The sequence below is a fragment of the Erysipelothrix sp. strain 2 (EsS2-6-Brazil) genome, assembly GCF_016617625.1.
Taxonomy (GTDB): Bacteria; Bacillota_I; Bacilli_A; order Erysipelotrichales; family Erysipelotrichaceae; genus Erysipelothrix; species Erysipelothrix piscisicarius.
The window spans coordinates 130,479-188,149 of sequence record NZ_SBAR01000002.1 but is presented as its reverse complement, the minus strand read 5'-3'; the positions used below and the strand labels follow the sequence as shown (position 1 = coordinate 188,149).

52 protein-coding genes, 11 tRNA genes, 1 pseudogene and 1 other annotated feature (1 of these 65 only partly in view) are annotated in these 57,671 nt (G+C 36.4%); of the genes and pseudogenes, 53 read left to right on the top strand and 11 right to left on the bottom strand.

Features of this window, described 5'->3' with window-relative positions; translation table 11 throughout:
- The 6 genes in view from EPJ89_RS02535 to EPJ89_RS02510 are tightly spaced (at most 48 nt apart) and all read left to right on the top strand, a layout consistent with a single transcriptional unit that may run on beyond the window.
- A protein-coding gene (locus EPJ89_RS02535; protein ID WP_161636770.1) for a phosphomevalonate kinase crosses the window boundary here: on the top strand, window positions 1–400 show its end. The gene continues 635 nt to the left of window position 1, outside the view; only the last 400 of its 1,035 coding nucleotides appear in the window; its start codon lies beyond the left edge, outside the window; it ends in the stop codon at window positions 398–400.
- The gene (gene fni, locus EPJ89_RS02530) at window positions 401–1,393 is read left to right on the top strand and encodes a type 2 isopentenyl-diphosphate Delta-isomerase (RefSeq protein WP_125164032.1); all 993 of its coding nucleotides are present in this window, start codon (window positions 401–403) and stop codon (window positions 1,391–1,393) included.
- 4 nt (window positions 1,394–1,397) lie between these two features.
- Window positions 1,398–2,960 (top strand): ABC transporter substrate-binding protein, encoded by a 1,563-nt coding sequence (locus EPJ89_RS02525; protein ID WP_200542557.1) that lies wholly within the window; start codon window positions 1,398–1,400, stop codon window positions 2,958–2,960.
- A gap of 32 nt (window positions 2,961–2,992) precedes the next feature.
- Entirely contained in the window at window positions 2,993–4,453 is a 1,461-nt protein-coding gene (locus tag EPJ89_RS02520; RefSeq protein WP_200548924.1) for an LCP family protein, read from the top strand.
- A gap of 48 nt (window positions 4,454–4,501) precedes the next feature.
- Entirely contained in the window at window positions 4,502–5,161 is a 660-nt protein-coding gene (locus EPJ89_RS02515) for a uracil-DNA glycosylase (RefSeq protein ID WP_161636766.1), read from the top strand.
- Complete coding sequence (locus tag EPJ89_RS02510; RefSeq protein WP_200548922.1) at window positions 5,146–6,372, top strand: bifunctional folylpolyglutamate synthase/dihydrofolate synthase; 1,227 nt, start codon at window positions 5,146–5,148, stop codon at window positions 6,370–6,372. The genes EPJ89_RS02515 and EPJ89_RS02510 overlap by 16 nt, the downstream gene beginning before the upstream one ends.
- A gap of 295 nt (window positions 6,373–6,667) precedes the next feature.
- Here EPJ89_RS02510 and EPJ89_RS02505 read toward each other — a convergent pair whose 3' ends face one another.
- From EPJ89_RS02505 to EPJ89_RS02490, 4 genes are all read right to left on the bottom strand, one after another.
- Complete coding sequence (locus EPJ89_RS02505; RefSeq protein WP_161636764.1) at window positions 6,668–7,402, bottom strand: amino acid ABC transporter ATP-binding protein; 735 nt, start codon at window positions 7,400–7,402, stop codon at window positions 6,668–6,670.
- On the bottom strand, window positions 7,395–8,057 hold the full coding sequence (locus tag EPJ89_RS02500) for an amino acid ABC transporter permease (RefSeq protein ID WP_161636763.1): 663 nt from the start codon (window positions 8,055–8,057) through the stop codon (window positions 7,395–7,397). Before EPJ89_RS02500 ends, EPJ89_RS02505 begins: the two co-directional genes overlap by 8 nt.
- 1 nt (window position 8,058) lies before the next feature.
- Window positions 8,059–8,880 carry a transporter substrate-binding domain-containing protein gene (locus tag EPJ89_RS02495; RefSeq protein WP_161636762.1) on the bottom strand — a complete coding sequence of 274 codons (822 nt, stop codon included), beginning with the start codon at window positions 8,878–8,880 and terminating at the stop codon, window positions 8,059–8,061.
- 138 nt (window positions 8,881–9,018) lie between these two features.
- Window positions 9,019–9,229: a binding site (T-box leader), on the bottom strand.
- Between the two features lie 38 nt (window positions 9,230–9,267).
- Window positions 9,268–9,849 carry an NADPH-dependent FMN reductase gene (locus tag EPJ89_RS02490; RefSeq protein ID WP_200548920.1) on the bottom strand — a complete coding sequence of 194 codons (582 nt, stop codon included), beginning with the start codon at window positions 9,847–9,849 and terminating at the stop codon, window positions 9,268–9,270.
- Between the two features lie 164 nt (window positions 9,850–10,013).
- Between EPJ89_RS02490 and EPJ89_RS02485 the strand changes: the two genes are divergently transcribed.
- On the top strand, window positions 10,014–10,706 hold the full coding sequence (locus EPJ89_RS02485; RefSeq protein ID WP_161636760.1) for a hypothetical protein: 693 nt from the start codon (window positions 10,014–10,016) through the stop codon (window positions 10,704–10,706).
- Window positions 10,707–10,733: 27 nt separating this feature from the next.
- Here EPJ89_RS02485 and EPJ89_RS02480 read toward each other — a convergent pair whose 3' ends face one another.
- Both EPJ89_RS02480 and EPJ89_RS02475 read right to left on the bottom strand, forming a co-directional pair.
- Window positions 10,734–11,636 (bottom strand): hypothetical protein, encoded by a 903-nt coding sequence (locus EPJ89_RS02480; RefSeq protein ID WP_200548918.1) that lies wholly within the window; start codon window positions 11,634–11,636, stop codon window positions 10,734–10,736.
- Between the two features lie 85 nt (window positions 11,637–11,721).
- Complete coding sequence (locus tag EPJ89_RS02475; protein WP_161636758.1) at window positions 11,722–13,146, bottom strand: pyridoxal phosphate-dependent decarboxylase family protein; 1,425 nt, start codon at window positions 13,144–13,146, stop codon at window positions 11,722–11,724.
- 113 nt (window positions 13,147–13,259) lie between these two features.
- Between EPJ89_RS02475 and EPJ89_RS02470 the strand changes: the two genes are divergently transcribed.
- On the top strand, window positions 13,260–14,150 hold the full coding sequence (locus EPJ89_RS02470) for a LysR family transcriptional regulator (RefSeq protein WP_161636757.1): 891 nt from the start codon (window positions 13,260–13,262) through the stop codon (window positions 14,148–14,150).
- 36 nt (window positions 14,151–14,186) lie between these two features.
- On the opposite strand, the gene EPJ89_RS02465 is transcribed toward EPJ89_RS02470, so the two are convergent.
- Both EPJ89_RS02465 and EPJ89_RS02460 read right to left on the bottom strand, forming a co-directional pair.
- Window positions 14,187–14,263: transfer RNA gene (locus EPJ89_RS02465), tRNA-His, on the bottom strand.
- A 392-nt stretch (window positions 14,264–14,655) separates the two neighbouring features.
- Window positions 14,656–14,732 (bottom strand) — tRNA-His (locus EPJ89_RS02460).
- A gap of 110 nt (window positions 14,733–14,842) precedes the next feature.
- Here EPJ89_RS02460 and EPJ89_RS02455 point away from each other — a divergent pair.
- The 7 genes from EPJ89_RS02455 (at window position 14,843) to EPJ89_RS02425 (ending at window position 21,839) form a co-directional block, all read left to right on the top strand.
- Window positions 14,843–15,694, top strand: coding sequence for a DegV family protein (locus EPJ89_RS02455; RefSeq protein WP_200548916.1), 852 nt, complete (start codon window positions 14,843–14,845; stop codon window positions 15,692–15,694).
- A 15-nt stretch (window positions 15,695–15,709) separates the two neighbouring features.
- Entirely contained in the window at window positions 15,710–17,350 is a 1,641-nt protein-coding gene (argS, locus tag EPJ89_RS02450) for an arginine--tRNA ligase (protein ID WP_200548914.1), read from the top strand.
- A gap of 56 nt (window positions 17,351–17,406) precedes the next feature.
- Window positions 17,407–17,778 (top strand): GntR family transcriptional regulator, encoded by a 372-nt coding sequence (locus tag EPJ89_RS02445; protein ID WP_161636755.1) that lies wholly within the window; start codon window positions 17,407–17,409, stop codon window positions 17,776–17,778.
- Window positions 17,771–18,475, top strand: coding sequence for an ABC transporter ATP-binding protein (locus EPJ89_RS02440; RefSeq protein WP_200548913.1), 705 nt, complete (start codon window positions 17,771–17,773; stop codon window positions 18,473–18,475). Before EPJ89_RS02445 ends, EPJ89_RS02440 begins: the two co-directional genes overlap by 8 nt.
- Window positions 18,469–19,263 (top strand): hypothetical protein, encoded by a 795-nt coding sequence (locus EPJ89_RS02435; RefSeq protein WP_161636754.1) that lies wholly within the window; start codon window positions 18,469–18,471, stop codon window positions 19,261–19,263. Before EPJ89_RS02440 ends, EPJ89_RS02435 begins: the two co-directional genes overlap by 7 nt.
- Before the next feature lie 130 nt (window positions 19,264–19,393).
- Window positions 19,394–20,044, top strand: coding sequence for a hypothetical protein (locus tag EPJ89_RS02430; protein ID WP_200548912.1), 651 nt, complete (start codon window positions 19,394–19,396; stop codon window positions 20,042–20,044).
- Complete coding sequence (locus tag EPJ89_RS02425; RefSeq protein WP_200548911.1) at window positions 20,007–21,839, top strand: LCP family protein; 1,833 nt, start codon at window positions 20,007–20,009, stop codon at window positions 21,837–21,839. Before EPJ89_RS02430 ends, EPJ89_RS02425 begins: the two co-directional genes overlap by 38 nt.
- 57 nt (window positions 21,840–21,896) lie before the next feature.
- Here the strand turns inward: EPJ89_RS02425 and yfcE are convergent, their stop codons facing one another.
- Entirely contained in the window at window positions 21,897–22,436 is a 540-nt protein-coding gene (gene yfcE / locus EPJ89_RS02420; protein ID WP_161636751.1) for a phosphodiesterase, read from the bottom strand.
- A gap of 125 nt (window positions 22,437–22,561) precedes the next feature.
- On the opposite strand from yfcE, the gene EPJ89_RS02415 reads away from it, so the two are divergent.
- The 34 genes from EPJ89_RS02415 (at window position 22,562) to EPJ89_RS02250 (ending at window position 50,449) form a co-directional block, all read left to right on the top strand.
- Entirely contained in the window at window positions 22,562–23,272 is a 711-nt protein-coding gene (locus EPJ89_RS02415; RefSeq protein WP_200542548.1) for a hypothetical protein, read from the top strand.
- Complete coding sequence (locus EPJ89_RS02410) at window positions 23,244–25,358, top strand: LCP family protein (protein WP_161636749.1); 2,115 nt, start codon at window positions 23,244–23,246, stop codon at window positions 25,356–25,358. The genes EPJ89_RS02415 and EPJ89_RS02410 overlap by 29 nt, the downstream gene beginning before the upstream one ends.
- A 146-nt stretch (window positions 25,359–25,504) precedes the next feature.
- The gene (locus tag EPJ89_RS02405; protein ID WP_161636748.1) at window positions 25,505–26,383 is read left to right on the top strand and encodes a diacylglycerol/lipid kinase family protein; all 879 of its coding nucleotides are present in this window, start codon (window positions 25,505–25,507) and stop codon (window positions 26,381–26,383) included.
- A 65-nt stretch (window positions 26,384–26,448) separates the two neighbouring features.
- On the top strand, window positions 26,449–26,757 hold the full coding sequence (trxA, locus tag EPJ89_RS02400; RefSeq protein ID WP_125163760.1) for a thioredoxin: 309 nt from the start codon (window positions 26,449–26,451) through the stop codon (window positions 26,755–26,757).
- A gap of 160 nt (window positions 26,758–26,917) precedes the next feature.
- A complete protein-coding gene (locus EPJ89_RS02395) occupies window positions 26,918–27,451 on the top strand; it encodes a helix-turn-helix domain-containing protein (RefSeq protein ID WP_200548910.1) in 534 nt (177 codons plus the stop codon).
- Window positions 27,452–27,463: 12 nt separating this feature from the next.
- Window positions 27,464–28,507, top strand: a complete 1,044-nt coding sequence (gene potA, locus EPJ89_RS02390; RefSeq protein WP_200548909.1) for a spermidine/putrescine ABC transporter ATP-binding protein — start codon at window positions 27,464–27,466, stop codon at window positions 28,505–28,507.
- Window positions 28,507–29,352, top strand: coding sequence for an ABC transporter permease (locus EPJ89_RS02385; RefSeq protein WP_161636746.1), 846 nt, complete (start codon window positions 28,507–28,509; stop codon window positions 29,350–29,352). The genes potA and EPJ89_RS02385 overlap by 1 nt, the downstream gene beginning before the upstream one ends.
- Window positions 29,352–30,152: an ABC transporter permease gene (locus tag EPJ89_RS02380; protein ID WP_123171011.1), complete on the top strand. Its 801-nt coding sequence runs from the start codon at window positions 29,352–29,354 to the stop codon at window positions 30,150–30,152. The genes EPJ89_RS02385 and EPJ89_RS02380 overlap by 1 nt, the downstream gene beginning before the upstream one ends.
- Window positions 30,149–31,198: an ABC transporter substrate-binding protein gene (locus tag EPJ89_RS02375; protein ID WP_161636745.1), complete on the top strand. Its 1,050-nt coding sequence runs from the start codon at window positions 30,149–30,151 to the stop codon at window positions 31,196–31,198. The genes EPJ89_RS02380 and EPJ89_RS02375 overlap by 4 nt, the downstream gene beginning before the upstream one ends.
- A 198-nt stretch (window positions 31,199–31,396) precedes the next feature.
- Window positions 31,397–31,470: transfer RNA gene (locus EPJ89_RS02370), tRNA-Cys, on the top strand.
- Window positions 31,471–31,475: 5 nt separating this feature from the next.
- Window positions 31,476–31,562, top strand: a tRNA-Leu gene (locus EPJ89_RS02365).
- Window positions 31,563–31,602: 40 nt separating this feature from the next.
- A tRNA-Arg gene (locus EPJ89_RS02360) sits at window positions 31,603–31,679 on the top strand.
- Between the two features lie 5 nt (window positions 31,680–31,684).
- Window positions 31,685–31,761: transfer RNA gene (locus EPJ89_RS02355), tRNA-Pro, on the top strand.
- 29 nt (window positions 31,762–31,790) lie between these two features.
- Window positions 31,791–31,867: transfer RNA gene (locus EPJ89_RS02350), tRNA-Met, on the top strand.
- A 33-nt stretch (window positions 31,868–31,900) separates the two neighbouring features.
- Window positions 31,901–31,977: transfer RNA gene (locus tag EPJ89_RS02345), tRNA-Ile, on the top strand.
- 55 nt (window positions 31,978–32,032) lie between these two features.
- Window positions 32,033–32,121, top strand: a tRNA-Ser gene (locus tag EPJ89_RS02340).
- Window positions 32,122–32,191: 70 nt separating this feature from the next.
- Window positions 32,192–32,268, top strand: a tRNA-Met gene (locus tag EPJ89_RS02335).
- 2 nt (window positions 32,269–32,270) lie between these two features.
- A tRNA-Phe gene (locus tag EPJ89_RS02330) sits at window positions 32,271–32,346 on the top strand.
- 214 nt (window positions 32,347–32,560) lie between these two features.
- The gene (locus EPJ89_RS02325) at window positions 32,561–33,223 is read left to right on the top strand and encodes a response regulator transcription factor (protein ID WP_161636744.1); all 663 of its coding nucleotides are present in this window, start codon (window positions 32,561–32,563) and stop codon (window positions 33,221–33,223) included.
- Window positions 33,204–34,163: a sensor histidine kinase gene (locus EPJ89_RS02320; RefSeq protein ID WP_200548908.1), complete on the top strand. Its 960-nt coding sequence runs from the start codon at window positions 33,204–33,206 to the stop codon at window positions 34,161–34,163. The genes EPJ89_RS02325 and EPJ89_RS02320 overlap by 20 nt, the downstream gene beginning before the upstream one ends.
- 56 nt (window positions 34,164–34,219) lie before the next feature.
- Window positions 34,220–34,900: an ABC transporter ATP-binding protein gene (locus EPJ89_RS02315; protein WP_161636742.1), complete on the top strand. Its 681-nt coding sequence runs from the start codon at window positions 34,220–34,222 to the stop codon at window positions 34,898–34,900.
- The gene (locus EPJ89_RS02310; protein ID WP_200548907.1) at window positions 34,897–37,383 is read left to right on the top strand and encodes an ABC transporter permease; all 2,487 of its coding nucleotides are present in this window, start codon (window positions 34,897–34,899) and stop codon (window positions 37,381–37,383) included. The genes EPJ89_RS02315 and EPJ89_RS02310 overlap by 4 nt, the downstream gene beginning before the upstream one ends.
- Before the next feature lie 320 nt (window positions 37,384–37,703).
- Entirely contained in the window at window positions 37,704–38,834 is a 1,131-nt protein-coding gene (locus EPJ89_RS02305) for a hypothetical protein (protein ID WP_200548906.1), read from the top strand.
- Window positions 38,835–38,942: 108 nt separating this feature from the next.
- Window positions 38,943–39,830 (top strand): choline kinase family protein, encoded by an 888-nt coding sequence (locus tag EPJ89_RS02300; RefSeq protein WP_161636739.1) that lies wholly within the window; start codon window positions 38,943–38,945, stop codon window positions 39,828–39,830.
- Window positions 39,831–40,201: 371 nt separating this feature from the next.
- Window positions 40,202–40,780, top strand: a complete 579-nt coding sequence (locus EPJ89_RS02295) for a plasmid pRiA4b ORF-3 family protein (RefSeq protein WP_161636738.1) — start codon at window positions 40,202–40,204, stop codon at window positions 40,778–40,780.
- Window positions 40,781–41,034: 254 nt separating this feature from the next.
- Window positions 41,035–42,087: a LacI family DNA-binding transcriptional regulator gene (locus EPJ89_RS02290; protein ID WP_161636737.1), complete on the top strand. Its 1,053-nt coding sequence runs from the start codon at window positions 41,035–41,037 to the stop codon at window positions 42,085–42,087.
- A gap of 167 nt (window positions 42,088–42,254) precedes the next feature.
- Entirely contained in the window at window positions 42,255–43,157 is a 903-nt protein-coding gene (locus EPJ89_RS02285; RefSeq protein ID WP_161636736.1) for a ribokinase, read from the top strand.
- On the top strand, window positions 43,154–44,245 hold the full coding sequence (locus tag EPJ89_RS02280) for a BMP family lipoprotein (protein WP_123171023.1): 1,092 nt from the start codon (window positions 43,154–43,156) through the stop codon (window positions 44,243–44,245). Before EPJ89_RS02285 ends, EPJ89_RS02280 begins: the two co-directional genes overlap by 4 nt.
- A 38-nt stretch (window positions 44,246–44,283) precedes the next feature.
- The gene (locus EPJ89_RS02275; RefSeq protein WP_200548905.1) at window positions 44,284–45,837 is read left to right on the top strand and encodes an ABC transporter ATP-binding protein; all 1,554 of its coding nucleotides are present in this window, start codon (window positions 44,284–44,286) and stop codon (window positions 45,835–45,837) included.
- Complete coding sequence (locus tag EPJ89_RS02270; RefSeq protein WP_161636733.1) at window positions 45,824–46,921, top strand: ABC transporter permease; 1,098 nt, start codon at window positions 45,824–45,826, stop codon at window positions 46,919–46,921. The genes EPJ89_RS02275 and EPJ89_RS02270 overlap by 14 nt, the downstream gene beginning before the upstream one ends.
- Window positions 46,921–47,889: an ABC transporter permease gene (locus EPJ89_RS02265; protein WP_161636732.1), complete on the top strand. Its 969-nt coding sequence runs from the start codon at window positions 46,921–46,923 to the stop codon at window positions 47,887–47,889. The genes EPJ89_RS02270 and EPJ89_RS02265 overlap by 1 nt, the downstream gene beginning before the upstream one ends.
- Window positions 47,867–48,814, top strand: coding sequence for a nucleoside hydrolase (locus EPJ89_RS02260; protein ID WP_161636731.1), 948 nt, complete (start codon window positions 47,867–47,869; stop codon window positions 48,812–48,814). Before EPJ89_RS02265 ends, EPJ89_RS02260 begins: the two co-directional genes overlap by 23 nt.
- On the top strand, window positions 48,811–49,443 hold the full coding sequence (locus EPJ89_RS02255; protein ID WP_200548904.1) for a YczE/YyaS/YitT family protein: 633 nt from the start codon (window positions 48,811–48,813) through the stop codon (window positions 49,441–49,443). Before EPJ89_RS02260 ends, EPJ89_RS02255 begins: the two co-directional genes overlap by 4 nt.
- Window positions 49,436–50,449 (top strand): nucleoside hydrolase, encoded by a 1,014-nt coding sequence (locus EPJ89_RS02250; RefSeq protein WP_244660792.1) that lies wholly within the window; start codon window positions 49,436–49,438, stop codon window positions 50,447–50,449. Before EPJ89_RS02255 ends, EPJ89_RS02250 begins: the two co-directional genes overlap by 8 nt.
- Window positions 50,450–50,532: 83 nt before the next feature.
- Here EPJ89_RS02250 and EPJ89_RS02245 read toward each other — a convergent pair whose 3' ends face one another.
- Window positions 50,533–51,018, bottom strand: coding sequence for an IS3 family transposase (locus tag EPJ89_RS02245; protein ID WP_200548941.1), 486 nt, complete (start codon window positions 51,016–51,018; stop codon window positions 50,533–50,535).
- Window positions 51,019–51,842: 824 nt separating this feature from the next.
- Here EPJ89_RS02245 and EPJ89_RS02235 point away from each other — a divergent pair.
- The 3 genes from EPJ89_RS02235 (at window position 51,843) to EPJ89_RS02225 (ending at window position 54,771) form a co-directional block, all read left to right on the top strand.
- Window positions 51,843–53,711, top strand: coding sequence for a protein phosphatase 1 regulatory subunit 42 (locus EPJ89_RS02235; RefSeq protein ID WP_244660791.1), 1,869 nt, complete (start codon window positions 51,843–51,845; stop codon window positions 53,709–53,711).
- Between the two features lie 171 nt (window positions 53,712–53,882).
- On the top strand, window positions 53,883–54,143 hold the full coding sequence (locus tag EPJ89_RS02230) for a histidine kinase (RefSeq protein ID WP_200548902.1): 261 nt from the start codon (window positions 53,883–53,885) through the stop codon (window positions 54,141–54,143).
- A gap of 10 nt (window positions 54,144–54,153) precedes the next feature.
- On the top strand, window positions 54,154–54,771 hold the full coding sequence (locus tag EPJ89_RS02225; protein WP_003774597.1) for a DUF421 domain-containing protein: 618 nt from the start codon (window positions 54,154–54,156) through the stop codon (window positions 54,769–54,771).
- Window positions 54,772–55,018: 247 nt separating this feature from the next.
- Here EPJ89_RS02225 and EPJ89_RS08755 read toward each other — a convergent pair.
- A pseudogene (locus EPJ89_RS08755) lies at window positions 55,019–55,829 on the bottom strand (IS3 family transposase); the annotation flags it as partial.
- 452 nt (window positions 55,830–56,281) lie between these two features.
- Here EPJ89_RS08755 and EPJ89_RS02215 point away from each other — a divergent pair.
- Window positions 56,282–57,671, top strand: a 1,390-nt coding sequence (locus tag EPJ89_RS02215; RefSeq protein ID WP_200548901.1) for an Ig-like domain-containing protein, incomplete at its 3' end; no start/stop codon positions are given.

Sequence of the window (57,671 nt, the reverse complement as noted above, 5' to 3'; positions counted from 1 at the left end):
TCAAACCTCGCCTTTTGTCGACGCAGTACGAGAATTAAAAAGTAGTAATCCAGCCTATTATGCATCCTTTCTCGAGGAAGCTAATCTTCGAGTCAATCAGTTTATTGATGCTTGGAAAGACCATGATTTTATATTGGTTTCTCAAGCCATTGATCACTATAGAATGTTGATGGCCGAATTAGGGAATCGTGCATCGATCAATATTGAGACAAATGTCTTAACGAAGCTGATTGAATCCGCGCACAATATCGGTTTACCTGCCAAGATATCCGGTTCTGGTGGTGGTGATTGTGGATTCGCATTAATATCTGAAAACTTTAATGAAAAAGCGAACACTTTAGTACATGAATGGGAAAAACATGGTATTCTATATCTAGATGTAGGAGTGTATAAAACGTAAATGAGATCAAAAAGAAAAGACGAACATGTAGCACTTGCGTTAAAGCAAAATGTGTATCAATCTGATTTTGATACCGTACGGATTGTTCACCAAAGTTTACCAAATATCAATTTGAGTGAAGTAGATCCTTCCATTCAATTTTTAGGTCAGACGATGAAGTATCCAATTTATATTAATGCAATGACAGGTGGTAGTGAAAAAACTGAAATGTTGAATCGAAACCTAGCGAGAATTGCTCGTGTTTTTGGTTTGCCGATGGCAGTTGGTTCACAACATGCTGCGCTTGATGATAAGACCCTTGAATCATCGTATCGAGTTGTACGTGATGAAAATCCTACAGGATTTATTATTGGGAATGTAGGGGCGAATGCAACTGTGGATGAGGCGAAGCGCGCAATCGCGATGATTGATGCGAATGCACTAGGTATCCACATCAATGTTGCGCAAGAAATTGCGATGGACGAAGGTGATCGCGACTTTGCTCACTGGCTTGAAAATATAACCCAAATTGTTGCTTCGGTGGATGTTCCAGTTATTGTTAAAGAAGTGGGATTTGGTATGAGTGCAAAGACCGTTGCTCAGCTCTATGATTGTGGTGTGCGTCATGTAGATTTAAGTGGTCGTGGGGGTACGAACTTCGTTTGGATTGAAAATGAACGCTCACAAGGCAAACGTTATAACTATCTATCAGATTGGGGTATTACGACCGTCGAGTCACTTATGATGACTAAATCATATCAAGAAAAATGCGATATATTCGCATCAGGTGGGGTGCAAAATCCACTTGATGCCCTGAAGTGTTTAATACTCGGTGCAAAAGCAGTTGGGATTTCAGGGTATTTCCTCAAGGTAGCACATTTAGAGTCAGAAGCGATGCTGAATGAAGTTTCCATGTTTTTGGAAGACTTTAAAAAGCTAATGGTTTTAGTTGGGGCTAAAACGATTGAATCGTTAAAGAATGTTGATTATACAGTCCATGGGAAGGAGGTGTAGTAGGATGAGCGAAGAACATCAAGCAATACATGTTGAGGAAAATGCAAACGACAAGAAAGAAAAACAGCGTTTAGTTAAAAATCCAAAAGAAAATAAGAGTGTTATCATTGGTGTTATTGCAGTCTTGTTACTTGCAGTTTTTTCAACCTCATTCTTCTTCTTAAACAGTCGTTGTACGGTAGATGGAAAGAGTGTTTGTTACGATAAAGATAATGAATATTTTAGTATTGAAGAAAATGCCTCGCTTACTGTACAAGTAGAAAATAAAGAACTTGGAGATTATCTCGTGTCCACATGGAATGAGATTCATCCGCAACATAAAGATGCAATTTCATATGTTGTACAGGAACCTTTAAGTATTGATCAAATGGCAAAAGGACTTCCTTATGATGTTATGGTGACGTCTCAAAAAAATGCTGTTTATTTTCTAGATCAGTTGGTCAATCTGGGGAATTCACTTGATACAGTAGTTGGGAGTCGTATTCCGGTCCAACTGCAAGATTCCATTAATCTTAAAGGATACTATTTCGTTCAAAACAGTATTGAAGGTGGCCTTTTTGTCTATAATAAAACCCTTCTAGAGGAAGCAGGTTTTGATTTAAAAGATTCGGATGAATCTGGTTTACCTGATGTTTTTGAGACCTGGGATCAAATCTATAAAGCTTCAGATAAAATACTGAAAAAGACCGATATGGTTTTCCCATTATCCTTTAAAGATCAAGAATCCTTTTATCCTTTCTTAACCAGCGGACGCTGGACGTTGAATTTTACAAAAAAAGGATCTGATCCTGGCTTTGAAACTCAAGAATTTAGAGATGGTCTTGTATTTATTGAAGCAATGAGCACACATAAAATGGATAAGACTCTCTCTAAAGATATGAAGGCAGAAGATCTTCCATGGCAATTGGATGCTGCATTTTATGAACGACGATCGGCCTTTAGTTTTATTACCGATTTTGAGATGGCCGATAAATACGAAGTAAGCAGTAACGATGAATATGTATATGCTCCATTCCCAGAATATATGAAGCATCGCATGTCGCCTATGGGTGAAGTCGATGGTTACATCGCACGAAAAGAGACAAAGTATCCTTCAGCAGCAGCCGAAGTAATCCGAATCTTACGCAGTGGTGAAGGGGTATCAACATATCAAAGTTCGGTAGGTAAAACGCCGATCTATCATCGCATACACCTTGATGAACTTACGATTACCGATAAACGTGTGATTGAAAAGATGAGAGCCTATAATTTCCATGACACACCACCCGTTATGGCATTGGATAATAATCCAACGAAGTTAGCACGAAGTCTTTATAAAGAAGTTGATTTTATGCCAATCTTACGAGATTTATACGATCATAAAATTACAGTTGATGAAGCGCAGATAAAAATTGTGGAATTAGCAAACAAGTGGATTGAAGAAAATGATTTGACGGAAGATGAGAAAAAAGCATTGGAAGCCAAAAAGGCTGAAGATGAAAAAAAAGAGCTTGAAGCTAAGAAAGAAAAAGAATCAAAAGAGTCAGATGATGAAGCATCTTCTGATGATGAAGCGAAAAATAATTAATTGATAATCACAGTTTTGTGATGGAGGTTAGCATGGCTAAAAACAATCGAAAAGAATTTATTTTATTCCGAGACAAAGTAATCGTACTGATATTTTTACTTTGTTCAGTCGTTACTTTGTATGCAATTTATAAGTTTAATGCAATTCCGACAAAGTATCTCATGATTATTGTAGGGATTATCCTACTTTTATTCCTTATTGGAGCGTTAATAACCATGCTCACCAAACCCGGTAAGTTGAAAAATTTTGGTAAAGTATACAGTTTAATTTTAAGTTTACTCTTGTTACTGGGAACACGTTATTTAGTTACAGGAAATAGTTTCCTTGGCAAATTAACCGGGGCAAATAAAGACACACATGTTATTTCTGTTGTGGTCATGAAAGATTCAGAATATAAAAGCATTGATGATGTTAAATCGTTATCTTTTGGTGCAAATACACGATTGGACTCGAAAAACATCGCTAAAGGTAAGAAATTAATTGATGAAAAATATAAATCAGATATTAATATCGTGGACTATGAAGATTATACGGAACTCGCAAATGATTTGTATGATGGTACACAAGAAGTCATCTTATTGAGTGAAGCACACCGTGGTTTTATTCAAGATGAGGTAAAAGATTTTGATGAAAAGACTCGTATTATAGGTACCGTAGCGTATGAAGAAGAAGTCGATTTTAAAAATAAAAATACAGACGTAATGCAAGATACATTTAGTATGTTTGTAACCGGGATTGACACCTATGGACCTGTTTCATCCGTTTCACGCTCAGATGTGAATATGATTATGACCATTGATCCTAAGAATAAGAAAATCTTATTAACAAGTATTCCTCGTGATTATCATGTTGAACTTGCATCCTTTGGAGCTTATGATAAGCTAACACATGCGGGAATTTATGGTGTCGGAGAATCAATGGCAACACTGGAAAATCTTTTCGATATCGATATTGATTACTTCGTAAAAGTAAACTTCAGTTCAGTTGAAACCATTATTGATGCATTGGGTGGCGTAGATGTTTATTCCCGATATGCATTCCAATCTTATGCAGGTGTGTATTTTGATGAAGGAATTAACCACGTAGATGGACGAAATGGTCTTATCTTTGCACGTGAACGTTATAATCTACCAAATGGTGATAATGACCGTGTTCGAAACCAACAAGCTCTCATTACAGGAATCCTTAAAAAGGCAATGTCACCCGCAATTATTACAAACTATACATCAATTCTAAACTCAGTTTCGGACTCATTCCAAATGAGTATGGAAGAAAGTGATTTTAAAAAACTCATAAAACAACAAATTAACGACATGTCTGATTGGGATATTCAATCCTATGCAGTAACTGGAACGGGAAGCTCAAGTACAACGACTTATTCAATGCCGGGACCAGCACTCTATGTGATGGAACCAAACTATGAAACAGTACGTCAAGCGCATGACTATATTGAAGCAATGGAGCGTCATGAAATTATTTCAGTCAATGAATAAAAGCCAGATATCTGGCTTTTATTTTTAAAAATCATGCAGGAGGTCTTTATGAACTGGCAACAATTATTTAATGAAGAAAAGCAAAAAGACTATTTTCGTTTACTTGAAAATAAAATCAAAGAAGAACGAAATGAGTTTACAATCTATCCACCTGAGGAGGCGGTTTTCACGGCATTTGAAAATACTAAATTTGAAGATGTAAAGGTAGTGATTTTAGGACAGGATCCTTATCATCAACCCGGTCAGGCGATGGGAATGAGTTTTTCTGTTTATAAAGATCAAAAATTACCTAAAAGTTTGATAAATATTTATAAAGAGTTGGAAGCTGATCTCGGAGTAAAAAATGAACATGGTGACTTATCATCGTGGGCGAAGCAAGGTGTTTTGCTTCTTAATACGTTGCTGACGGTAAGAGAAAGTGAGCCAATGTCTCATGCTCATATTGGATGGGAACAGTTTACGGATCGGGTAATTTCGGAATTGGGACGCCGCGAAGAACCAATCATTTTTGTGTTATGGGGGAAAAAGGCTCAAGCTAAAAAAACGCTCATCCAAGATCACCATCAATTTATTGAATCCAGTCACCCATCCCCACTTGGTGCGTATCGAGGATTTATAGGGTCGCGTCCATTTTCAAAAATCAATGCGTTGCTTAGAGAACGTCATCAAGAAGAAATTAATTGGAGTGTTACATGTTTAGACAAATAGAACCTGCGCTTGAAGCGCTTATGAAACGTAAAAATCAGACGTACGGCATTGACTTGTTTCGTCAATGTTTAGAAGATATGGGCAATCCTCAAGATTCCCTCTCTTGCATTCATATTGGTGGTACCAATGGTAAGGGGTCGACAACCAATTATACCCGTGCAATTTTACAGGAAGCCGGTTATACTGTTGGGACATTCACATCACCTCACCTTACGGTACATAACGATCGTATTCGGATAAATAATCAGAATATCACGGACTCGGATTTACTAATGTATATTAATGTAACCGAACCTTTTTGGGATCGATATCAATTAAGCATGTTTGAAATTGATGTTCTCATCTCATTTTTATACTTTCTTGATCAAGATGTAGACTATGCGATTTATGAAGTGGGTCTTGGAGGTCGACTGGATGCAACCAATGTTATCCATCCACTAATTTCTGGAATTACAAACATTGGTCTTGATCATATGAATATTCTTGGGGATACCATTGAGAAAATTGCTGCCGAAAAAGCGGGTATTATCAAGCCGAATACACCTCTTTTCACAACAGAAAGCAAAAGTTCATGTTTAGAAGTATTCCACCAACACGCACATTGTATGCAAACCGAAGTACACCCGATCCAAACACCGGTTCCTCATCGTAGTGGAATGGCCTATCACTTTGAGGTTTTGGGTGACAGCTATAGCATTGAAAATCAAGGTATTTATCAAGTTGCGAATGCAAGTCTCGCCATTAATCTCGTAAAGGCCTTGCCTCAACTTGCGATTTCAACCCAAACCATTCAGAATGCAATTTTGAATGCAACCTGGGCAGGCCGTTTTGAGCGTGTCAGCGATGGTGTTTATGTAGATGGCGCTCATAATGAGATGGGGATAGAAATGCTTGTGAGAAGCATGGAAATGCTTCCTCGACCATGGATTGCGGTATTCACAGCTCTTAAAGATAAAGACTATACGCTTATGATAAATAAATTGGAATCTGTATTTGATGAAGTTATTATCACCCAGTTTGATTTTTATCGTTCCGAAAGTGCAGAAAACTTAGCGTTTGGACATCATGTCACCATCATCAAAAATCAATATGATGCAATTGATGCAGGTATCAAACATCGAAATCATGGGACATGTGTCGTTACGGGCTCACTCTATTTTATTTCTGAGGCGCGTGATTATCTCAAAAAAAAAGCAAGACAATTGATGTGAACCCCTAAATCCAAACATGGACAGGGGTTTTTTCATGTTAACATGTAGTGCGAAATTCAAATTAATCGCAATCGAGCATGCAACGATAAACCTAATAAAGTATGGGAACCGATTTCAAATCAAGAAATATGATATCATAATATATTTAGAAAAATGATCAAGTAGATTCATCCGCACAGCCGTGACAAAATAAAAAGGACGCTCTTCTGTTTAATACAGAGAAGAATCCTTTGGTACTATTCATTAAATATAAAGCTCTTGGTTATGGGTCCACATCCATTTAAGACATGTTTTTTTATAAAACTTTACTTAAAAACTCAATGGTACGTGGATGAGATGGGTGATCAAAGATTGCTTCAGGATTACCTTGTTCACAAATAACGCCCCCATCCATAAATAATACTCGATCACTAATTTCTTTTGCGAAATTCATTTCGTGGGTAACGATGACGATGGTCATGCCACTTACCGCAAGATCTTTAATGACTTCAAGAACATCCTTAACCATTTCGGGATCTAAAGCAGAAGTTGGTTCATCAAACAGCATAACTTGAGGTTGCATAGCAAGTGCCCGAACGATTGCAAGACGCTGTTTTTGACCACCGGATAATTTACGTGGAAATTCATGAGCTTTTTCTTTTAATCCAACTTTATCAAGTAAAGATAGCCCTAAAGCATTAGCCTCATCAAGAGACATTCCCTTCTCTAAAGTTGGTGCGAGGGTGATATTTTCCAAAACCGTTAAATTTGGGAAAACATTAAAGTGTTGGAACACCATCCCAATTTCTTGACGAAGCTTATCTAAATTTTTATGATCGGGTTGTAATTCAACACCGTCAAAGATTATACTTCCAGAACATGGTGTTTCAAGTAAGTTCAAACAGCGTAACAGTGTCGATTTTCCAGACCCTGAAGGGCCAATAATTGAAACAACTTCACCTTGGGTGATGGTCTCATTAATTCCTTGAAGAACCGATAAATCGCCATATGCCTTATGTAAGTTTTTGATTTCAAGTAGCGGTTTAGTCATTGAGAGCCACCTTTCTTTCAAATGCGGAAATAAGTTTTGATGTTGAGAATGTCATCATAAAGTAAATAACACCAACAATCATTAAAGAAGGAAGTTTTAAGTGCGTTGCACTTGAAACGATCGACTCCGAAGTCATCAGGTTATTAACAAAAAATACCGATGCAAGAGATGTTTCTTTAATCATTGTAATAAATTCATTCCCTAAAGCAGGTAAGATGTTCTTAATCGCTTGGGGGAAAATAATTTTCTTCATCATATTGGTGTTTGAGATACCAAGACTTTTCGCAGCCTCAAATTGTCCTTTATCAACAGCTTGAATTCCTGCACGGAATATTTCCGCAACATAGGCGCTTGAATTAATTATGAGGGCAACCATAATCCATCCCACATCGGGTACTGAGGATGAAATGTACTCAGATCCTAAAAAATAAAATAAACTCAGTTGAAGTAAAAGGGGCGTTCCACGAATGACTTCAATATAAACATTAATAATTGCTTTTAAGGGTTTAAATTTTGACATTTTCCCCATGGCAAGAAATGCACCAAGTAGAGTGCTGATGAGAACAACTACAACAGAAATGGTTAATGTACCCCAAGCTCCCTTGAGGTACACATGTCCATAGCGATTAATGAGCTTTAATATATCCTGAAACATTTTAGTCTATCGCTCCTAATTGTTCTGCAATGCTTGTAGCGTCATCAAGCCATTGTTTATATAAATCAAGTTCTACGGCTTTCGCAATGGCTTTATTCACTTCATTCATAAGGTCTTCTTGACCTTTTTCTAAAATTACTTTTGTACCATTGTCATCGATTGTTGCGAATTTAACTTTACTTACAACGAGATTTTTATTATTGAGGGTAAAACCTTCGCCTGATGCACATGATGCGGCAATGGCATCAACTTTCCCAACATTTAATTGAAGAACGGCATCATCTAAAGTATTCACAAGCTGCATTGTTGCTTCAGGAAGCTCCGTTTCGACATATGTTTGAGGTAATGATCCGTTTTGAACGGCTACCTTTGCTGTTTTAAGATCATCGATTGTATTTAGGGTTGCTTCTTTTTCTTTGGTAACAAGGAACCCTTGGCATGTGGACTCTGTTGTATCATATGTTTCACTGAAATCAACTTGTTCGGCACGTTCGTCATTGTAAGTGAATCCTGCAATACCCATATCAAATTTTCCAAGCGATACGGCGGAGGCAATATCGCCAAAACTCATCGCTTTAATAACTAGATCAACACCAATTTCATTGGCAATAAATTTTGCGAGTTCAATATCTGCTCCAACATATTGATCTTGACCAGATTTTGTTGCATCGATGAACTCATACGGTGCGTAGTCAGGTGATGTTACTAAAACAATCTCACCTTTTGCCTTGATGGCTTCGAGTTTACTTACGGTTGAATCCTTTTTACCACAACCGGTTAATACTAATAATGTAATACTTGCTACGATAAATAATTTTTTCATTTTGTTTCTCTCCTTGTGATGTTCGCTTTAAGTTTGGTTTGTGCGCTTTGCGAAGTCACGTCGTCGTTTGATTCCCATAAAAATTCTCCTCACTCTTATTTGAATCTAGGAACAAAAAAACGTCCCTAGATAGTTATATCTAGAGACGTGTTAAACGCGGTACCACTCTAATTGCCATATGTTTTTCATATGACCTCTCTCCTGTAACGCTAGGTTTGCGGTTTATCCTACTCTTTGTTCAGATAAACATCTCCCAAGTGCGGTTCAACATAATTCATCCATTAGGCTTCCACCATCCCTAATTCGCTATCGACATCCGAATGTCTACTCTCTTGTTCTGCGATTTAAGTGAAATAATATCGTACAATCAAATCTTTGTCAATACTTTTATTTATCGTTGTAAGGGAATTGATCTTTCTTAATTGGATGGTTTTTTGCCCAAGTCCTATGTTCTACTGAATAAATAACATCATCACCTAATGTGCGTAAGCGGTCTAATATTTTTTCGTTTTTGATTTGAAGGCCATCAAAATCACAATCTTCAATAAAGACATACTTCTGAACAATCCGTGCACCCATGTAAGATAAAATCGGCTTGAGCTGTTGTTCAGCCATTAAAAAATACTTTGGTGATCCTGCAGTTACAACAATACCTGCACTTTTATCAACCAACGCATGCATTGGTAGTAAATCAAAAATATTTTTAAGGGCTCCAGGAATAGAGGTTTGATACGTTGGCGTTCCAACAATGAGTGCATCGGCCTCCAAAATTGCATTAATAACATATTGGGTATCGGAATTATATTGATTAACGGGGCGTCCATCACTAAATTGGAGATCATAATCTCCGATATTAATAATCTCCGTGTCAATAGTATGATTGTGTTTGGTTATCTCTTGGATAACATAGTCCAAAGCGACACGTGTCTTGCGGCCTGCTACTGAACCTGTGATTGCGATTATTTTCATGATGACACTCCATTTCTAAAAATTGTATCGCTTTCATTATAGAGTTACATGCTGCAAAATGAAAGGAATTCGCATGACTTTATGACAATAACATAAGTTTCGATTACAATTCAATTTCATTATAATAAGAATGTGTTAAAATTTTGATGATAAGGAGGTAGCATATGAAAAAACTCATCGTTCCAGCAATTCTTGCTGCGGCAGGCTATGGTCTGTATAAATATATAAATGAACCGACAACGAGAAATCGATTTCTAAAACCCGTTATGGTACCGACTCTTGGGCGTGATAAAGATATTTTCGTAGGGGAGAAACACTTATATTCGTTTTATATTAGTGAAGGTGATTTTACCCGTATTCTTAAAGAACACATTCGAATTAAACAAGCAGGTTTTGATTTAAATATCAATGAATCTTATACAAATATGCGTTTTGAGGAAATGATTTTACCTCGAATGGATACAAACAGTAATGATACGATTCAAGCAGATATTATTGCAAATTACAGAGAAAATGGCAGTTTAAAAGTAGGGGTAATTAAAGAGATAAATATTGGTCCGGATACGGATGTAAGAGAACGAAGAATTACGCGTAAAGACTTAGAAATGTTTGCGGATCGTTATCAACAACAAGATATTCCTGGCGTGATTACAGTTCGCTTCCATCTAAAAGAGGCCGATGCGTTTAAGGAGTCCCTAGATGTTGTCATTCTAAAAGATCGTACATTATTTATTTTTGAACCGGGTAAAGAACATGAAGACAGTGGTCAAATTGGGATTCATACATGGTTTGGATCTCGAGATCATGAAGCAACGTATACCTATGAAATGGCCTATCATTTTGGTGATTTCAAATAAAAGTCCACGCGATGTGGACTTTTTTCTTTATGGCTTTCGAATCAATTCTTTTTGAGGAACTGTATTTTCGGTTGCGAATATAAGATTGTAAGGTGTATCTTGATTTACGTTAAAAATTAGAGTTGCTTGGTTGTTTCGTGCATTGAGGTCCATTCGTTCGTGATTGTTATTTAAAACAAGACGGGGTGGAAGGTAGGTCGTTGCATCTTCAGAGACAAGTGTAAAGGCATTTCTGAAATCAATAATTGGGTCGTCACTTTGTAAATCAAGTGTTACGGAGATGATCGCAAACTCTTGGTTTTTTTCAGTTCGTTCAATATCGCCATCCGGTTTTTTATAGTTCTCACTGAATTCAATGGAATCGACATTAAACGGAATCAAGCGTAATGTTTTGCCCTGTGTATTTGGATAAATACTTTGATTAAAAATCTTAAAAAATTGTGCATAAGGTGCTTCAAGCTCGTTATTGATATCGAATCGTGCATAATTCCGATAGGTTATTCGGTTAATCGGTGTAAAGCGTTTAAACTTAAGGTGAATCTTATAGAGATCAAAACGATGGTCTTCAATGAATGAATCAAATGCTTGGTTTGGATCTTCAAAAATTAATTCAGAATGTTCATCAAAGCACAATGCATATTCAGGCTTTGCATCTAAGAACCCACCGGGATCGGTAAATGTTAAAGATGGCTGTTGACACTGCGTTTTCGGTTCAATTGAACGAGGCCAATTTTCTAAATAAAAGGTTATGACGATGCATAGACACGCGATCAAGACGTATCCTCCCATGATTGTTAGGTTAAACCGGTGTGGACGTGTTGCATAGTTGGGTTGATTAAAGCGAATTCGTTTTGATAGGAAATAAACTGGAAAGCCCAAGATTGTTAGGAGTACAAAAAGCGGTAATGTATAGTTAAAAAAGAATTTCATATGTGTTCCCCCTTATATTCTTATTATAGTTGGATTGTTCTTAGAATGTGTGTGAGTGTGGTAAAAAAGCAAAAAAACACAAATCTTAAAGATTTGTGTTGAGATAATGGGTTGCGAGTGTTTCAAGGTGGTCGAGTGTTTCATCGAGGTCATCAAAGGTGGTGATCGGATTAATTGTACACATTCTTAATACGGTGTGTCCTTTGAGTTCGGTTGTAAAGATACCTGCAAATTCATCGGCAACAATTTGCTTTGCGAGATAGGTATTGAGTGAATCCAACGCTTCGTCCGTTAAATCAGGATGGATGTAACGAAAATTAATAATCGAAAACTGAGCAGGTGAGATCATTTCCCAATGACTGTATTTTAGAATTCGTTCTTGAACGTAATTCGCAAGTTCTTGGCCATGATCAATGCGACGAGAATATTCTTCAATTCCAATAGTTTGCAGTGAAAGCCATAATTTTAGTGCGCGAGTCGGTCGTGTAAGCTCAATTCCCATCGAGCCAAAATTTGTTACACGGTCACCATCAATATCTTTTAAATATTCAGGGCTGGCATCGAAACTGTTGAGAAGATCTTGCTTATCTTTCACAAGAATCATGGCGCAACTATAAGTTTGATAGAGTAATTTATGGGCATCCCAGCTAACACTATCTGCTTTATGAATTCCCTTAAGGCGGTGTACTTGACTGGTTGAAAGAAGGAAAGACGCTCCATACGCGCCATCAACATGCATCCAAAGAGAATACTTCTTACATAAATCACCGATATCATTTAAGGGATCTACGGTTCCAGTATTGGTCGTTCCTGCAGTTGCAACTACGCAACAAGGAACCAATCCTTGGTTTAAGTCCTCTAAAATTGTTCGTTCAAGAATGTCCGTTTTAATTTGAAAGGCTTCATCGGTATCAATAAAACGGAATTGACGGCTCGTAAATCCAATAATTTTTAAGCCCTTTTCCACAGAGTGGTGTGTTTGATCAGAAAGATAAATGACCCCCAAGTGTCGGTTATCTTCATTCAATACTTTATCCCTTGCTGCAATAAGTCCCGTTAGGTTTGCCATAGAACCACCTGAAACAAACAACCCGCCAGCATGTTCATCATAGCCGATTTGTTTGGTGAGCCAACAAATGGTGTTTTCTTCGATCGTACTTGCGGCAGAACTATTAACCCAATTACTTGCATGCACATTATAAGCGCTCGACATTAAATCACCCAAAACAGAAACCTTTGTAGCCGGTCCGGGGATAAATCCAAAATGACGTGGGTGAGCACTGCGTAAACTATAGGGATAAATATCCGTCATCAATTGAGATACAACGGAATTGAGGTCGCGTCCTTGTTGCGGCATATCTTGATTTTTAAGACGATCTAAAACGTCTTCCGGTGCGATTGTACAGACAGGTCCGGTACCTGGATTTGTTTCACCTTGATAAAAAGTTTTAATAAATTCAATCATCATAGCTTCAATTGAAGCATCTTCATCGAGTTCATATCGTTTCATTTACATACCTCCATTAACTTGACTTCGTGTTAATGAAAATATACCATAACTTATAGAATAAGATAATTTAATAGATTTTATAAAACGGATAAAAAAAATTAATGGGAGAGCGTATGAATCTGAGACATTTTCAAACATTTGTGAAGGTTGTGGAGAAAGAAAGTTTTAGTAAGGCAGCGGATGCCTTAGGTTATACTCAAGCGGCCGTGACCGTTCAAATCCAACAACTTGAAGAAGAACTTCAAACAAAACTCTTTGACCGCATGAATCGTAAAATTCACCTCACGGAAGAAGGCGAGGCATTTATATTTTATGCGAACGAAGTTTTAAGAACCGTTGAGGAAGCGCGTATCTTTAATCAATCGACCAAAAAAGAACACGGTACCATTCGCGTCGGAACGGTCGGATCGTTGGGGTCGAGCATTTTTCCAGACCTTATCTATAATTTTCACAAGGAACATCCCAACGTGGAAATTAAAGTGATCATCGGAAAAACAGAAGAACTGCTGGGTATGGTACGGCGAAACGAAATCGACATCCTTTTCACACTCGATTATCAACTTTATGGTGCAGATATGGTAAAAGTATTTGAAAAGGAAGAAACCATTCTGTTTGTAAGTGCGGATGAGACGGTAAGCAGTACAAAAATCTATAACCTTGAAGAATTTTCGGATGCACCATTTTTACTGACCGAACAAGGTGAGGCGTATCGCTATGAACTTGAGCGCAATCTTGCGAAGCGACGCGTGAACTTAAATGCGATTTTAGAGGTTGGAGATACAGAAATTATCATCGCTGTCTTGAAAAAAGGACTTGGGTTATCGTTTCTTCCTGAATTTTCAGTAAAAGAAGAACTCGAACAACGCGTATTAAAAACGGTGAATGTTGATATTCCTACGGTTTCGATGTACGCTCAAGTCCTTTATCACGAAAAAAAATTCCTGACGACCCACATGAAGTCATTTATCCAGGAAATTGAACAAACCTATATTCGTCGAAAATAAAAAAACCCACTCTAAAGAGTGGGTGTAATTTCAATATGGGGCGACCGACGGGACTCGAACCCGCGCATGCCGGAACCACAATCCGGTGTGTTAACCGACTTCACCACGATCGCCATATCCTCGTCAATTATAACCATAAAAATTAATCTTGTAAAGAGTAGAAAGACCTAAAAATTAAGAATTCAAAGGGGATGAACAAAACGTGATTGTTGGTCATCATATTTTAAGGTTTCTTGAATTCAAATCACCAAAATGATACTATTTTAAAACGAAATTTCGAATTCTAGATGAAAATTCATCAAATTAACAAACTATCTTGCTATTTTCATTAAATGAAAATGACTTTGGAGAACTATCCTTATAGAATGTATGTGTACGTGCTAAAGAGCATAAAGGAGTACGTTCATATCGAGGAGTTTGTACAATTCACGGTTGATATAATTGAGTGTTTTAACAAGACGAAAGAACAAATAAAAACCCACTTAAAGTGGGTGTTATTTCAATATGGGGCGACCGACGGGACTCGAACCCGCGCATGCCGGAACCACAATCCGGTGTGTTAACCGACTTCACCACGATCGCCATTGCTAGACCATTATAGCGTTTAAAAAAACGTTTGTAAAGGCGCTCACCAAAAAATAGTGAATTATATAAGAAATATGATATAGTAATCATACTAATGGAGGACATTTATGATGAAAATTGCTGTTATCACAGACTCATCGGCAGGTGTTTCAAAGCAAGAAGCAATTGATCATGAGATTATCGTAGCACGTATGCCTTTAACAATCGATGGAAAAGCATATATGGAAGAAGAAGGGATCTCTCGTGAACAATTGATTCAAGCCATGAAAAACGGATCATCTGTTTCAACATCACAACCACCTTTAGGTAGGTTGATTGAATTGTTTGATGACGTTTTAAAAACATATGACCATATAATCTTTTTACCGATTTCAAGTAAACTTAGCGGGACGTATCAAACGGCATGCGGACTGACTCAAGATTATGATGGACGCGTAACGGTTATTGATTCAAAATTTGTCAGTTGCCCATTGTTTTTATTAAGTCTTGAAGTTAAGGAAATGATAAGGCGGGGTATGGAACCGGATGCTATAAGGACGCTCATCGAAGATGAAGCGGATATGTATGCATCACTCATACCTGAGAATATTATCTACCTTAAGCGTGGAGGTCGTATTACGCCAGCAGCTGCAGCCATTGCGAATTTACTCAAAATCGTACCTGTATTAAAGGTTTCAAATGGTGAAATTGATTTGGCTGAAAAAGTAAGGACCTACAAAAAAGCAGTCCGCGTTGGTTTTGATCACACTGTGGTAGATCGGAATAAAGATGATTATGAATGGATTGTTTTAGACGGCGGTTGTGAAGAAAAAATCTACAATGCTGTTGTGAAAGATTTAGAAAAACATTTTGGGATTGAGGTCATAAAACGTCCTTTATATCCTATTGTACTTGCTCATACTGGACCTGGCAGCATTGCGATTGCTTGGCGAAAAAAACTTATTAAAGATAAAATATAGAGAAGGAGCTTTAATATGAATAAAATTGAAACAAAACTTGTTGGACACATCGAAGATATTATTCTTGATGCGTTTGGTATTGAAAAAGAAGATGGACTTGTAATGTTAGAAATCCCTAATAATCCAGAAATGGGAGATTACTCAACAAACATCGCAATGCGTCTTACAAAACGTGTTGGTAAAAATCCACGTGAAATTGCTAGCGTTATTGTGGAGAAATTAGAAAATAATGAGATGGTTGACTCCATTAGTGTTGCGGGACCTGGATTTATTAACTTTGTTATGAAACCAGCAGTTTTAGGTAGCGTTATTAATGATGTTATTGAGGCTGGTAAAGATTATGGTCGTTCCAATGCAGGGGAAGGAATCCGTTTACTCAATGAATATGTATCGGCGAACCCTACTGGACAACTTCATGTTGGTCACGCACGTGGAGCCGCATGGGGTGATTCACTTTCACGTATTATGTCCTTTGCAGGATATGACGTACTTCGTGAGTATTATATTAATGACCTTGGTAATCAAATTTTGATGTTAAGTCATTCACTTTATGCACGTTATAAACAAGCATTTGGTATCGAAGCATCATTGCCTGAAGATGGATATCATGGACCCGATATTGTGGAAATCGCAAATGATGTGAAAGATGCTGAAGGTGACAAATGGTTAGATGCACCGGAAGAAGAATGGGTACCTTATTTTAAAGAACTTGGAATTAAATTAGAATTAGAGCGCATTAAAGAAGATTTAAATACTTTTGGAGTTGAAATGGATTCATGGGTTAGTGAAAAATGGCTCTATGATGATGGACGTGTAGAGGAATCCTTAGAAGCACTTAAAGCAAAAGGTGTAACGTTTGAAGAAGATGGCGCACTATGGCTTCGTTCAACAGATTTTGGGGATGATAAAGACCGTGTCCTTATTAAGAGTGATGGATCTTATACCTATCTCGTACCTGATATCGCAAACCACATTTATAAACTCGAACGTGGTTATACACATTTACTAAACCTATGGGGTGGCGATCACCATGGTTATATTGTACGTATGCAAGCTGCACTTGAAGCGCTCGGCCATCCAAATGTTCTGGATGTTGATATTATTCAAATGGTTCGTCTTGTGGACGAAGGTGTTGAAGTTAAAATGTCAAAACGTACAGGGAATGCACTGGGTCTTGTTGAACTGGTTGATGATATTGGTGTTGATGCAACACGTTACTTCTTTGTAAGCCGTGCTTTAGCAACGCCACTTGATTTTGACCTTGGTCTAGCACGTAAAAAATCAAACGATAACCCAGTATTCTATGTTCAATATGCACATGCTCGTATTTGTTCAATTTTACGTCAAGCAGGAGAAGTTCCTCATGTTGATGTCATTGATCAACTTACAAATCCTAAAGAAATTGCCTTATTAAAAGAAATTAATGAGTTTAGTTCTGTTGTTGCAGATGCTGCGAAAAGACGTGAAGTTCATAAGATTGCAAATTATGTTCAAGATCTTGCATCATCCTTCCATAGTTTCTATGGTGAAGTAAAAGTTATGGATCCAAGTAACCCGGAACTACAAGCACAACGTCTAAATTTACTTGTAGCGGTAAAAATTACCCTAAGTAATGCCTTGAACTTAATCGGTGTTAATGCACCAGAACAAATGTAATTCTTGTACATTTTGTTGTTCTATTGTATTATTTAAGTGTTACAGGGGGTGATGGTATGTCACTAAAAAATAGTTCCGTAGCCATTTACCGACAAATCATTGAGTATCTTGAATTAGAAATTGCCTCGGGTCGACTTAATGCAGGGGATCGCATTGAGTCAATCCGGGCACTTGCTTTATTCTTTAAAGTAAATCCGAATACAGTTCAAAAAGCACTCAATGAGCTCGAGCGTGATGGTTTGATTGAAACAGATCGCACAAATGGTAAATTTGTTACAGATAAACAAGAAATAATTAAGAAGTTAAGAAGTGAATTGGGACGTCGTTACAGTGTTGTATTTGTTGAGAAAACGAAAACACTTGGTCTTGACCTTGAAGAAACAATAAGCCTTCTTAAAAATGAATGGGAGGTTGGGAAACATGAATAACGAAAATGGTTTGGTCATTTCACATTTAAATAAGCATTATGGAAAAAATCAAGTGCTTAAGAATATTAATTTAAATTTGGAATCTGGAAAAATAGTGGGTCTTTGTGGTCCAAATGGAGCAGGAAAGACAACCTTAATTAAGACGATTGTTGGTCTTCTTCGTGATTATCACGGAGATATTCAGGTATGTGGAAATCCAGTTGGTCCTGATTCGAAAGCTGTTGTTTCATATCTTCCTGATGTGGAATACTTAGCACCCAATCTTACAGGACACAAAGCAGCAAGACTCTATAGTGATATGTATGCTGATTTTGATATGGGCGTTTTAGAAGACTTATTCCTTAAGATGAAATTAGATGGAAGCATGCCTGTTTCAAAGATGTCTAAAGGGATGCGTGAAAAGTTCCAGCTTGCTTTATGTTTATCGCGTAAAGCACGTATCTATATATTTGATGAGCCGATTGCAGGTGTTGATCCTGCATCACGCGATTCGATTATCGAAACAATTTTAAGCAATTATACTCAAGATGCACTACTTATCATTTCAACACATCTCATTCAAGATATTGAAGGTGTCTTGGACGAAGTCGTCTTCATTAAAGATGGTGCGATTCTCATGCACGAAAATTGTGATGATTTACGTGAAGCACGTGGACAAACAATTGATGAAATCTTTAGGGAGGAATTCAAATGGTAGGAAAACTATTTAAAAATGATTTGGTAGATTCTTATAAAGCGTATGCACCTGTTGTAGGGATGATGATTGCAGGATGTGTTCTTACAATCTTGATGATTCAATTAGCGATTAATGATCGATTTGGAATCTTTGGAACCTTTATTGCGTTAGCGTTGTTTGCACTCGTAGTTATTGTGACAGTGATGTCCGTGCGAGCAAATATCTATGTACTTTATACAAGCATCTATCATAAAAACGGATATCGACTCTTTACGTTACCGGTTAAGACTTGGCAAATTCTTGTATCAAAATTATTAGTGGCGTTCTTTTGGTCAGTGATTATGGGTTTACTCCTAATTCTATCCCTGTTCATCATTACTTTCACAACAACAGGAAGTCTTGCAATCTATGGCCAAGCAATGCAGGAATTATCCCAATACTTTGCACAGTATTTTGAATCGAGTGTCGCATTTTTTGCGGTTATTGATAACCTCTTAAACTTTGCGCTCAGTTCGCTTGTCATTCTCTTTGCAGGTGCTGTGGCACATTCAAGCTATTTCCAAAATAATCGTGGATTAGTTGCTGTGGGGATTGCAGTTTTAATCGCTATTGTTCTCGGACAAATTGGTGCGTATGTTGATACTTCGTTTGGAAGTGTTTTATTACGCTATGATTCTTATGCATTCTTACAAGGTGGAAGTATTCCAGTTGGTGAGTTTGCGCTTGTGGTCTTATATCAAATTCTTGTCTGTGGGTTCTTGACCTTTGGAACACTTTGGTTTTGGAACCATAAGTTAGAAGTTATGTAGCAAATTTAAAAACCTGATATACAATCAGGTTTTTTTTTTGCAAAACATGTGATAATGCGTGAACTTTTGTGATTTATTGACTTTGCAAAGGTTTCGCATTATTGTAATCAAGGTAAAGGAATGTGTAATTATGGAAAAAAATAATAAATTATTACTGATTCTTGTTTTTGTACTGTCGTTAGGGACGCTCAGTGTGGGTGGCTTTTTTGCAATCCAAGCATGGCAGACGTACCAAACAACCCTTACAAAAGCAACGATATCAAACCACAGTCAATACAGTCTTCGAAATAATGCAACGGCATATCAAAAAGAACTTTATGAAGAACTTGCTTCTGTTGAATCAGGTTCGGATGCGGTAATTTCTGAACTCATTTCGAAAAACTTTATTGCTGATTTTTATACGTGGACAAATAAAGTTCGAATGAATGACGTTGGTGGCATTCAATTTCTACATCCGGATATCAAAGTCTGGGTATATGATCAAGCGCTTGATCGCTTCTATAATGATATGCGTGTTTATATTGAACGAGAACAAGTTGAGGATACGCTAGAGGTAACGGGAATCGAGGTTACTTCGAAGAAAACAAAGTTCTTGCTTCATGACCATGAAGTACCCGCATATCAAGTCAATGCAACATGGACATACAAAGATTCAACCGTGCTTGATACAAAAAATTATCAACATGCGGCACAGATTATGGTCGTTAAGGTAGACGACACCTATTCAATTGTGGAGGTATCAAATGGAACTCAAACTTCAACCGAAACAAACCCAGCGTAAAGAAAATCGTATTGTGGGGACGTTATTGCTTATTCTCTCAAACATTCTACCACTGGGGCTTATTGTCTTCTTAGGAAGATTTGCATCCATTCATGGACGTTACTTTGCAATCGGTACACTAAGTGTTATGGTATTTATTCTTCTTCTTAATATTCTCTATATACTTGGTTATTTAAAATCAAATAAACTTTTTAGATACGTATTTCTAATATTGTCTGTTGTATGGCTTTTGGTTGGATCGGTTGGTTCGTTTTACGCAATTAAAACCAATGCCATCACCAACGCCATTCTTAATAAAGACGAAGTTCGTGAATTTAGTGTTGTGAGTTTTAGTGGGGATGAAGTGCTTGAGGGTAAAACAGTAGCGTATGCACCCATGAATGAACCCGAAGTTGAAACATCGATTAAGAAAAAAATCGCGGATAAAGCGGATAATGTTGTTTTTGAGAAATATGATAATTATCGTGACTTGTTATCAGCGGTAAGTGCGAAGAAGATTGATGTTGCGGTATTACCCCTTAATTACCACACATTAACTCAAGAAATTCCAGATGGGTCAAATCCTTTTGTGGAATCAAAAGAATTATTTACGTTTTCCACATCCCTTACAAAACAATCCAACACTGAAGTGGATGTTATTAAAGAGCCATTTACAATGCTTATGTTGGGATTAAATGATGATCTTGCAGACTCAATTATTCTTGCATCCTTTAACCCCGAAACGCTTAAAGTTACGATGACAAGTATTGCACGGGATTCGTATGTTCCAATCGCTTGTTATCCAAACGAATCTTACGATAAAATAAATCATTCTCATGGGATTAGTTCACAATGTATGGTAGATACAATTGAAAACTATCTGGGTGTTAAGGTTGATTTTGTGTTTGAAACGGATTTTTATGCACTTGAAAATATGGTAGATGCGATTGGGGGCTTAGAAATTGAAAGTCCGACAACATTTGCAGGTTCATTTCCACTTGAAAAACAATACGATGACGATGGTGAGCCCATTATGGAAGGTGTTACCATTCCAGAAGGGAAAAACCTTCTGAACGGTAAACAAGTTGTCACTTTTGCACGAGAACGTCGTATTGAAAACATGGCAAATGGTGATTTTGACCGCCAAGTCAATCAACAGTATGTTATTAAAGAAATGGCAAATAAAATTCTTGCGACACGAAATCCGAATACGATCTTAAATGTTTTGGATTCGGCGAAGAAAAATATTACCATGACGCTTCCACTTGAAACCATTTCCAAACTCATGGGATATGCATTGCAAAGTATTGATCGTTCTCCGGTAGACCCCATGTCAACATTTAGAGTTGTGCAAACTCAGATTGCGGGTGAAGGAACGATTATTAATGGTGTGTGGTATGCGAAGCCTTTTGAAAATCAGTATTTACAAGCAAAGAAAGTCATTTTGGATAATCTAAAATCAGATGCAGACTTACGAAATGAATACGACTTTACGTTTACCTATGGTAAACCTTATCAAACAGATCTGATTTCTTCGGAAAATTCAGAAGATACCGGTCCGCTTTTGACGGTGCTTAAACCAAGTGAGCGCAGTGCACAAGCCGTTGATGTCTTAGATTTTAATGGCCTCTCTCAATCAGAAATTCAATCGTGGGCGGATAAAAACCATGTTTCAGTTACCTTTGATGTAATCAAACCGGACTCCCCAGAGTTCAAGCATGATTACATTAACAATCAAGTGCTCGAACAAGATGTTAAGCCCGGATTTTATAACGAAGGTGTAAATGCAATCCACATTAAAATCGTGAATAAGTAAAAAAGAAAACAACCACTTCAGGTTGTTTTCAAATTCTAATCTAAGATTGAACACATCTTAGTCAATTACAGCTTGCATGTAGACATCATGATTAAGTGTATACGTTGTGAGGACACGATCATCCAGATATCCATACGTGTTTGGATGATTTTCTTTAGGAAGTGCAATGGATCCAGGATTATATATTGTTGTATGGTCTATTTTTTTCAAAACAGGCACGTGTGTGTGTCCAGAAATAAAGAGGTCTACGCCGTGTCGTGGTCCCTCAATATCGGGTTCAAAAAGGTGACCATGTGTCACCATGATGGTAAGATTATTCCATTCTGTCACCGTATAGTCTTGCATTATTGAGAATTGACATAACATTTGATCCACTTCACTGTCACAGTTTCCGCGCACTGCGATAATGGGGCATGTGAGTTGGTTCAATCGATCGGAAACAGCTTTCGGATTGTAATCCGCAAGAATTGGATTTCGAGGTCCATGATACATGAGGTCCCCTACCAGTAAAATGCGATCATAAGGTAAGGGTGTGTTGAGAACATCATTTAAACGGTCGATGCTACCGTGTATATCAGAAATAATTAAAGTTTTCATGCTTTCCTCCAGTCATATGTAATGAAATTATACCATCAAACATATTAAAATATGGGATTTTCCAATCGTTAATTGATAATTATGAGCGAACATTTTATGATAGAATAAATAGAGGATGTGAAAATATGAAGCAACACAGTAAAGGTCTTACCATTTTTATTTTAATTCTTTCACTTACAACTTTGAGTGTAGGTGGTTTTTTTGCGTACCGAGCATACCAATCAAAAACAAGTATTGATGGGGGTACTACAAGCGAGAATAGTTTCTATTCGCTGCGTAAAAATGCAACTGAGTATCAAAAAGAACTCTATAAGGAACTTACCTCGAAACTAAAAGAAGATCCAAGAGATGATAAAGTGATTTCAGAGCTTATCGCTCAAAACTTTGTTGCGGATTTTTATACATGGACCAATAAGTTGCGCTTTAATGATGTAGGAGGCATGCAGTATATTCATAAAGACCTTGACTGGGTTTATGGTCAGGCACTGGATACATTCTATAACGATATGCGTTACTATAAAGAAAAAGGGAAATTAGACAAAACACTTGAAGTTGCTTCATCGACCGCAAGTGCCAAAAAAGACACGTTAGTTTTAATTGAGCAAGAAGATGAATTGGTGACACAAGAAGATGGGACGGTCAATACCGTAACAAACGATGTTGAACGTTCGATTCCTGTATATCGTGTTGCGATAACATGGAAATATAAAGACTCGGATGTTTTAAATGTCTCGGAGTTTCAACAGAAAGCAGATATTTATGTAACGAAAGATGACGATGGATTGTATTCAATCATGGAGGTAGACGATGGGCAAGTCAAAGAAGCAGCAAACTAAAACAAAACAACGTAGACCCTCATTCATTCATCGACCAATATTTGGATTGCTTCTAACAGTAGTCGTGAATATAATCTATATTGCATTATTATTTGTCATTGGACGATACGTTAATTTACACAGCAAGTACTTTATGCTCGGAATCACAATTATCGTATTGCTTGTTTTAATTCTTAATTTATTTTTCCTTTTAGGGTATGCGAAACGAATTCGTTTTTTCCGAAAAGCAGTTGCAGTATTTGGAATGTTTATGTTGATTGTTGGATCGGTAGGGTCCTATTACACATTTAAAACCAATGCTATCGCGAATCAAATGATTAATGAATCCGGTCAGGAAAATAAAGAGTTTTCAGTAATTAGTTTTAAGGAAGGTGCGAAAAAAGAAGATCTTGATCACAGCACGCTGGGTTATGTTGAAACAACGCAAGAATTTGAAGATGCGGTAAAGAAAAATGTCGCTAAAGAATCAAGAACGGTTGAGTATGTCAAGTTTAAATCCTATGACGATCTTCTTATAGCGAGTTTAAATGATAAAATTCAATTCGCAGTGGTACCGAAAAACTTTAGTTCGCTTTCAAAACGACTTGAAACGGAAGAACGAAATCCAATTGAGTTTTCAAAAGCAATGTTCTCGTTCAGTATAAAAAGCAAAGAAACGGTGAATGATAAAGATGTGTTAAAGGAACCCTTTACGATGTTAATGATTGGGGTTAATGAAGAACTCGCTGATTCCATCATCCTAACCTCTTTTAATCCTGAAACACTTAAAATCACCATGACAAGCATTCCACGTGATTCTTATCTACCGATTGCTTGTCAGAATAATTATCCCGATAAAATTACCCATGCACGTGCATTTAGCCGTCAATGTCTCATTGATTCGGTTCAAGATTTTATGGGCGTGAATATTGATTTCTACTTTGAAACAGATTTCTATGCGCTTGTGAAAATAGTCGACACATTAGGCGGACTTGAACTAGAGTCACCGATTGCATTTGGGGGATCATTGCCTAAAGAAGAAGATCCATCAGAATTCCATGAAATTTGGATTCCAGCTGGAAAACAAAAAATGGATGGAAAGCAAGTGATTACCTTTGCTCGTGAACGTTATGCCTTTACCGGTGGTGATTATGTTCGTCAAATGAATCAACAATATGTTATTAAAGAACTCGCAAATCAAATTTTAAGTACCCGTAATGTGAATACACTTGTGAATGTATTGGATGCCGCAAAGGATAATATTCAAATGAATATATCCATAAACGATATTACATCGCTTATGGGATACGCATTACAAAATATCGAGAAATCACCGGTATCTCCGTATAATACCTTTAGAATTGTATCGACCCAACTTCAAGGTGAAGGGGAAATTATTGATGATGGCTACAGTGGAAAATATGTTTCCCATCCATATATGCGCGATGTCCAAGTAGCGCGTGATGTCATTAGCGATAACTTGAAACACGACGCGGATCATCTAGATGTTAAGACATTTAGTTTCAAACAATCAAAACCGTATCGTTCAGCGCTTTTTAATCCAAGTCAAAATGTGGAAGGGCTCTACTATCCAGGTGATGTCGTACCGAAACGTCTTGAAGATACAGACAAAGATAAAGAAACAGAGCGTTCAAATGTTGTACCTGATCTAACATCAATGTCACGCAGTGAGATTAAACGTTGGGCTCAAAATAATGGCGTGACGGTCGTTTTCAATGAGATTGATCAAAATTCAGATTCTTATCAAGACTACTACAGTGATGGACAAATAATTTATCAAAGTGTAGAACCTGGAGATTATCACCAAAAACAAACATATATTGAACTTACAATAGTCGTGAAATCAGAGGTTGAAGAACCCAAAGGTGTTACAATTCCTGATTTTATTGGAGATACGGTAGCCGATGCAATCGCATGGGCGAATGGAAATGGATTTACCATTGAAGCCATTCCATCCGGGGACACCACTGCGATCATCGAGTCGCAAAGTATTCGTCCAGGTCTTTACCAAGGCGAACATCGCAATATCGTTGTATCGGTTCGAATAGAATCGGAGAAACCCGAAAATCAGAATTCCAATGAATAAATTGGATGCACATGGGTAACACAAAATATAAAATATTCGCTATAATACTTAAGAATCGTGAGGCCTCTATGAAAATAGAGGCTTTCATTCTTGTATTATTAGGTCATCTGTACCATAATAAACATATGTGAATTGAGGTCGAAATCATGAAACACGTATTTATCATTAATCCAACTTCAGGCGTAGGACGTTATCGTGACGTCGAAGCATGGATAGACAATAACTTTAAAGACAAAGAAGACAACTATGAATTGCGTTATACAGAATATCCAGATCACGCACAAAAAATTGCGGAAGAATATCATGGGAATGATGTCGTTATTTACTCTGTAGGTGGCGATGGTACCGCACATGAAATTCTTAACGGTTTAGATTTAGACGTACAATTAGCAATTATACCTGTAGGTACCGGTAATGATTTTTGGCGGATGATCAACTATAACCATCCCCTTGAGAAAATACTTGAAGATACCATTAACGGGTCTGTACAACACATTGACATTGGCGAAGCCAACGGTCACCGCTTTTTAAATTGTATGAATATGGGTGTGGATTCAGAAGTTAATCGTGATGTAAATGCAGTGCGTAAAACATGGTTTCCTCGCAAATTGATTTATATCTATTATGCAATCTACGAACTTATTCGTAAAAAGCCCATCCAATGTATAGTTGAAGCGGATGGTACCCAAAGCGAACACAATGCCCTTCTCATTTCGGTTATGAATGGTCGTTGGTATGGAAATGGATTTCAAAGCGCACCTAAAGCCATTATTAATGATGGTGCACTCGATGTCTGTATCGTAGAAGATGTACCAGCAAGACGTCTTCCTAAATTGCTGCCAATGTATTATAAGGGAGAGCATTTGGATCTTGATGTCGTGACAAGCTTTAGAGCGAAAGAAATTAAGATACAATGCAATCAAACTGTAGCTTTAGGATGTGATGGTGAAGTCTTTGAATATTCAACCGTCCATGCACGTGTTCTAGATGGAAAACTTAAGTTACGTGTTCCAAATGCTCTGTGAGCATATTAAGGTACATATGAAATACTTGTGATATAATAACTAAGCAAATAGGAGGACACTATCAAATGAAAAATATAACAAAAAATGATTTTAATGAAGCCGTTAAAGATGGCGTAGTACTTATTGATTTTTATGCTAACTGGTGTGGACCATGTAAGATGATCGCTCCAATCTTGACAGAACTTTCAACAACAATGGCAGATGAAGCAACAATCTTAAAAGTTAATGTGGACGAAGAAGGCGAACTAGCACAACGTTTCGACGTTATGTCAATTCCTACTTTAATTCTCTTTAAAGATGGAAAACCTGTTGGACGCAAGACAGGATTTTTACCAAAACCTGAGCTTGAAAAATTTATTCGTTCAGCACAATAAACGCAATCTTAAACCAAAGAAAGACCAACACTCCGTTGGTCTTTTTATTTTTACATTTTTTCTATTAATTCGTTTGCATTTTAGAAACCATTATGTATAATTAGTTTGTGTTTATACTTACTAATATAAAAGTTTACCAACACTAAACAAGGGAGGAACTATGGAAATTGGAAAACGACTCAAACAGTTGCGCACAAAAAATGGTCTGACCTTAGAGGAACTCGCAAGCCGTAGTGAATTAACCAAAGGGTTTTTATCACAACTTGAAAACGACTTAACGTCCCCATCCATTGCAACACTTAACGATATCGTGGAGGCGCTGGGCACGAATTTGTCAGTCTTCTTTAAAGAAGAGTCTGCTGAGCAAGTTGTATTTACTGCAGATGATTATTTTATTGATGAACGCGATGATTCGACAATCCATTGGATTGTACCCAATGCGCAAAAAAACGAGATGGAACCCATCCTTTTAGAACTCGAGCCAGGTGGCGAATCCAATGAAATCTTACCGCATGAAGGGGAAGAATTTGGATATGTACTCCAAGGTAAGGTATCATTAAGGTATGGAGATGAAACAATAGCGATTTCAAAAGGACAAACTTTTTACATAAAAGGAAATCGTAATCACGTCTTGGTTAATGAACATCAACAACGAGCACGTGTGATATGGGTGTGTACACCCCCTGTATTTTAAAGGAGGAAGAATATGGAAGCATTAATTCAATTTACAAATATTGTGAAGAGCTTTGAAGATCAACTTGTCTTAAAAGGGATCAACTTGGATATCTTTGAAAATGAGTTTGTGACGCTACTTGGCCCTTCTGGCTGTGGAAAAACAACACTTTTAAGAATCTTAGGTGGATTTTTAGAGCAAAGTTCTGGTGAAGTCTATTTCGAAGGCATTGAGATTTCGAAATTAGCTCCTTATAAACGTGAGATTAATACAGTCTTTCAACGGTATGCACTTTTTCCACACATGGATGTTTATGACAACATCGCATTTGGTCTTCGCATTAAGAAAACAAACGAAGATATTATTAAGCAAAAAGTTGAGAAGATGTTGAATCTTGTAGGGTTAAGTGGCTTTGAACACCGTCCTGTAACACTTTTATCAGGAGGACAACAACAACGTGTCGCGATTGCTCGAGCGCTTGTGAATGAACCAATGGTGCTTCTACTCGATGAACCTTTAGGGGCATTGGATTTAAAAATGCGTAAAGAAATGCAACGTGAACTTAAAGAAATCCAAGAAAATGTGGGTATTACTTTTGTTTATGTTACACATGACCAAGAAGAAGCGTTGACCATGTCAGATAAAATTGTCGTGATGAATGAAGGGGAAATCCAACAAATTGGAAAACCCATGGATATCTATAATGAACCTGAAAACCGTTTTGTCGCAACATTTATCGGAGATTCAAACATCATCGAAGGAACGATGATTGAAGATCGCCTTGTGGAATTTGATGGTGTTCAGTTTGAATGCGTTGATGCAGGTTTCTCAAATAATGAAGTGGTAGATATCGTAATCCGACCTGAAGACATTGATATTGTTGATGTGGAGCTTGGAAAATTAACGGGAGTTGTTGAGTCGATCCTATTTAAGGGTGTTCATTACGAAATTGTCGTTAAAACAGAGCATCGTGACTTTATCATTCATACAACGGATAATTCAGAAGAAGGCAAAGAAGTTGGCATCCATTTCTTCCCTGAAGACATCCATGTGATGTACACGATGGAGTCGTATTAATGAAGAAATATAGACCACTGGTTATTCCCTATGTAGTTTGGATGTCAGTATTTATTGTCGTGCCAATGCTCTTAATTGTATTTTATGCATTTACGACTGTAGGGAACCAAATGATTCCATTCCAGTTTAGTCTTATTAACTTTAAAAAATTCTTTGATCCCGTCTTCCTAAAAGTACTTCTTGATTCATTTAGAATTGCAGGGATAACAACCGTCATCTGTCTCTTAGTAGGATATCCTTTAGCTTATTTTATTTCACGGCGTTCAGAACGGATGCAAACACTCCTGATTCTCTTGGTAACCATTCCGATGTGGATCAATATGCTCGTTCGGACGTACGCTTGGATTAGTATTCTTTCAGACAAGGGGCTGATAAATAGTTTCCTTGCGTTGTTTGGGATTGCACCACTTAAAATGATGAATACAGATTTTGCGGTTATCCTAGGGATGGTTTATAATTTCCTGCCTTTTATGATTATGCAAATCTATAATGTTTTAGCGAAAATGGACGAGTCACTGATTGAGGCAAGTTATGACCTTGGAGCAAATCGTTTTGAAACGTTCCGTAAGATTGTCTTCCCCTTATCATTATCGGGGGTAATCTCCGGGATTACGCTGGTCTTCTTACCATCACTTTCGACCTTTGTCATTCCTCAATTCTTGGGTGGCGGAAGTTATGTCTTAATTGGTAACTTAATTGAAAATCAATTTATCAATATTGGTGATTATAATTTCGGTAGTGCTATCTCATTAATCATGGCTGTCCTTATTATGCTCTCAATGCATTTTGCGAATAAATTTGATCGTGAATACGATGAATCAAAACCAAAAGGAGGGAAACTCTAATGAAAGAAAAAAATCGTTGGATAGGGCCATTGGGAATTATCTTAATGCTCATTTTCTTCTATGGACCGATTCTTGTCATGATGGTGTTTTCCTTCAATGACTCACGTTCGTTGACGTCATGGTCGGGATTCTCAACAAAATGGTATGGAAAACTCTCGCAGAGTAACGATATTACTGCTGCTGTTCGAACATCGCTTTTCATTGCCCTAATTACAACGGTTATTGCAACGGTCGTTGGAACAATGACAGCAATTGGATTGAGTAAACATAAGAAAATTTTTAAGAAATCGATTTTGACCATTAATAACTTTCCTGTTCTTAATCCAGAGATTGTAACGGCAATTAGCTTCATGCTATTGTTTGCGTCCGTGAAGGGCCTCCAAAAAGGGTTTGGTACTATGCTTGTTGCCCATATAACATTTTGTACCCCATATGTCATCCTTACAGTCTTACCAAAGCTAAAGTCATTAGATCCAAGTTTGGCGGATGCTGCTATGGATTTAGGGGCTACGCCTACGGTAGCGCTGCGTAAGGTTATTTTACCGCAACTAACACCTGCAATTATCTCGGGAGCCCTTATCGCTTTTACAATGTCGTTTGATGATTTTGTAATTTCATACTTTGCTACCGGAAATGGTGTAAGCAATATTTCAATTCTTGTTTATCAAATGTCAAAACGAATTAACCCAACCGTGAATGCCCTCTCGACCATTATCGTTGTGATCATTACTGTTGTGTTAATCATTATAAATGTATTACCAATTCTGAAACGTAGTAAGAGAAAGGTGGCTGTTTCATGAAAAAAATCTTAGTAGCATTGCTTGCATCACTTCTTGTGTTAACCGGATGTGGTGCAAAAGAAACCAAAGAAGAACTCCGTGTTTATAACTGGGGTGAGTATATTGATGAATCGTTGATTCCTGAATTTGAAAACAAATACAACGTTCGTGTTATTTATGAAAAATTCTTATCCAATGAACAAATGTATAATAAGCTTCAAGATGGTTCAAAATTTGATGTGATTGTACCTTCTGACTATACGACGCAACGTATGCGTGAGGAGGGAATGCTTCAAAAAATAGATTACTCAAAGATTACAAACTATGAGAAAATTATTCCAAGCCTTAAAGGACGTCATATGGACCCTGACAATGAATACTCAGTTCCATACTTCTGGGGAAATGTTGGTATTCTCTATAATAAGAACACTGTAGACCGCAACGATCTTGAAACTCAAGGTTGGAATATCTTAATGAACGAAAAATATAAAGGCAAATTATTTTTCTATGATTCAGAACGTGATGCCTTCATGATCGCTTTGAAAGCACAAGGCTTTTCAATGAATACAACACAAGAGGAAGAACTCAAAAAAGCAAATGATTGGTTAATTGAAATGAAACAAACCATGGATCCCGTTTACGGTACCGATGAAATCATTGATCAAATGATTGGTGGTGCCAAGGACATTGCGGTTATGTATTCAGGGGATGCGAATGCGATTTTACTCGAAAATCCTGACATGGACTATTATTCGCCTTCTGAAGGAACAAACACATGGGTGGATGCAATGGTTATTCCTGTTGACGCACCCAATCCAGATTTAGCACATAAATGGATCGATTTTATGATTTCAGAAGACGTGTCAAAGCGTATTACCGAAGAAATTGGATATACAAGTCCGATTCAATCTGTGATTGATGATGTGACAGGAGCTGATGGAGCATTCAATGGAATTGACTCCTATGTCACACGAACAGGTTACGATAAGGACGAAGAGTTTTTCTATGATCAAAACATGAAAGTAATTCTTTCTGATTATTGGCAAAGAATTAAAGCGACAAAATAACGAAAAAACGCATCAAAAAGGGCTAAAAAGGCCCTTTTTGTTGAATTAAAGGAACAATTAAATCTTTTTTAAAAAAAATGTATTATTTTGTATTTTAAGTGTTGCATTTCTATACTGATGATGTATAATGTAAAAGCACAGTGAGAAACGACAACAACAAAGACAAACGTCGAGTTAATATGTCGCGACACAGTTAATGGTTCCTTAGCCAAGTGGTAAGGCAATAGACTGCAACTCTGTGATCATCGGTTCAAATCCGATAGGAACCTCCAGTAATGGGGATGTGGCGGAATTGGTAGACGCAACGGACTTAAAATCCGTTGAAGGTAACTTCGTATGGGTTCAAGTCCCTTCATCCCCACCATTACTTTATTGATGGAGTTCTAATTTAAATCGATGTATATGCGCCCGTAGCTCAACTGGATAGAGCACTTGATTACGGCTCAAGAGGTTATGGATTCGACTTCTGTCGGGCGCGCCAATTTTCGGGATGTAGCACAGCTTGGTAGTGCACCTGGTTTGGGACCAGGGGGTCGCAGGTTCGAATCCTGTCATCCCGACCAATTTTATTATTAAAATTAAATATTCCTATGGCGGGTTAGCTCAGTTGGCTAGAGCGTCCGGTTCATACCCGGAAGGTCGCGAGTTCGAATCTCACACCCGCTACCATTTCTATTTTGAAAAGCGTAATACCGATGTAGCGGACCCTTAGCTCAGTTGGTTAGAGCTACCGGCTCATAACCGGTTGGTCGTAGGTTCGAGTCCTACAGGGTCCACCAATTTGACACTTAGGATTATCGGAATTTAATTACATTAAAATGCAAATAACTCTATGGAGGAGTACCCAAGTGGCTGAAGGGACTGGTCTTGAAAACCAGCAGACGTGAGAGCGTGCGGGAGTTCGAATCTCCCCTCCTCCGCCATATTATTTCTTTACGAAATAAGGTTGCATTATATACCAGTTATGCTATAATGACATAGCATTAAACATATCGCGGGGTAGAGCAGACTGGTAGCTCGTCGGGCTCATAACCCGGAGGTCGTCGGTTCAAATCCGGCCCCCGCAACCAATGGCCCTGTAGCTCAGTCGGTAGAGCAACGGATTGAAGCTCCGTGTGTCGTCAGTTCGATTCTGACTGGGGCCACCATTTAAACCGATAAGACAAACCACTCAATGAGTGGTTTTTTTGTTCCTAAAAAGAGATTTTTTTTATTGTTTGATGAATAAGTATTCAAGATACGATACTTAATAAGGCAACGATTTGTATGAACATAACAAACTCTTTTTAGAAGTATTATTTTTTTGAATTTCAAATTAAGAAATGCGATGGTTTATGTTAAAAATAATAGTATAATAACTATATGAAACTATTACTTGTAGAAGATGATCGAGCAATATCTCGAAGTCTAAAATATATCTTAGAAAAAGAAGGCTATCATGTTGATGCTGTATTTTCTGTGCAAGAAGCTGAACGCTTTCTTGGATTGAATCAATACAACATTCATATTCTTGACGTTCGACTACCAGATGGCAATGGATTTGATATTTGTACGTTTATTCGGCAACAGAGTGAGGCCCCAATTCTATTTCTAAGTGTTGAAAATGAAGAAGATAGCATAGTTGAAGGCCTGACTCGTGGTGGTGATGATTATATTATTAAACCTTTTAAGTCAAAAGAACTTTTAGTTCGACTACAAAAGCTTTTGAAGAAACATGAAAAGCATGTATTCATAGACGGTGACATGAGTATCGATATGCAATCAGGAATCGTGAAGTTTGGTTATGAGATGATTAATCTTTCAACTATAGAATATAGATTACTCTTATTCTTTATTAGCCATAAAAATGAAATCGTTAAACGAGAAGATCTCTACGAATTGATTTGGGACTCTATGGAATATGTGAATGATAATGCGCTCTCAGCGTCCATTAAACGCTTAAGGGAGAAGTTTAATGGAGAATTAGATATTGTTACCGTTCGTGGACAAGGATACCGATACAAGCATGAAAATACTCAGAGATAAGAAAATTGCTCATCTTTTTGCACAAAGTATCATCTTAGGGGTATCTGTTGGTTTTTTATGTGCATATTTCATGAATTCATATGTTGGTATCTTAGTCGGAGTTCTATGTATCTTGATTTTGGTGTATCGATATCTCTTGTATCGAAGTAGAGAGATAGAAGAACTAACAGAGTATTTAAAGCGTCTGAATGATAACAGTCACGACTATGAACTCAACACATATGAAGAAGGAGAATTATCAATTCTGCATTCAGAACTCAATAAAATAACCGTTCTTCTCAAGACAATGAATCGAAACTTAGATGCCAACAATACCTTTCTGAAGAAGTCGTTAACTGATATCTCTCATCAACTTAAAACACCCATTACTTCCTTACTTCTTACTAATGACATTTTACGAGATGAATCACCAGATAATGATTTCTTACTTCAAAATCAAGAACAATTGGAGCGACTGGAATCATTGATAACCTCACTTTTACTTCTAGTTCGCTTGGAATCAAATACAATTGAAATGGATAAGAAACACGTTAATACTCATGAATTTGTGAATAGTTTGAAACTTAATATATCATCAAAAAGTAATGAGCTCGGCATTGAAACTAGAGTAGCTGCAAACACAATATATGTAGATGAAAAGTGGTTTTTAGAAGCAATCATTAATATACTTGATAATAAAACACGATATGCCCAAAATACAATCTTCATGACAATTGAAGAAAATGTATTTGAAACACAGATTATGATCTCTGATGATGGTGAAGAAATCGCGACGGAACTTAGAGAAAAAGTTTTTGAGAGGTTCGTTAAAACAAATAGTGTTAGCTCCAAGAGTGTTGGAGTTGGACTTGCAATATCTAAGGAAATAATCGAAAAACAAGGCGGTTCGGTTCGAATTATTGAGAAAAATACGTTTGAAATTAGGATACCTACTAAGTGACGAATAAATCACTTATAACACTCTCATGAAATATATAATAAAAGTGAGGTGATACTATGTCATTATTAGTGCTGGAAAATGTTTCAAAAACGTATAAGCAAGGCGACGCAGAAATTAAGGCTCTTGATAACGTCTCTGTTTCTGTGGATAGTGGAGAATTTATAGCAATTATGGGTGCAAGTGGAAGCGGAAAGTCGACTCTTCTCCATGTTATTGGAGGTGTTGATACTGTATCCAGTGGTGTTATTCGATTGGATAACACCAATCTTGGAGCATTAAGTGAAGAAGCACTCACGATTTTTAGAAGACGTCATATAGGTTTAATCTATCAGTTTTACAATCTAATTCCATTATTAGATGTAAAGGAAAATATTATCCTTCCTTTAGAGCTCGACAATCAAAACATTGATGAAATCCATCTGGAAGAACTTCTAAAGTCCTTAGAACTTGTGAATCGTGTAAACCACTTACCAAGTCAATTATCTGGAGGGCAACAACAACGTGTTTCCATAGCAAGAGCGCTCATGAATCGACCAACTCTGATTCTTGCAGATGAGCCAACGGGTAACTTAGACAAAAAAACATCTAAGGAAATCATTAAAATTCTTAGAGAAACCAATGAGATGAGCGAACAAACAATCATAATGGTTACTCATGATGAAACTATTGCATCACAGGCCAAAAGAATTATTGAAATAGAAGATGGTCGCATTATTAGAGATGAGAGAATACGATGAAATCACTTCTAAAAGTTCAATATAGACACCTTAAAAAATATTGGAAGCAAACACTAATGTCATGGTTGTCCATTATGATTGTAGTGAGTCTTATGACGGCCGTGATCGCAACATTTTCAGGATTTTATAGTAGTTACAAGTTATCGTCGCTTAAATACGGTGAACAATATAATGTCTACTTTCGAAATGTAAAAGATGTGGATGCATTGATTGAAAGTGGAGAAGATATTGTTAAGTATGAGTATGCATCAAAAGTTGGAGATATAACGGCGGTTGATTTTAATGCTGAACAACATAGCCCCCAAACTTTTTTACTTTATGCTTTACATAATGAAGATTTTTCTTTCATCAAACAAGGTTCTCAGCAAACGCTTCTTAGTGGAAGATTGGCAGAAAACAATGAGGAAATGCACGTTTCTGAAATGATGCTTGAGGCATTGAATTTAGATGATCCTATAGGTCACAAACTCGATGTAAGATGGGCAGATGGCTCAAAATCGGCAGTTACAATTGTTGGTGTTGTAGATAGACAATATGCATACGACAATCAAACTAAGAGTGCTATGATGTCATATGACAATTCAGTCTATGTTCAATTCGAAAATGACACAAAGAGTTTTGAGAAATCGGTTATTTCAATGATGGAGTCTAACAATCTCATAGATGAAGATGTAGTATTTAACGATTTTCGTAATGAACTACTAGGACTAAGCGACAATAAGAATATTATGTGGAAAGTTGTAGTGGTAATGGCAAGTGTTCTATTGGGTTTATTCACGTTAACATCAATCTTCACACTCTATAACACCCTGAACATTAGCCTTGAGAGTAAAGCAAAATCTTTAAGTCTCCTATCAACAATTGGGGCAACAAAAAATCAGATACGAAGGTCACTTTTTTTTGAGATGTTTCTGACCACAATTCCTTGTGTTGTTATAGGATTGATGGGTGGGTTTCTTGTGTCTCAAGGAATCTTTAACATGAGTTATCCCATATTATCTAACACGTCCTTATTTGGATATAATATTATGGAATTTGCGAAGCCAACTCTAACAATGGAGCTAATTTTAGGAATATTTATAGTCTCATTTATAGTTGTTTATATCCCATTACTTCGTTCTATAAGAAATATATTTAAAGAGAGTTCTATTGAATTGATACGTGAAAGCAAGCGGATAACAATCAATAAGAAAAAAGAAAAAACAAGATTCATCAAGTTGTTTTTTGGGCAAGCAGGTGTTTTGTCATATAAAAATACGGTTAGAGATCGAAAAAAATACTTGGGTCTTAAACGTTCTTTGATAATAGGTACTGTATCGTTGGTATTGATTGCTTCTTTCTTGGCTTCTTCCCTAGATTTAGCCTCTGCAAAATTAGATCATGGTAATTATGCGATTCAAATTGAAAAACAGAATATCGATTCGAGCGCTTTTGATGACATTAGAAGTCAAATTGAAGAGAATAAAGACGTAAGTTCGACGTTTAAGGTGACAACAGAATCAGGACGACTTGGAATTTGGCATCACAATGATGTATTTGATGAAGAATTGAGATATTTATTGAGACATAAAATAATCGTTTTAGATGACAAAGATTTCAATACATTATATCCCTCCGTTAATCTTCATGAAATTGTGGTAAACGATTATTTTGAAGGCGTCATTTCAGACTATAATAACGGAAGAATGCAGATATCTCGCCATTTAACTGACTTGAAAGTTGGTGATCTTGTCCATTTTTATACATATGATGGAACAGATGGGAAAAGTATGTCAAAAACATCAGAGTATCCCATCGGTTTAAAGGTTGACACATTTGATGGTGCATCCTCAGTGCTCAAATTTTTCTATAATGAGTCGATCATTCGTAGTGAGGTACTAGTAAACTATATTGTATCCCAAACTTTGTTTGATAGAATTGAGAGTGAGAGCCCTTATCAGTTTGTACTGAATAGGAGTTTGTTGATTGAGACTGAAAAAGCGGATGCAGTTGAAACAAGCCTTATTAGAATGAAGCCAATATTTTCTATTAGAAACTTAGCCTCAGACTATACGCAAGATAAGAATGTTTATGATGTTATCGTAAAAATATTATTTTCAGTGATGGGTCTGATTCTCTTGATGACGGTTACGAGTATTCTTAATACAACTATATCTGAACAGGATAGACGCAAAGGCGAGTATGCAATCCTAGAGTCAGTGGGAATGACACGCAAGGACATGTGTAAGATGTTACTCTACGAATCTGTATTTACAATAGGGAAAGTGATTGTTTACTCAATCGTATTAAGTTTTGGACTATCCTATGGACTGTATGCAATTGTAAGAAAAGTGATTTGGATGCCTGAATTTAACTTTAGATTGGACTATCTCTTGTACGCAATTATTGGTTCTACGCTAATACTGATTACTCAAACTCTAATTTCAACAAGTATGTTCAATCGAGAATCGGTTATTGAACGTTTAAAGTCTCAAAAATATTGAGAGTAGTTTTAATATTGTGCTTCAGTTCCAAAAGTGATTTTTTGAGAAATGATTTAACTCTTATTTGATGAATCGGTAGGTGCATCGACTCTTTTAAGCTCGTTGATATGAATCATAGATAAACGATGTTCAGGTGGCCAACGATTTTCTTGTGCATCAATAATGAATTTGGTATCATTTTTTTATTAAAGGGGGATTATTATAATGGTGGTATTTAACCAAGAAATGATAGCTATAAGATCAATACGGACTGGAAAGTTTCTTTCACCAAAGGATATTCTGGAAAGAAGTTTATTTGAAAGAACACGGTACTAGATATCATGAAAAAATTATCTTACTGTATTCTAATGATATTACTTATTGCAGGCTGTTCTTCAACACCTTCCACAAATGCACTTAAAGATACTAAAACAATAGTATTAGGGAACGATACTTTCCATAGCGCAAAATCACCAGAATTTCTAAACTTATTGAATCACACGGAGTTTAAGTTTCTCGATAAGAGTGGGCATGTTCTAGGCTCGAAAAAATATCGCGGAAATTTTTATAAATTAAAAATTGATAATAATTTTTACTATCTGATATCATCCGATAAATTTATAAAGGGAAAATTATCGAACCAAGACGAAAAAGTATACAACTTCGAACCCTCTTTGAATGCGATTGATTCACAGGTATATCTTTATGAAGAAAATTTGTATTTCATTGATAACCAAGGCTTTAGATCGGAACCTACAAATTATTTGACATCAATATATAAGAACAACGAGAAACTTTTCGATATTGAGGATGAACAAGCAACTTCTCTTGTAGTGATTGGTTCTGATGTTTATGTACTTACGGAAAATAACCATAATCAAAAACATTCTGAACGTGGAATTAAACGAAAGCTCTACAGATATAATATTGAAAATAAAATGATTGAGAAGATGTCTGAAACATTGGAATCAAGGCACTATACCTCACAACTCATCACGGATTCAGAAAAACTATATCTTTATTTGTATATAGCGGATAATGTACCAATCTCAGATAGTATTGGCTCAATAGAAGACCGGCTTCTTGTAATTGATAAGGATTTGAATGTTGAGTCGATCTCAGATTTTAAGCGATTTGGACCATCCTTCACAAGTGATGTACAAAATTCTATCATCAATAACAAGCTCTACATTAAAAGTGAACGTCACGAACTTCGAATGATTGATTTAAATACTATGGAGCGTCGGGATCTTAAACTTGAGCCAATAAGTGATACCGCACAGTATCATTATTGGTCTCAGTATTGGTATGATTCGAGTAAAGAAAATCTTGTTCTATTTGGGAACTTTGAATCCAAGCCAAACTACACACAGTATGTCTACGATTTGAAAAGTGGTGCACTGATTGAAACAATTGAATGTCCTGATGTGAGTGCGTTGTATCGGTCTAGTTCCATCGAATTATCAGAGTAGAAGATTTGTATCGAATCAGTACATATATTGCTTAATTCATGCCTAAAAGCGTTCTTTTATGTAAAGTTTATTATATAATAAAGGGACTTAGTAAAAGGAGCGTTATAAATGACAAACACCATAAATAATTACACACAAAACATTGCGAAAACATTGGAATGTGAGATTGATTCCATTTTGAACTTTACCCCACTATTTGGCGGACTTACCAATCATTCTTACACATTCGAGGTTGATGGAAAAAAGTATGTTTATCGTGAACCAGGCGTTGAAACGGATGCTTATATTAATCGGAAAAGTGAGTTCTATGCTCAATTGAAAGCGAAAGAACTTGGCTTAGATAACAGTCTTGTATTTATGGATCAGACTGAGGGCTGGAAGATATCGAATTATATTGAAAATGCACGCTATTTTGATTATATGAACGAAGAAGATGTTAAAGTTGTAATCGAGAAAGTACGTTACCTTCATGATGCAAACATACAAGGCGAATGGGAGTTTGACTTATTCCAAAAAATTCAAGACTTTAAGCAAGAAATTGGTGATGTTGGTCGTTCCCATTTCTCAGATTATGATGATTTAAGTGAACGCGTAGAGCGCATTTATGAGTGTGTTTCACGTGAAGGTTATGCGAAGACTCTTTGTCATAATGATATCTACACGACTAATATTCTCTTCCAAGATGATAATTTTTATTTAATTGATTGGGAATTCGCGATGGTTGCCGATCCAGCTGTAGACCTTGCGACCTTTATCGTATGTTCGCCTTACGATTACTCAACCATTCTGAAGGTTCTTGATCAATATGCAGGGGGGACCATGAGCGAAGCTGACAAGCATCATTTTATTGGAACTTTTGCGGTTACCGGATTTTATTGGATGAACTGGGCAATTTTCCAAGAACATAATGGTACTGATGTTGGGGATTTCTTTGAAAATTATGCTGCTTATACACGTTTGTTTGTAAAACAGGCTGAATCTTTTTATAACTTATGATGTTAATTTTGATATTACATCGTTAGAAGCGAACTCCTCTTTATAAATAGATCTATCAAACTCAAAAACATTCAGAAATATATTAATACTACCATTTTTAGGAATAAAAACGATCTATCTGGTTGGAAGCATTTGATTTTAGATTAATTCAAAGTCGTTAAATTTTGGACTTCATTATTTATAGAAAGACATGTGATTCTTTTCTGTTATCATTTGAGAAATGCTACATCACAATATCCTATTCTCTATCTCTAGACATAAAGAAAATATTTAAGTTTATGCTCTATTGATTTCCTAAACATGAACACTACTAAAACATATTAATAATTATCAGTGTGTATGATATACTAAATTTAAAAGAGGTGCATAAAATGAATCAGTACTTAGTGGTTATTGAACTGACAGGAATGAAAGAGCGTTGTTATCGTAAAGTTGTGGTTGATGCAGATTTAACAATGTATGAACTCCATCTCGTTATCCAAACTGCTATGGGATGGAATAACGCTCATCTATATGAGTTCGTTTTACCAAATGACATGAAAATCGTAGGTTTTTTTGAAGGTGATAGTTCCACAATGGAAATCGATGCCGCTAGCATTCAAATACGCGATGTATACAATAAAACGAAGAATTTACGTTATATATACGATTTTGGTGATTGGTGGGATCATGATATCGTGATTAGTGAAATTGTCGAACAATATGATACTTCCGCAACGGTTATTGAAGCGGAGGGTGTGTGCCCTCCAGAGGATGTCGGGGGAGTAGGCGGATATGAATATCTCAACAATACCTTAATTTCCGGAGATGAAGAAGAAGTCAAAAATATCTTGGAATGGTTGGCTATGATTGAATATTCACCAACAGATACAATAAATGTTACACGGATGAATGAAAAATTAAGCGAAATATTAAATAACACTAAAACTAATCATAAAATACTACATTAATCATAAGAAATAAAGTCGTCGGAAATGTCGTTAAAGACTTTAGTTGAATTTATTTTTCAACCGTACCAGTAATGGTGCGGTGTTTTTATAAATAAAAATGTATGAAGCAAAATATTTAATTGAAAATGCAACACAATTATAATGATTCATAAGCCAATATTCGATATGCATTACATAAGAAGATAAAAGGATTATTTGCATTTTATTTTAATAAGGTATAATAGAAGGAGATATGATATAAGGGATGGGGCGCTATGACAAAAGATAATTACAAGAGAACACGGCTCAAGGATATTGCTGAAATTGCAGGCGTATCTGTGGCAACAGTATCCATTATACTGAAAGATCCGGATACCAAACGGTTTTCAACTGAAACAAAACGACAAATCATTGATTTGGCGAAATCACTTAATTATACACCCAATATGGCAGCGAGAAGCCTCGTGCAACATAAAACATTTGCTTTGGGGTTAATCATACCGGATCTTTCAAATCCGTTTTTCGCAAACCTAGCAAAAAAAATCGAGACATTAGCGAGAGCTTATAATTACACAGTGCTTATGGTTAATGCAGATGAACACTACGAGAATGATATAAAATTGTTTGATTCGCTCTTTCGCAGAAATATGGATGGTATCATTCTTGCGGCATCTGCCAATTCGTATGGACATGAAAAACAAATAAACCGAATGATAGAAAGGGCGAATATTCCGACCATCACAATTGATCGATCATTAAAAGATTATAAAGGGAGTCAAGTTGTATTCGATAATAAATTAGGTACATACATAGCGACAGTACATTGTATCAAGAAGGGTCATCAAAATATTGGTTTTATCTCAACTCGAGAAACGTCTTTGAATGGCTATTTTCGACATGAAGGCTACCGAGAAGCGATGCTTGATTACAAATTAGATTATGACGAGTCAAAGGTTTTTTTTGGAGGTTTTGATTTTAAAACTGGTTATGATGCTGCCGAAGTATTACTTAAACAGAACATTACTGCAGTTGTTGCTTCAAATGATTTAAATGCTTATGGGTTCAAAAAACGTGCTGAGGCTTTAGGATATCGCATTCCACAAGATATTTCGATTGTGGGTTTTGATAATCTTGAGATGAATGATTATATTTCAGAAGGCATTACATCGATTGATTTGAATGTTGATGCTATGGCAAAAAGTACGATTGAGATTATGATTCGGATGATTGAAGAGAAGGACTTCGTTGAACGCTTAGTATTGAAACCGAAGTTATATGAACGAGATAGTGTAATTGATTTTAATCAAGAAATGAAAAATGATGCTTAGCATCATTTTTTTTATGGAGGTCGATGGTACAAATAATGTAAGCGATTTCTAGAAAAAACTCAAATAGCGTTGACAACGCTTACATTATTAACTATACTAGTTTTAAATTAAGTTAAACGTTTAACTTAATGTCGAAGACGTTCGATTTGATTGAATAGGAGATTACAATGAAAGTCCTTAATTTTGGTTCAATGAATATTGACAATGTTTACTATCTTGACCGGTTTGTACAACCTGGAGAAACCAAGGATGTCAGAAAATTGGAAGTGAATCCGGGTGGTAAAGGGTTAAATCAGTCAATTGCAATGAGGCGTGCGGGCATTGATGTCTGCCATGCTGGAATTTTAGGAAATGGAGGGAATGTACTTAAAGAATATTTAGAAGAGAACGAAGTTGATGTACATTTGGTCAAGATGGATGATATCTTGCAAGGGCATGCAATCATTCAGGTTGATGAAATTGGAGAAAACTGCATTATCGTTTACAGCGGTTCGAATGGAAGCGTGGATCGCGAGTATATTGATAATGTCTTAACTCAGTTTGATCAAGAAACCATGCTTGTTTTACAAAATGAAATCAGTGAGTTGGAGTACGTGGTCAATGAAGCACACAAACGTGGAATGACCATTGTTCTTAATCCGTCCCCCCTTACTGAAAGTCTAAAGCAAATTGATTTGAATAAAATCAGCTGGTTGATTATGAACCAAGTTGAGGCAGAAATGATGAGTGGTTGCACGGAAACGGAAGCCATTCTAGATACATTTAAAGCGAAGTATCCAGATCTAAATTGTGTACTAACGCTTGGGAGCAAAGGAAGTGTGTGTCTCTATGAAGGAAGCATCATCGAGCAGACTGCTTTTCAAACCAAGGCTGTCGATACAACCGGAGCTGGGGATACGTTTGCAGGATATTTTGTAGCGGGTATGAGTCGCAACAAACCAATTCAAGATGTATTAAACGATGCATCAAAGGCCGCAGCATTGTGTGTTAGTCGTTATGGAGCGGCACCATCAATACCCTATTATAAAGATTTAGCTCAGTTAACATCATTCAAAGGAGAAAAACGATGAAAAAGTTTAAATTAATTTTGTTTGCAGCTGTGTTATTACTTGTGACTGTGGGATGTAGTTCCACAACGGATTCCGCTTCAGAAGATGGCGTAATCTTGATTGTTAATGGAAACTTGGGTGACCTTGGTTTCTTTGACTCCGCTAATGAAGGAATGAAACGCGTTGAAAAAGATTTGGGATTACCAATTCAAGTTATTGAAACAGGGTCTGACGAATCAAAATGGGAACCAGCTCTAGCGGATGCTGCTGAAGAAAAAGCAAAAATTATTATTGCGGTATCACCGTCAATGGTTGATCCAATTCAACAAATTGCACCACAATATCCAGATAAAACATTTATCTTAATTGATAACGCGGTCGATTACAGTAAAGGAAACTTAGACAATGTATATTCAGCAACCTTTAAACAAAATGAAGGTTCGTTCTTAGCAGGTGCTTTGGGTGCTTATATGACTACTGAATTACCAAATGCTGATGAAAAACCGATGATTGGCTTCTTGGGTGGAATGGATATTCCTCCAATTAACGACTTCTTAGTTGGTTACATTGAAGGTGCTAAATATGTAAATGAAGACATTAAAGTTGTCGCAACATATGCGGGTGACTACTACGACCCTGCTAAAGGAAAAGAGTTAGGAATTGCATTAGCTAATAAAGGTGTTGATGTTATATTCCCAGCAGCAGGTCCTACAGGATTGGGTACCATTGAAGCTGCTCGTGAGACAAACAAATATATCATTGGTGTGGATAGTGACCAATCTGCAATGTATAGCAATAACAATAAACAAGATATTGCAGATATCATTATTTCCTCGATGGTGAAACGTGTCGGAGATGTTCTATTTAACTCAGTGAAACTTCATCAAGAAGATAAACTACCACTAGGAACAGCTGAACAATTAGGTGTTAAAGAGGGAGCTGTGGGATTGGCTAAAAATGATGTCTTCACATCAAGCATGAAGCCGGAAACGATTGCTGCCCTTGAAGAAATTGAACAAAAAATTGTTGCAGGTGAAATCGAAGTAAGTACTGCAATCGGTATGTCTACAGAAATTTTAAATAGCATTAAAACAAGTGTTGCACCTTAAGAATTGATGCAACTCAATTCTTAGGTATGGAGGTTATTATGCAAGAATTACTAAATGTAGAGAATGTATTGAAAGTTTACCCCAATGGTGTTGTCGCAAATAAAGATGTAAATTTGAGATTAATGACCAATGAAATTCATGCCTTAATTGGAGAAAATGGCGCTGGTAAATCAACATTGATGAAGATTCTCTTTGGAATGGAACGTCCAGATAGTGGTACGATAACACTTAATGGAGAAGCGGTTACGATTGAAAACTCTAAAAAAGCAATCGATTTAGGGATCGGGATGGTTCACCAACATTTTATGTTGGTTGAATCACTCACGATTGCTGAAAATATTGTCCTTGGCGATGAGCCAACACGTGGAAAATTATTTCTCGATGAAAAAGAGATGCTTAGTCTTGCGCGTGAATATAATGAAAAATATCAGTTTAATATCGATATTACAAAAAAAGTACAGGATGTATCCGTGGGTGTTAAACAAAAAACGGAAATCCTTAAAGCGTTGGTTCGTGGTGCGAAAATTCTAATTCTCGATGAGCCAACGGCAGTACTCACTCCACAAGAAACGACAGAGCTATTTCAACAATTAAAGATGTTAAAAAATCAAGGACATACCATTGTATTTATATCACATAAATTGAATGAGATTATGGAACTGTGTGATCGTGTGACAATCATGCGTCATGGTCGTACAGTTGTCTCTAAAAATATTTGTGATACCAGCGTTGAGGATATCTCAAAAAATATGGTCGGACGCGATGTTGTATTGAAAATTGAAAAAAAACCGATGGAACGCGGAGATGTCTGTTTATCTGCCCGAAATTTAGTTGCAATTAATGATATTGGAAAGCGCGTTGTAGATCATGTCTCATTGGATGTCTATGCTGGACAAATTCTAGGTGTTGCAGGTGTTGAAGGAAATGGTCAATCAGAATTGTCGGATATTTTGAGTGGAATGACAACGATGCAAGAGGGTTCCTTTACGATTAATGGTAAAGAACCTGAAAACTATACACCAAAAGCGATTCGCGATTGTGGTTTAAGTATTATTTCGGAAGATCGCCTCAAGACAGGAACCGCACCCCACATGTCGATTGTAGATAATATGTTTACCAATCGGATTGAGTCGTTTACAAAAAAAGGAAATATCATTCTTGATCGTCATAAAATGAACCATCACGCTCAAGAATTGGTTAAAGAGTTTGAAATTGTCACCGACTCAATCAATCGTTCAATTTTAATGTTATCAGGTGGAAATATGCAAAAAGTTGTAGCCGCTCGTGAATTATTGGATGAATCAACAGTTATTATAGCAAACCAACCAACGCGTGGTATTGATGCTGGAGCATCAGAACTTTTACGCCGGAAGATTATTGAATTAAGAGATCAAGGCAAAGCAATTATTTTGATTTCCGCAGATTTGAATGAAATATTAGAACTCAGCGATAGTGTTGCAGTTATGTACTCAGGAAAGCTTAACGCATATTTCGATGATACAAAAACACTCACTGAAGAAGAACTCGGATATTACATGTTAGGGGTAAAAACACAACAAAACCAAGGAGGGCAAGATCATGCAGAAAATTAAAATGAAACGAACAAAAATGGATAAATTTCTGCGTAAGTTTGAAATTGTAAGACTCTTGATTGCTGTTGTTATTGCATTTGGTGCTTCGTTTGGAATTCTAGCAATGTTTACACCCCATCCAGTGCAAGCCATTATTGATTTAATTATTGGTCCACTAACATCTGTACGTCGCTTTAGTACGGTTATTGAAAAAGCAATTCCGCTCACATTTGCAGGTTTAGCAGTGAGTGTTATGTTTAGAGCCAATCAGTTTAACTTAGCAGCTGAAGGCGCACTTTATTTTGGTTCTTTGGTTGCAGCAACCATTGCCATTTTTATGGGTGGTCATCCAATCTTTGTGACAATCGTAGCAATATTAAGTGCTGGGTTAGTCGGAAGTATTATAACCGCAATTCCAGGATATCTAAAAGTTAAATGGAATGTCAGTGAATTGGTTGTATCCATCATGTTAAATACGATTATTTTATATTTTGGAACGTATCTCTTCAATCATTATATTCGGGATATTAATTCTGCCTATGCGGCATCCTATCCATTCCAGGACGGAGTCGGGTTACCTGTACTCTTAAAAAACACACGTCTTCATCTAGGAATCGTGATTGTCGCAATCTTCGTGATTGCGGTTAACTTCTTTATTAATAAAACAAAATGGGGCTATAAAATTACAGTTACTGGTAACAATGAAGAATTTGCGAAAAGTGTAGGAATGAATACACCACACATTATCATGTTAGCTCAACTTGTTGGAGGATTTGTTGCAGGACTTGGTGGTGGCGTTGAAATGCTTGGTTTGTATACGCGTTTTCAATGGATGGCATTGCCAGGATTTGGTTTTGATGGTGTTGTTTTAAATATTATTGCTAAAGGCAATCCAAAATTTATTCCTCTAGCGGCAATCTTTGTTTCCTACATCCGTATTGGTGCTGACTATATGTATCGCCAATCCGGTGTAGCACCAGAAATTGTCGCAATTATTGAAGGCATTTTAATCATCCTTATTGCCGCAAACGCATTCCTTGCTAAATGGCGTCATAAGATGACCGTTGATATTTCTACACGCGAATTAAATAAGGAGGTTGCATAATGGAATACATTCAAATGATCTTTACCACTTCATTTTACGATACCATTATTCGTGTTGCGACTCCGTTATTGCTTGCGACTATGGGAGCGGTTATCACTTCAAATGCTGGAATTACAAATATTGGACTTGAAGGAGTAATGCTTACATCTGCACTTGTCGCTGTATTATCCAGTGCATTTGGGTTTGGACCTTGGTTTGGACTCCTAATTGCTGTCATCACGGGAATCCTAGCATCACTATTTATTGGATATGTTTCACTGAAACTCAAAACGGACAGTGCATTAACGTTTATTACTTTTAATGCCATGGCTTCCGGTGGAACCATCTTCTTTATGTATTCGATCACAGGAGATAAGGGAACAACCAGTTCCTTAAATTCAGGGGTACTACCAAATATAAATATCCCCATCATTAAGGATATCCCTATATTGAGTACGATATTTTCGGGACATAATGTGGTTGCTTATATTGCGGTGATTGCTATTATTGCAGTATGGATTTTGCTTTATAAAACACCAATGGGACTTCGAATACGTGCAGCAGGAGAGGCACCGCAATCTTTGGAGTCCGTAGGTCAAAGTGTTTTTAAAACAAAAATGATTGCACTTGCCATTAGTGGAATTTTAGGTGGAATCGCCGGTGCTTACATGTCAATGGGCTATGTAAGTTGGTTTTCGAAAGACATGCTAGCAGGTCGCGGATTTATTGCGATGGCAGCTGATGCAATGGGTAAATCAACACCTCTTGGCGCAAGCTTAGCGGCAATTCTCTTTGCTTTCGCAGAAGCATGGTCTTACGCTTTACAATTAACCTCCATTCCAACGGAATTGGTTCAAATGATTCCTTATGTTGTGTCTGTTGTTGGACTGGTAGTATTTAGTATTCGTGTTAAACGCGAAAATGAAAAGAAAAAAATGAGATTAGCACTTGAAGGGAGCATTAAGCATGAAACGCAAAATAATTATTGATTGTGATCCAGGTCACGATGATGCAATGGCCATTATGTGGGCACTTGCATCACCTGAATTAGATATATTAGGTATTACTACGGTAGCAGGAAATCAAACGTTAAGTAAGGTTACAGAAAACACACTTCGTATTCTAACCTTATTAGGACATCATGAGATTCCGGTTGCGGTCGGTATGAGCCAACCCCTTGTACGTAATTTGGAAATTGGTGGTGAATTAGTACATGGGGATTCGGGACTTGAAGGACCCGAACTTCCTGAACGTGGTTTTGATCCAATTAAAGAGGATGCTGTTTCATTTATAATTCGTACTCTTGAAGCAAGCAAGGAGCCAATTACATTGGTTCCTCTAGGACCTTTAACGAATATTGCATTGGTTTTACGTATGAGACCTGATTTAATGGACAAGATAGAATTGATCGCGTTGATGGGTGGTGGAACGGTTGGAAACTATACGCCAGCTGCTGAGTATAATATCTGGGCAGACGCTGAAGCTGCAAAAGTTGTCTTCAACAGTGAGATTGAAATTTTAATGGCTGGTTTAGATGTTACGCAAAAAGCTTACGTGACACGCGAGGAAAATGAAATATTAAGAGTCCAAGGAAATAAAGGATCTGTATTCGCAGCGGAGTTGATTGATTATTTCAGTAAATATCATTATGAGGTTGAAGGCTTTCCAGGTTGCACACTCCATGATCCAACTGTAATTGGAGCACTTGTTCATCCTGAAATATTTGAATCCATTCAATGTAATGTGGATGTTGAAACACAAGGAACGTTAACCTACGGAATGACTGTAGTGGATACGATTAACTATCAAGAAAAAATCTTTGGCGTAAAACGCCCCCAAAATGTCAAATTCTTAAAGGGTGTCAACCGAGAAGTCTACGTTGAAAACTTCTTTAAGGCAATGAGTCGATTATGAAACATAAAAAACTACCGATACGTATCTTAATTGCAGCAATTGGATTAATGATTTCAGGAATCGGTGTCGGAATCTTTATTTTTAGTCAATTAGGTGTTGACCCAGCAAGTGTTTTTCAACTGGGTCTCGCCAAACAACTTGGGATCCGTTATGGAGATGCATCCGCTTTGATGAATCTGGTTATTCTAACCATCGTTTTCATTATTGATCGCAAGTTTATTAACATTTCATCTTTTTTAGCGATTTTTTTAATCGGATACACAGCAGATTTTACCAACACAATCTTAATGGGGATTTTACCATCAGATTTTTCAGTTGGTATTCGGATGGTATTGATGATTATCGGATGTGGGATTATGGCATCGGGAATCCCCATTTACATCCGTGCTAATTTAGGTGTCGGTGCAGTTGATTTGATTTCCGAAATTATTTCGGATAAAAGTGGTGTTGCTTATCGTATGGTTCGTATTATTGGTGATTTAACCTTGGTTATTGTAGGTTATTTTTTGGGCGGGACAGCAGGCGTTGGTACCATCGTGGCAGTTGTTATGACGGGCCCGATTGTACAATTCTTAAGACCCCATACCAATGAGATGGTAGATAGGATAATAGGTGAATATGATGAATAGAGTAATATTGGATATAGATTCTGTTGGTGATGACATTTTAGCTGTAATCTTTGGCGTCTTGGACCCACATACACATCTTGAGGCGATCACGACAGTGTGTGGTGCAAGTGGTGATATTGAACAGGCTACATGGGTTGCACTCAATACGGTTGCCCTTACACACCGTCAGATTCCTGTGTATGCTGGTATGGCGCAACCAATGAAACCCGTTTCGAGTGAACACGGTGACCCTGTAAACTTTCATGAGTTACTTCGTGATAAGTTGGGTTCACGTTTGGATCGCTTCAATGAAGCGCAAACAAAACCACTTCAAGAAGCAGAAGTGATGAATGCTGTGGATTATATCATTGATACAGTGAAAAACAATCCGAATGAAATTACGATTGTGACGACAGGACCAATGACAAATCTCGGCGTTGCTTTACAAAAATGCCCGGAAATTGCATCGAAGATCAAACAAGTGATTGCACTTGGCGGTAATTTTGAAATTGCTGGGAACATCACACCTTTATCTGAGTACAATATTTGGGCAGATCCTGAGGCCGCAAAGATCGTGCTTAATTCAGACATCGATGACATCATTTTAGTCCCACTCGATATCTGTGAAAACAATGATTTCGCAGCGTCGATGCTATCAAGAGATGATTTATACGATCTTGAAACGTATGGAAAACGTAATGATGTAATCGAATACATGATTCACAAATTTCCAGTATATATTGATATTTGGCGTGAGTTCTTTGATTTATCTGGATTCCCTATGGATGATATCATCACGCTATCGTTGGTTGCACACCCACACTTGTGTACTTATTCTGAACCCGTTCATGTTGATGTTGAATTGGAAGGGACTTTGGCACGCGGTGCAACCGTCGCTTACTTTGGTAAGCAAATTATGCACAATCCATTGAAAGAATATCGCAATGTTCGCATAGCAAAATCTGTCAATGGGAGAGCGTTTATGAAACTGTTTATTGACACAATCATAAATGATTCTCATTTGTAATTAAACTCTAAGAATAGAATGATTCTCAAAAAAGACTGGTGCTAAAGTGAGAGTCCACACATAGTGGGACTCTAATAAAAAAATTAAACTGGGATTTGTGACTCGCGGTATTGTACCGGAGACATGAATCCCAGTTTTGCTTGAATTCGAGTGTTGTTGTGATGTTTGGTGTATACACGATGTATAGACCGAATCTTGATTATTTGAATTGTGCACTCACTCATAATCTCTGGGAGTTGATTGGCTGTATTTGACACAAATTCAATATCTTGAATTGTTCCAAGTGTATAAGTGATAATGTGGCCTTCATATAAATTCATAATCGAAGACAAGTACAAATTAGTTTCTCCCCAATGAAGATAGGCAATATCTGTGGATAGCTTTTCTAATAGACGCATTGCTTTGAAATTTCGATTCATAACATTATTCGCGACAAGAGCTTCTTTTCCTCTATAGAGATTTTGACGTTTTTGCTTAACGCGACACTGAAGATTGAAACGTTGCATAATTCTTTGAACCGTGTTCTTTCCAATAGGATATCCATCTCTTTTAAGTATCCCTATAATCATGCGATAGCCAGAGTTGAAGGTTGTATCTTTACAGATTTTAATTACTATCTCTTCATTTTCAGTAAGACATGTTTCTACTGATGTTTGTTTCCAACGATAATAAATTGATTTTGAAATTTTGAAGAGCTCTGGTATTGATTTGACTGAAATGATACTCGTAAATTCATCGACAAGTTATAGGAATACTTCTCGTACCACTTCCTTTCCATCTTCTTGTGCTTATTGAGTATCTTTACTTGCTGCTCCAAAATTTCATTAAGTATTATCAAAGATTCTTCGGTGCAGATCCTTCGAGGCCCAATCCATTACTATATTGTTTCCCAATTGATTGTGAAAGTCTATGATGTTAGCCATCTCGATACCAATACCACCATTTATATACTTGTGACTCACTTTTCATATCAAGTAATTTTTGAATTTCTTTAACATGATACTCTTCTTCTCTCAGCATAATTGCTTCCAATTTAACTTCATGTGGATGGATACTTTTTTTGTGGAGTCCCATTAACAGTGGTCAGTTTCCAAATTTGTTATGATTTTCTGTCTATAAATTAATCGTCGTGAATAAGATGTTTTTTTAGTTCTCAAGTTAATGGATTTGATGAAATATACTTGAAAAATTGTGATATAACTGAAAATAAAATTTAGTTAAAAAAGATTTGTGTTATGGTAGTGATAAATAAGGAGCGTGATATTTTACTGTAGGATTCTCAATAAACGTAGAATTATAAGTTATAAATATTTTTAATAAATGGGGTAAAAATTTTGTATCGATGTTTATTATTGCTTTAGAAGTCATGTTAGTAGTTGATGAGGAGAAAATTATGAAAAAAAGAAATAGTTTGTTTTTACTTACGCTTTCGTTTTGTCTGTTAATTTCACCAATTTTCGCTTTTGCGGATGAGACTAAACCTATCAATGAGTGGTTTAAAAGACCCTCTATTGCTCAATTTGTTGCTGATAAATTATCTTTAACAACATCAGATGTTGTTTCACAATCACAGTTAGATGAAATTAAGACATTTAATCCACCTGTAGGTGAATTAGTTGATATGGAGTCTTTTCTTGAGATTGCAAGTCTTAGAAAATTAGAGAATATTTATCTACGCAAACAAAGTCTAAAGAATTTTGAAGGAGTAGAAAATTTCAAGGAGCTCGATAGCCTTATGGTGGTCGAATCGCCAATTGAGAGCATATCAGGAATTGAGCAATTACCCGTGCTAACCTTGTTGTCTATTGGATACAATTACTCACCTGTTTTTATAGAGAATCCAAGTGCTCTAGCTCCAATTGATGGAGTGCCATCGTTAGTAAATATCGACTTAAGAATGTTAGATCTGACAAATGATCATTTAAGTAAGCTAAAAAACAATAATCAAAACTTGAGTAATATAAATTTACATGGAAATAATCTTACGAGTTTTGAAGGTCTAGATGTATTCCCGAATCTAAAAAATCTTAGAGTTTCACAAAATAATCTGAAAAAAATGGATGGTATAGAATCTTTAAAGCAATTAAAAATGCTTGATATAAATAATGAAAACTTTGATAAAAGTTATGGTAATGGAATCGTTGATTTGTCGCTTTTTACTATGTGTGATGAGAGTTGCCTTTATTTTGACATGGACCGTAATAAAGTAATATTAGAGATGGAAAAAGGCATCGATGATAAATATTATATTGATTTAAATCAGTTCATAGTACCAAGTGTAAGTGATAATGCAGTCAAGAAGTTCCATTTTAAGCTTACCAATATTGCTGCTGGTAAATATGACGAGGGTAAAAATATCGTAGAGTTTACTGCTGAAGAAATAGAAAATATTAACTTCTCCGAAGATTTTCTAGAAGTAACTCTAAAAGATCAAAATAATCAGAGTTATGGTAGAGTTTTTATTTATAGTGATAAACCTAATGTGAAAAGAGATGTATTCAAAGTTGTGTACCGAGATGGTATTCAAGATGAAAACAGCTTTAAAGACCAGGTGTATGAGGGTCTTGAAGAAGGGAGTGTTACCCCTAAATATGTTGGAACTCCACAAAGAGAGGGTTATCGCTTTAAGGGTTGGAGTCCTAAAGTGTCTGAAAGTGTTACAGAAAATACTGTATATGTAGCACAGTGGGAAAAGAATGTTGAAGTGAAAAAGACATATGAAGTAGTGTACCGAGATGGTATTCAAGATGAAAACAGTTTTAAAGACCAGGTGTATAAAGGTATTGAAGAAGGAAGTCAAACGCCTGCATATGTTGGAACGCCACAAAGAGAGGGTTATCGCTTTAAGGGTTGGAGTCCAGAAGTATTCGAAACTGTTACAGAAAATACTGTATATGTAGCACAGTGGGAAAAGAATATTGAAGTGAAAAAGACATATGAAGTAGTGTACCGAGATGGTATTCAAGATGAAAACAGTTTTAAAGACCAGGTGTATAAAGGTATTGAAGAAGGAAGTCAAACGCCTGAATATGTAGGAACGCCACAAAGAAAGGGTTATCGCTTTAAGGGTTGGAGTCCTAAAGTGTCTGAAACTGTTACAGAAAATACCGTATATGTAGCACAGTGGGAGTTAAGCGTCAGTATTGCGAATCCGACAGCACTTCCTCCAACAGGTTTATCAAATAACAATTTATTTTTAATTGGAATAGGGTTAGTGCTCACATCGTTAGCTCCATTAAGTATTAGAAAAAATCGAAATTGAACTCTTAAATCAAAGGTAGACAAGTAATCAATCTTGTCTACTTTTTTCAAAAAAAAGGTAATACATAATATTGCTTCGTGTGTTGGCAAAAAAAAATATAGGTACATGCGTTTAAAGATCTTGAGAGGATATAAAGAATCTTTTTTATTTTTTATATTGAAAGAGGTAGTCATGAAAGAAAATATATTTTATAAAATCAATTTTTATTTAAAAAAATGGTTTGCAATTAAATTGTCTAAGAGTATTTTTAAAAGTTTTGATTGGCTATTTTATTTACAAGGTAGTGAATTCAGAGAAGATGTATCGCCAAAATATCAAGGACAGTTTTGTGCGACAGAGTTATACTTTGATATACAAAAGCGAATAATAAAACACATTCTAAGCGCTGTAGAACGTCTATCAAAAATTAACATTGCTATTAGTTGTGAGTAGAATACAAATCATGTTTTATTTCGAACTGTTTTTAAAGCTTATTGTAAGTTTTTTTTCTGTCCTTGTTTTTTCAAAATTACTTGGTAAAAGAAATATTTCACCAACCAGTCCAAGTGATCATATAAACAACTATGTACTCGGTGGACTCGTTGGTGGTGTTATATATAATTCAGAAATAGGCGTTTTTGACGTTATATTAGTTTTTGTACTTTGGGGAAGCTTCATTAAAATTCTTGATTTTATTAAAACTTGGGTAAAAAAAATTCGAAAAATTATTGATGGAGAACCAATATTACTTTATTATAACGATAATTTTATAATAACTAATCTTAAGAAATCAAATTTATCTGTCGCAGATTTTTATTACAGCATGCGAATGAAGGGTATTCAAACAACCTCAAATATTTCCAAAGCAGAATTATTACCAAATGGACAGATTGTTTTTATAGAATCGAAGGTAGATGAACTCAATTATTTGGTAATTTCAGATGGTAAGTTTAATAAAAATGAAGTTGAACTGGCAGGCCTAAAGGAAGAATTTATACTAAATGATATTGGTATTCAAGATGTGAAGGAAATAAGCTCTTGCGAGTATACTAACGGTACATATCGTTATACCAAATATTGATTATTATACGTTCAATCTGTATGGCATGTTTTATAATGAGGTTTTTTGTAAATTAGTGTTGGTGAGATTACCCGACATATTTAGAGTCAAAACCATCATCATAGGAATATGATGATGGTTTTTTATATCTTAGTGTACCCGTATGGTTGTAGTGGTCAAACTTTTTTATAACTCAGGTGGATAAATAGATTTAAGTATTTCTAATTTCATTTGGAATTCTATAATCATTTGATGCATGTGGTCTAATCTAGTCATACCATCTAAACAAATATTATGATATAGCATTTTCAAGTTGTTTGTCACTATTAAATTGGTAACGGTTGATAAGCACAAATTTCAAAGTTCTAAAGAATCGCACTATTCCTACATTATCATAAGGGCATCCGCCTTTGCTCATACTTTGAGTCACTTCATTTTCTACACAAAATTCTGTGAAATTGTATGAAGCAAATTGACTTTCTTGATCACTCTGAAGACTTAAATCCTTTGGTTGTTCATTTTAGGTTAATAATGCTTCGGTCTGAGAGGTCTAGAATACTGCAGTTGTATTGAGACTTTACATTCAAACCTTGCATATATGTGAAATCAGTACACTAAACTGTTTTCTGTTGCTCAATATTTAAGTCTTGAAGCGATTGGGGAAAAATTCGTGCTTTGTTCCTTCGATGTAGCGTAGATGATTCTTAGCCGGTACGCAGTAGGCTGAAGCTATTTATAAATTTGTGAACTGTGGTCTTGCTAAGTTTAATCCCTTGCCGCCTGTTGAATGAAAAAATCTTTAATTCTATCTTAAACCAATTTCTTCTTTTGATAATAATCACTGCTGATATTATTGAGATAGTTATATTAATCATCGGCATCAACACCACACTGCTAAAATAATTAACATAAGCCAAAGTGGCACTTATACTGATTAATGAATTCATAAATTACTTGCCTATTTTCTTAGCGGATTCAGAGAGTTTTTGTTTGAGTTTACGGTTCTCTTCCATCAATACGAGTTCGCTTTTTGCTTCGGGAGTTGTTGGAATTTTTTTGTAATCACGAATCGAGTTGTTACATTTTCACTATACCATTAAACGCTCTCTTTCATTTGAGGTAAAAACATTGCTTTAAGTTTCTAAAAGCAGTTTGTGAACTTAGGATGAATGAAAACGAAATCATAGTGATATCACAGCAGATAAGTCGATATATTTTATGTGTTTGATAGAATTGGTTTGTAATGTCATGTTTTTCAGTGATTTAGGTTGCTATATTAAGGGAGGGGCTACTTATAAAGTTTATGAATATGCAATAAAGAATAACTTAATCTTATAGAGTACATTAAGGAGGAACAATGAAAAAAACGTTGAAAAAATTTTTACATATAGCTTTTTCTTTGACACTAATTTTAAGTAATGCTTTTATTACAAATATCAATGCTTCGACAGTGAGCGATGGTGATATTATTACTCTAACGGACCCAAACTTTAATAAATCCAACGGGTATAATACTAATATAGAGAAATATATGACTATAGAAGTTGCAGAAATAAATGAGAATCAATCTAACATTATATTATCTATAAATCGAGAAAACGGTATTTTGGCGTATACGCCCTATAATAGAAGTACTAAAACTTATGGTGAAACTGTAGAGTTCTCGAACACCAGTCTCAATGTTGAACGTAAAGTCTATTCTAGAACCAATCTTGATGTTGATCACAAGGCAGGTACGTACAAATATACTCCTGATCAGAACAGAACTGGAAACATCTATAACGGTAAATTTAGATACGATGGTTCCAACATTGCTTATACATATGGAAAAGGGTTTGCAGGAATACCAAAATTTGTGAATGTAACAGCTAAATTTATGAGTGATGGAAAAGAAATCAAGCCAGCTGTGACTCAAAAAGGAATCCAATCACAGTCCTACATTTTTTTAGAAAACTATCCAATCGAGGGATATTCACAAACAACTGTTAGCGGAGTCAAATCTGGGAAAGTTGGAAAATCAGACATTACAGTGATTTATAATTATGTTGAAGACTACGATGCAGCCAAACATGATATTGTGATTGATCCAGCTAGTTCAGGAGACACGAAAATAATTGGAACTGGATTTCCAGGTGATACAATTGTATTCACGGATTCTTCGGGAGAAAAAATCGGTGAAGGTGTCGTTGATTCAAATGGAGATTACGACATTACATTAGATAGACCTTTAATTGGTGACGAAATTATAACAGGTCAACCTATTACAAATGGCATTAAAGGTAATAAAGAAAATGTTGTTGTTTATAATCGTGAGAAGCATAAAGTAACGATTGAACAACCAGTAGAAAATGATATTATTGTAAAAGGTAAGGGAATCGCGGGTGATTTATTAATTCTAAAAGATGGCAATGGAATAAATATTGGCGAAACAACTGTCAATGATGATGGGTCTTACACTATTAATGTATCTCGTCCTCTAATTGGCAATGAGGAAATCAAAGTTATCCCTTATACGAATGATATAGAGGGTATGGAGACGAAATCTACCGTTCTCGATAAAGATGCCCATAAACCAACGGTGAATAAGCCAGGCTCGGGTGAAACCAATGTGACTGGAAAAGGAACCCCAGGTGATGAAATCATCATTACTGATGGTAACGGCAAAGAAATTGGAAAAGGTACGGTTGATTCGGAAGGTAACTTTGATGTGAAAACAGATCGACCATTAGAACCTAATGAAGTGATTACAATCACACCCCAAACGGATGGGAAAGCAGGGACACCAGCAGAAGAAACCGTTCTCGATAAAGATGCCCATAAACCAACGGTGAATAAGCCAGGCTCGGGTGAAACCAATGTGACTGGAAAAGGAACCCCAGGTGATGAAATCATCATTACTGATGGTAACGGCAAAGAAATTG

What these genes read in the sequence shown, in the direction of transcription:
- fni (WP_125164032.1), top strand. Translation starts at nt 401, where the DNA reads ATGAGATCAAAAAGAAAAGACGAACATGTAGCACTTGCGTTAAAGCAA.
- EPJ89_RS02525 (WP_200542557.1), top strand. Translation starts at nt 1,398, where the DNA reads ATGAGCGAAGAACATCAAGCAATACATGTTGAGGAAAATGCAAACGAC.
- EPJ89_RS02520 (WP_200548924.1), top strand. Translation starts at nt 2,993, where the DNA reads ATGGCTAAAAACAATCGAAAAGAATTTATTTTATTCCGAGACAAAGTA.
- EPJ89_RS02515 (WP_161636766.1), top strand. Translation starts at nt 4,502, where the DNA reads ATGAACTGGCAACAATTATTTAATGAAGAAAAGCAAAAAGACTATTTT.
- EPJ89_RS02510 (WP_200548922.1), top strand. Translation starts at nt 5,146, where the DNA reads ATGTTTAGACAAATAGAACCTGCGCTTGAAGCGCTTATGAAACGTAAA.
- EPJ89_RS02505 (WP_161636764.1), bottom strand. Translation starts at nt 7,402, where the DNA reads ATGACTAAACCGCTACTTGAAATCAAAAACTTACATAAGGCATATGGC.
- EPJ89_RS02500 (WP_161636763.1), bottom strand. Translation starts at nt 8,057, where the DNA reads ATGTTTCAGGATATATTAAAGCTCATTAATCGCTATGGACATGTGTAC.
- EPJ89_RS02495 (WP_161636762.1), bottom strand. Translation starts at nt 8,880, where the DNA reads ATGAAAAAATTATTTATCGTAGCAAGTATTACATTATTAGTATTAACC.
- EPJ89_RS02490 (WP_200548920.1), bottom strand. Translation starts at nt 9,849, where the DNA reads ATGAAAATAATCGCAATCACAGGTTCAGTAGCAGGCCGCAAGACACGT.
- EPJ89_RS02485 (WP_161636760.1), top strand. Translation starts at nt 10,014, where the DNA reads ATGAAAAAACTCATCGTTCCAGCAATTCTTGCTGCGGCAGGCTATGGT.
- EPJ89_RS02480 (WP_200548918.1), bottom strand. Translation starts at nt 11,636, where the DNA reads ATGAAATTCTTTTTTAACTATACATTACCGCTTTTTGTACTCCTAACA.
- EPJ89_RS02475 (WP_161636758.1), bottom strand. Translation starts at nt 13,146, where the DNA reads ATGAAACGATATGAACTCGATGAAGATGCTTCAATTGAAGCTATGATG.
- EPJ89_RS02470 (WP_161636757.1), top strand. Translation starts at nt 13,260, where the DNA reads ATGAATCTGAGACATTTTCAAACATTTGTGAAGGTTGTGGAGAAAGAA.
- EPJ89_RS02455 (WP_200548916.1), top strand. Translation starts at nt 14,843, where the DNA reads ATGATGAAAATTGCTGTTATCACAGACTCATCGGCAGGTGTTTCAAAG.
- argS (WP_200548914.1), top strand. Translation starts at nt 15,710, where the DNA reads ATGAATAAAATTGAAACAAAACTTGTTGGACACATCGAAGATATTATT.
- EPJ89_RS02445 (WP_161636755.1), top strand. Translation starts at nt 17,407, where the DNA reads ATGTCACTAAAAAATAGTTCCGTAGCCATTTACCGACAAATCATTGAG.
- EPJ89_RS02440 (WP_200548913.1), top strand. Translation starts at nt 17,771, where the DNA reads ATGAATAACGAAAATGGTTTGGTCATTTCACATTTAAATAAGCATTAT.
- EPJ89_RS02435 (WP_161636754.1), top strand. Translation starts at nt 18,469, where the DNA reads ATGGTAGGAAAACTATTTAAAAATGATTTGGTAGATTCTTATAAAGCG.
- EPJ89_RS02430 (WP_200548912.1), top strand. Translation starts at nt 19,394, where the DNA reads ATGGAAAAAAATAATAAATTATTACTGATTCTTGTTTTTGTACTGTCG.
- EPJ89_RS02425 (WP_200548911.1), top strand. Translation starts at nt 20,007, where the DNA reads ATGGAACTCAAACTTCAACCGAAACAAACCCAGCGTAAAGAAAATCGT.
- yfcE (WP_161636751.1), bottom strand. Translation starts at nt 22,436, where the DNA reads ATGAAAACTTTAATTATTTCTGATATACACGGTAGCATCGACCGTTTA.
- EPJ89_RS02415 (WP_200542548.1), top strand. Translation starts at nt 22,562, where the DNA reads ATGAAGCAACACAGTAAAGGTCTTACCATTTTTATTTTAATTCTTTCA.
- EPJ89_RS02410 (WP_161636749.1), top strand. Translation starts at nt 23,244, where the DNA reads ATGGGCAAGTCAAAGAAGCAGCAAACTAAAACAAAACAACGTAGACCC.
- EPJ89_RS02405 (WP_161636748.1), top strand. Translation starts at nt 25,505, where the DNA reads ATGAAACACGTATTTATCATTAATCCAACTTCAGGCGTAGGACGTTAT.
- trxA (WP_125163760.1), top strand. Translation starts at nt 26,449, where the DNA reads ATGAAAAATATAACAAAAAATGATTTTAATGAAGCCGTTAAAGATGGC.
- EPJ89_RS02395 (WP_200548910.1), top strand. Translation starts at nt 26,918, where the DNA reads ATGGAAATTGGAAAACGACTCAAACAGTTGCGCACAAAAAATGGTCTG.
- potA (WP_200548909.1), top strand. Translation starts at nt 27,464, where the DNA reads ATGGAAGCATTAATTCAATTTACAAATATTGTGAAGAGCTTTGAAGAT.
- EPJ89_RS02385 (WP_161636746.1), top strand. Translation starts at nt 28,507, where the DNA reads ATGAAGAAATATAGACCACTGGTTATTCCCTATGTAGTTTGGATGTCA.
- EPJ89_RS02380 (WP_123171011.1), top strand. Translation starts at nt 29,352, where the DNA reads ATGAAAGAAAAAAATCGTTGGATAGGGCCATTGGGAATTATCTTAATG.
- EPJ89_RS02375 (WP_161636745.1), top strand. Translation starts at nt 30,149, where the DNA reads ATGAAAAAAATCTTAGTAGCATTGCTTGCATCACTTCTTGTGTTAACC.
- EPJ89_RS02325 (WP_161636744.1), top strand. Translation starts at nt 32,561, where the DNA reads ATGAAACTATTACTTGTAGAAGATGATCGAGCAATATCTCGAAGTCTA.
- EPJ89_RS02320 (WP_200548908.1), top strand. Translation starts at nt 33,204, where the DNA reads ATGAAAATACTCAGAGATAAGAAAATTGCTCATCTTTTTGCACAAAGT.
- EPJ89_RS02315 (WP_161636742.1), top strand. Translation starts at nt 34,220, where the DNA reads ATGTCATTATTAGTGCTGGAAAATGTTTCAAAAACGTATAAGCAAGGC.
- EPJ89_RS02310 (WP_200548907.1), top strand. Translation starts at nt 34,897, where the DNA reads ATGAAATCACTTCTAAAAGTTCAATATAGACACCTTAAAAAATATTGG.
- EPJ89_RS02305 (WP_200548906.1), top strand. Translation starts at nt 37,704, where the DNA reads ATGAAAAAATTATCTTACTGTATTCTAATGATATTACTTATTGCAGGC.
- EPJ89_RS02300 (WP_161636739.1), top strand. Translation starts at nt 38,943, where the DNA reads ATGACAAACACCATAAATAATTACACACAAAACATTGCGAAAACATTG.
- EPJ89_RS02295 (WP_161636738.1), top strand. Translation starts at nt 40,202, where the DNA reads ATGAATCAGTACTTAGTGGTTATTGAACTGACAGGAATGAAAGAGCGT.
- EPJ89_RS02290 (WP_161636737.1), top strand. Translation starts at nt 41,035, where the DNA reads ATGACAAAAGATAATTACAAGAGAACACGGCTCAAGGATATTGCTGAA.
- EPJ89_RS02285 (WP_161636736.1), top strand. Translation starts at nt 42,255, where the DNA reads ATGAAAGTCCTTAATTTTGGTTCAATGAATATTGACAATGTTTACTAT.
- EPJ89_RS02280 (WP_123171023.1), top strand. Translation starts at nt 43,154, where the DNA reads ATGAAAAAGTTTAAATTAATTTTGTTTGCAGCTGTGTTATTACTTGTG.
- EPJ89_RS02275 (WP_200548905.1), top strand. Translation starts at nt 44,284, where the DNA reads ATGCAAGAATTACTAAATGTAGAGAATGTATTGAAAGTTTACCCCAAT.
- EPJ89_RS02270 (WP_161636733.1), top strand. Translation starts at nt 45,824, where the DNA reads ATGCAGAAAATTAAAATGAAACGAACAAAAATGGATAAATTTCTGCGT.
- EPJ89_RS02265 (WP_161636732.1), top strand. Translation starts at nt 46,921, where the DNA reads ATGGAATACATTCAAATGATCTTTACCACTTCATTTTACGATACCATT.
- EPJ89_RS02260 (WP_161636731.1), top strand. Translation starts at nt 47,867, where the DNA reads ATGAAACGCAAAATAATTATTGATTGTGATCCAGGTCACGATGATGCA.
- EPJ89_RS02255 (WP_200548904.1), top strand. Translation starts at nt 48,811, where the DNA reads ATGAAACATAAAAAACTACCGATACGTATCTTAATTGCAGCAATTGGA.
- EPJ89_RS02250 (WP_244660792.1), top strand. Translation starts at nt 49,436, where the DNA reads ATGAATAGAGTAATATTGGATATAGATTCTGTTGGTGATGACATTTTA.
- EPJ89_RS02245 (WP_200548941.1), bottom strand. Translation starts at nt 51,018, where the DNA reads ATGATTATAGGGATACTTAAAAGAGATGGATATCCTATTGGAAAGAAC.
- EPJ89_RS02235 (WP_244660791.1), top strand. Translation starts at nt 51,843, where the DNA reads ATGAAAAAAAGAAATAGTTTGTTTTTACTTACGCTTTCGTTTTGTCTG.
- EPJ89_RS02230 (WP_200548902.1), top strand. Translation starts at nt 53,883, where the DNA reads ATGAAAGAAAATATATTTTATAAAATCAATTTTTATTTAAAAAAATGG.
- EPJ89_RS02225 (WP_003774597.1), top strand. Translation starts at nt 54,154, where the DNA reads ATGTTTTATTTCGAACTGTTTTTAAAGCTTATTGTAAGTTTTTTTTCT.